The sequence below is a fragment of the Nonomuraea sp. NPDC002799 genome, from assembly GCF_053592075.1.
In genome coordinates this window covers 1-51344 of sequence record NZ_JBSFVA010000055.1, presented here as the reverse complement: position 1 = coordinate 51344, position 51344 = coordinate 1, and the positions used below count along the sequence as shown (strand labels likewise).

The window sequence follows — 51344 nt, the reverse complement described above, 5'->3', positions numbered from 1 at the left end:
AACACCTTCCTCGACGCACTCGCCCACCACCGCCACACCCAAAACCTCCCCGCCACCTCCCTCGCCTGGGGACTCTGGCAACAAACCAGCACCATCACCGGCCAACTCGCCGACACCGACCTCAACAGACTCCGACGCAACGGCATCGCCCCCATGCCCACCCAAGACGCACTCGCCCTGTTCGACAACGCACTCGCCAGCGGTCAACCACATCTCGTCACCGCCCGGGTCGACCGCGCGGCGCTGCGCGCGCAGGCAGAGGCCGGTGCGCTTCCTGCGCTCCTGCGCGGGATCATCGGAACCCGCCGCAAGCCCGCGAGCGCCGCGCACGGCGGCGACTGGACGAAGCGCCTGGCCGCGCTCCCGGGCAACGCCCGGTACGACGCGATACTCAGCCTGGTACGGCGCGAGGTCGCCGACGTGCTGGCCCATCCGGTGCCGGGTGGTGTCGACCCGGATCGGGGCTTCCTCGACCTGGGGTTCGACTCACTCACCGCGGTTCAACTGCGTAACCGGCTGGCCGCGGTGACCGGGTTGCGGCTGGGGACGACGACCGTTTTCGACCACCCCACGGCGACCGCGCTCGCACGTCACCTGGAGGACGAGCTCGCCCCGGCGACGGGCAGCGAACGGGTGGTGCTGGCAGAACTGGACAGGCTTGAGGACTCCGTCCAGGGGATGGCCGGCGACGTCCGGCTGAGCGTGGCCCAGCGGCTGCAGGAGCTCGGCGCCCGGCTGGCCGCCAAGACCAACGGCGCGGCGGCGCCGGCCCAGCGCCTGGACGAGGCGTCCGACGAGGAGCTCTTCGCGTTCATCGACAACGAGCTGTGACAACAGAAAGAGGTGAGGAGCCTGGGCTCCTCACCTCTGTCGAACGCCGATCCGAATGCCGATCCGAACGCCGGACCGAACGCTGGAACGAACACCGGACCGAACGCTGAGCCCGATCAGCCGCCGAACCAGGCGGCCAGCGCCACTCTCAGGCCGTCGGGATCCGAGCCGGCCCATGCCACGTGACCGTCCGGCCGCACGAGCACCACCGGAGCGCCGATCTGCGGAACCGGCGGCGAAGCCACCAGGTCCACGTTCTCGCGCCACGCCGTGAGGTCGCCCAGTGCCACCGCCCCTTGCGAGCAGTCGAGCACCAGGCCGCGCCCGGCGTGCAGGGCACGGTCCACTCCTTCGGCCCCCAGCGGCGGCAGCCTCTTGCCGAGCAGCGGATCGTCGGCCTCGGCCGCCGGGTCCCGATCCGGATAGAGCATCGGATAGCTGACGTCGACGCCGGACAACATGCCCCCGAGGTACCGGTTCACGTCGCCGAGCTTGAGCAGTTCGGTGGTCAGCTCGCGCAGGCCGCCCGCCTGCTCGTCGCGGTGGGACAGCTCGACCTGGGCGAGCACGTTCATCCGGGTCCGGCTGCCGGCCGCGTGCCGCTCGTCGTGGTAGGTGTCCAGTAGTCCCTTCGGGGCCCAGCCGTTGATGGCGGCCGCCAGTTTCCAGCCGAGGTTCACCGCGTCGTTGAGCGCGTTGGTCAGTGCTTGGCCGTTGATCGGGAAGAGCACCTGTGCCGCGTCGCCCGCCAGGAAGACGTTCTGCTCGCGATAGGTCGCCGCCTGCTTCACCCGGCAGTCGGCGCGGGCCAGCCAGCGGGGCTCGCCGCCCTTCAGGTCGCTGCCGGTCAGCCTGCGTATCGCGGCGCGCAGCTCGTCCATCGTGACCGGGGCGTCCGGGTCCTCGGGTTCGACGCCGAACTCGGACGTGGTGATCCGGACCGCGCCGGGCCCGATGGGCACGCACATCCACTGCCCGCCGGCCGGGAAGTAGGCGCCGCCGATCGGCAGCGGGTGCAGGTCCGCCAGGTCGATCTCGACGTCGCCGGTGATCCCGCGGAACGGGATGTCCCTGCCGTGGAAGGGGATCGCGGCCGCCTCGCGGACGGTGCTGTCCGGTCCGTCGCAGCCGACGAGGTAGCGGCCACGGAGCTCCCCTGACCCGTTCGCGGTGCGCCACCGCACCGTGACGCCGGCCTCGTCCTGGTCGAAGCCGGTGACTTCGTGGTCGTGGCGGATGTCGGCCCCGAGTTCGGTCGCCCGATGCGCCAAAGCTCGTTCCAGCTCCGCCTGGTGCAGCAGCACCGCGTCCTTGGCACGGTCGGGCACCTGGGACAGGTCGAGGAACAACAGCGCGAACTGGATCATCGGCAGCGGGATCGCCTTCTCCCGTACCAGGTCGAACAGCCCACGCTGGGTGAGCAGTTCGACGGCGCCCGCGTTGATCGCGACGCCGGGTGAGTCCGTTCTGGGCCGCGCGCGACGTTCCAGGACGACCGTGTCCACGCCGGCGAGGGCGAGTTCGCCCGCCAGCATCAGACCTGCCGGACCGGCTCCTGCGATGATGACGGGTTCGCTCATGTCAGCGGGTCACTTCCAGCAGCGGACGGCGCTGGCGCACGTGCGCCCGCAGCGGGCTCGCGCCACCGGGGTCGGTGCTGATCTCCTGCCGGGCGGTGATCCGCAGCCCCGCCTCCTCGATCTCCTGCTCCATCTGGGCGGGCGAGACCCAGAAGGTCATCCCGTTGTACAGCTTGGTGTCCGTGATCACGCTGTTCTTGATCCGGTGGGTCAGGAAACTGCTCGAACGGATGCCCTCGGTCGGTGAGATGTAGTCGAACAGCGTGCACATCAGCGGTGAGATCTCGTCGGCGAGCGTGAAGACGCTGATGCTCTCCACCGAGGACGGGTCCTCGTCCAGGAACTCGAAGCCGATGAACGTCACCAGGAAACGGCCGCCCTCGGCCAGGTGCTCACGGACGTTGCGGAACAGCGCCGCGCGCCGCTCGGCGTCGATCGTCAGCACCGCGGAGCCGCCCGCGACGATCAGGTCGAACTTCCGGTCCAGGTGGAACTCGGCCATGTCGGCCTCGACCAGCTCGGCCTTGCCGGCGTACGCCTGGCTCTGCGGCTCGCGCAGCCGGTCGGCGAACACGCTCAGCATGTCCGGCGACAGGTCGAGGGCGACCATGTCGTGGCCCCGCTCCAAGAACGGCACGGTCAGCCGGCCGGTGCCGCAGCCGAGCTCCAGGATCGGGCTGGTGACCCCCGCCGCGGCCGACAGCAGCTCCTCGATCTCGACTCTGTCATGGCGGTTGACGATGTCGTAGAGTTTGGCCGCCTCGGGACCGTAGACGTCCCTGATGATCTCCGTACCGAACAGTTCGACGATCTGGGACGCGGTCCCGGGGATGGCGGGCGGTTTCTGGGTCATGGCTTCACCCTTCGGTCGCAGGCGTAACTGCTGCGTCAACGGCCGCAGCCTGTGGGGGGAAGGATCTCGCTCCTGACTAAACCGGTTCTTGACGGCGGCTAAAGGCGGCTGCCGTGCTCCGCCTGCAGCAGCACCTGACGTACCGGCCTGCGCGGCGGATCGTCCTCAAGCGGATCGGGGCCGCCCTCGGACCGGCCGGTCACGCGCAGCCCGGCCCGCTCCAGCTCGGCCGTCAGCATGGCCGGCGACACGGGATGGATGCTCGCCTTGAGGAGCTTCGTGTCGGCGATGACGCCGCCTGGGCCGAGCCGGTGCGTGAGCAGGCTCGCCGAGCGCACGCCCTCGACCGGGTCGTCACGGTCGAACAAGGTGCACAGCAGCGGCGACTGGCCGTCGTGGAGGGTGAACACCGATACGCTCTCGCACACGGACCTGCCCCGATCCTCGACGGTGTCCAATTCGGTCAGGCGGATATGGATCAGCAGCCTGCCCTCCGGGGCGAGATGTTCACGCACCCGCTGGAACATCGCCGCGCGCCGCGCCTCGTCGAGTGCCAGCGCCGCCGAGTCGGTGATCAGCACCAGACCGAACCGCCGGCCCAGGCGGAAGTCGGCCATGTCTCCGGCGACCAGCAGAATTCGTGCGAAATACGACTGGTCGTACTGCTCCAGCAGGCGTTCCATCAGAACGGTGAGCATGTGCGGCGACCGGTCGAGGGCGACCATCTCGTGCCCGTGCTCAAGAAAGGGCACGGTGACCCGGCCGGCGCCGCAACCGAGTTCGAGGATCGGGCCGGTGACGTCCTGCGCCGCGGCGAGCATCTCGGCGATGAAGGTCCGGTCATATCGGAACATGAGGTCATACAGACACGCGCCGTCCGGCCCGTACAGGCTGTCCGGGACCATGCCACCGAACAACTCCGCGACCTGCTGGGCAATGTCCGGTGGCATGTGTATGTTCTCCGTCATCGACAGCCTTCCCGCACGGATCCGCCGTCCGCGGGCGAACACATTCGCCCGCGTAGGATGAACACTTCTCCTAAGCTCCGGCTATATCACGGCTAAATGCGCATTGCGCGGCCCACCATTCTTCGTGAGTTAGTCCGGCTTTAGCATCACGCGTCATTCTGGGCAGGTCATCGACTCCGCCGCGCGGGGCCACCACACCCGGACCCAACGAAGGACGCGCATGGAACGTCCCGACATCCACATTCTCGGAGTGGGTACCGCACTGCCCGGACCAGCCGTCGACAACGCGATGCTCGCCGAACGCTTCGGCATGCCGGCCGTGTGGCAGCAGTGGATCGAGAGCCACCTGGGCACCCGCAGCCGGCATTTCGCCGTGGACCTGGAGACCGGCGTGATCCGCTACTCACTGACCGATCTCGCCGAGACGGCCGGACGCCGCGCGCTGTCCGCCGCCGGGATCTCGGCCTCCGATGTGGACATGATGGTGATGAGCACCGCCTCACCGGACATGCTCATGCCCGCCACCGTCAATGTCGTCGCGGACCGGCTGGGGGTCGACGACGTGCCCACGTTCCAGCTGCAGGCCGGCTGCGTCGGCGCGTTGCAGGCGCTGGAGCTCGCGAGCCAGATGGTGACGGCGGGCCCGCATCGGACGGCACTCGTGGTCGGCGGCGACAGCAGCGCCAAGCACCTGGATGTGTCCATGGACCTCGGTTCGGTCCCGGCCGAGGTGCAGATCAACGGCCTGCTCTTCGGCGACGGCGCCGGCGCCGCGGTGGTGAGCCGGGAGCCGGCCTACGGGTCGCCGGTGCTGCGCCACGTCTTCACCCGGCTCGTGGGGCTGCACCGGGCGCCCGGTCAGACCGTCGACTGGTTCAGCTGGGGCAGCCGGACCGGGGACCGGCCCCCCGTGGCCGAGGACTATAAGGCGATCGAGGAGTCGGCGCCCAAGATGGCCGCCGAGGCGTTCGATGAGCTGCTCGCGCGCGTCGGCTGGGCGCGGAGCCAGATCGACTGGCTGCTGCCACCGCAGCTCTCGGTCCGGATGACCGAACGGATCGTGGACGCGCTCGCGGTGCCTGCCGCCGATCCGGTCAGCAGGGTCGCCGAGATCGGCAACACCGGCAACGCCATCCCCTACTTCCAGCTCGAACAACTGATGCCGCGGCTGAGCCCGGGCGACCGCGCCGCGGGCGTGAGCGTCGAGGCCAGCAAGTGGCTCAAGGCCGGCTACGCGCTCGAACTGCCGTCGGTGTGAGGCCGCCGGGGTCACGAGGGACACAACGAATCCGTGGGAGGAACCAGAGATGACGCAAGCACCGGCTGACGCGATCACCATGCCCACCGACCGGGAACACAACTTCGCTCCGCCCGGGCAGCTCGAACAGATCCGATCCGCCGGGCCGATCACCAGGCTGGCCTTCCCCGACGGCCACATCGGATGGCTGGTCACCAGCCACACGCTCGGCCGTCAGATCCTGGCCGACAACCGGTTCAGCGCCCGCCAGGAGCTCCGGCACTCACCGGCCCCGCTGAGCTTCGCCGACGAGCTGTCCGGGCCGACCCGGCCGGGGCACTTCAACCGGATGGATCCGCCCGACCACACCCGCTACCGGCGGCTGCTCACCGCGCAGTTCACCGTCCGCCGGATGAACCTGCTCATCCCCCGCATCGAGGAGGCGGTCGAGGAGCACCTCGACGCCATGGAGGAGCACGGCCCGCCGGTGGACCTGGTCGAGTCGTTCGCGCTGCCGATCCCCTCGATCCTGATCTGCGAGCTGCTCGGCGTCCCGGTCAGCGACCGGGCCGAGTTCATCCGGCACACCGCGATCGCGCTGAGCCTGGAGACCAGCTCCAAGGACGCCGCCGCGACGCTGGCGTGGGGTGACCAGTACCTGCGCGACCTGGTGCGCTCCAAACGCGAGAACCCGACCGACGACATGTTCAGCGACCTGATCAACAGTGGTGAGCTGACCGACGAAGAGCTCTACGGGATCGTCTTCCCGTTCCTCGGCGCCCACGAGACGACCTCCAGCATGTTGTCGCTCGGCACGTTCGCGCTGCTGGAGAACCCGTCGGAGCTGGCGAAGCTGCGGGCGAACCCGGCGCTCATCGACGGCGCCGTGGAGGAGCTGCTGCGCTACACCTCCATCCTCAACTTCGGGCTGACCAGGGCGGCGCTGGAGGACGTCGAGATCGCCGGTGAGCAGATCGGCAAGGGGGAGGCGGTGGTCATCTCGGTGCCGGCCGCCAACTGGGATCCGGAGCGGTTCGAGGCGCCGGAGACGCTGGACATCACCCGCACGACCAACAGCCACCTGATGTTCGGCCACGGCGTGCACCAGTGTCTCGGCCAGCACCTGGCCAGGGTGGAGATGCGCGTCGGGTACGTGGCCCTGTTCCGGCGTTTCCCCACGCTGCGTCTCTCGGTGCCGCCCGAGCAGGTGGCGATGCGCGTCAACATGGCCGTGCACGGTGTGAAGAGCCTGCTGGTCGAATGGTAGACAGCCGGATGAGCGAGCGTATGCGCATCACCGTGGACCGCGAACGATGTGTCGGAGCGGGCATGTGCGCACTCACCGCGCCGGCGCTGTTCGACCAGAGTGACGAGGACGGCAGGGTGCTCCTGCTGGGCTCCGCTGCGGACGCGCAGGACGAGTCCGCGCGGCGAGCGGCGGTGCTCTGCCCGTCGCAGGCGATCCACGTCACCGGACAGGCCCGCGCGGAGCCTCGGTGACAGGAACCGGAACCCGGGCGCGGGATCGTCCCGCCGCCCGGGTTCCGGCTGCCGGCGCCGCTGCCGGGCGAGCCGTCAGGCGTCGAGCAGATCTTCGGGTGCCTCGATCGTGTCCTTCAGCGCCTGCAGGAACAACGTCGCGTCGCGGCCGTTGACGTAGCGGTGGTCGTAGGCGAGGCCCACGTTCGCGACGGTCCGCGCGGACACCGTCCCGTCGATGAGCACCAGCTCCTGCCGGGGGCCGGCCAGGGCGAGCGCGCAGATCGTGCCCGGCAGGATCAGCGGAATGGCGGCGACGACGTCCCTGTCGTTGTGCAGGGTGACGACGATGTTGGCGCCGGTCAGGTCCTGTTCGCGGAACGAGCCGTTCATCGCCCTGCGGCGCAACTCGCTCAACGCCTCGACGATACCGCCGAACCCCAGCGACGACGCGCCGGCCACCACGGGCACGAAGAGTCCTTTGCCGACGTCGATGGTCACCCCGACGTTCGCCTCGGCGGACAGCGCCAGGCTCTCGCCCGCCGGTGTGGCGTACAGGAGGGGGAAGCTCCGCCGCAGGTGCGCGACGGCGGCGATCAGGAAGTCCGGCAGGCCGACGAGTTTCCGCAGCCGCCCGCGGAGCGTGCGGGCGTGGCTGAGCGCGGCGCCCACGTCGACCTGCACCACCGTGTACGCGGCGGGAATGGTGGCGTGGGATTGGCTGACCGAGCGGGCCACGGCCTGCTGCACCGGAGGAATCGGCCGCAGATCCGGACGGGTGGCGGGTGCCTCCGACAGGCGTTCGACGTCCGAGCGGCGCACGAGGGCGAGGCCCAGCGCACGCACCCGCTCTTCGGTGACGCCCCGCTGCTCCATCAGCTCCCGGGCCGGCGCGGTGATGACCGGCCCGTTGGGGGCGGCGGCCGGGACGGCCACGGGTGCGAACGCGGACAAGGGCACGGGCGCGCCAGGTGTGTCCACGCGGCCGATCAGGTCACCCGGCGCGCACGACGACCCGGCCGGCAGCAGGTGCCGGAGTACGCCGTCGTCGGCGCAGACGAGGTCCTCGATCGTCTTGGACGTCTCGACGGTGGCCACCACCTCACCGGAGGCGACCGTCCTGCCGTCGCCGGTCACCCACTCCACCAGGACGTACTCGGTGTCATTGTTGTTCAGCTTGGGAATCCTGAGCTCAGCCATGCAGGGCCTCCACGATGGACCGCCGGATCGTCGTGTCCTGGACGAGCACCCGGCTCTCCAGGTGCGGCGCCGTCGGGATCACACTGTCCGCGCCGCTGACCAGCGTCACCGGGCCGCGCAGGGTGTGCCACAACGCGCTGTGTATCTGGTGCGCGACCTGAGTCCCCCAGGTGCCGCCCGCGGTGCCGTCCTCGACCACGCAGATGGCCTTCGCCCCGGCCAGGAGCGGCAGCAGCGGTTCGAGGTCGAAGGGGTACAACCGGTCCGGCACGAGCAGCAGGCAGCTTGTCTCCTCCTCGATCAGCAACGAGCGCATCGCGCTCAGCACCCGGTCGGTCATGCCGCCGGGCGCGATCACGACGCAGTCGGCGTCCTCCGGCCGGCCGACGGAGACCATCGCGACGTCCGGGGTGGCGAAGGCATAGCCGAAGATGTCGTCGACCCGTCCGCCGGTGAACATCTGCCGCGTGTAGAGGACTTTGTCCTCGAAGAGGATGCCCGGCTCGCCGCGCGCCAGCATCCTGCCGAGCGTCTCGCCGGCCTGATGGAACGGCGACAACTCGTACAGCGACAGGCCCGGCACTCCGACGAAGTGTTTCTGCGGGTTCTGGCTGTGCGTCGGGCCGTAACCGCGTCTGCCTCCGACTGGACAGCGCACCAGCAGCGGCATCGGCACCCGTCTGCCGTACATCGACACCGACTTGGTGGCGAAGTTGACGATCTGGTCGAACGCGAGTGTCACGAAGTCGCCGAACATGATCTCGACGATGGCCGTGTTGCCGGCCAGTGCCAGCCCGGCGGCGGCGCCCACGATCGCGCCCTCGCTGAGCGGGGTGGCGAGCACCCGGCCGGGATGCCGGGTGGACAGTCCCTTGGTGATCTTGAAGGCGCCGCCGTAGGGATCGACGATGTCCTCGCCGAGCACCATCGCGGCCGGATCCCGGTCGAGCAGGTCGTGCAGCGCGAGGTTGAGGTGGTGGCCCACTCTCATGCGTGCTCCCACCGGGCGGGCGGCAGCGCCGCGACCTCACGGGCGACCAGGTCGATCAGCGTACGGGCGTGCGCGTCCCGCGTCGCCATCTGCTCCGGATGATCGGCGCCATAGCGGCGGTACCAGTCGAGGGCGCCGATCGCGGCGACCTCGTCCGGCGGCCTGGTGTCGTCGCCCTTGCTGTGGGGTCCGATCCGGTGGGTGACGAACTCGACGACCAGGGGCAGGTGCTCGTGCCGGACCCGCTCGACCAGCGGGGCGAGCTCGTGCCGGATCTCGTTCACGTCGGCCGAGCCGATCCGCCGGTGCCGGATGCCGAAGGCCCGCGCCCGCCCGGCGATCGTGCCGGACATCTGCGCCGCGGTCGGCGTCGACTGCGCGATGCCGTTGTGCTCCACCACGACCAGCAGCGGCAGCCGCCACAGTGCGGCCAGGTTGAGCGCTTCGTACACCGCGCCCTCACCCCACGTGCCGTCACCGATGTACACGCAGGCGAGCCGGCCCGGCTCGGAGCGCTTGAGGTGCAGCGCGACCCCCGCGGCGACCGGCAGGCTCTGGCCCTGGACGCCGGTGGAGAGGTAACGATCGCGCAGGATGTGCTGACTGCCGCCGACCCCGTTGCAGACCGCCCCCCGCCTGCCCATGATCTCGGCGAGCAGGCCGTGCGGGTCCTCGTACCTGGCCAGGTAGTGGCCATGGCCACGATGGTTGCTGAACACGAAGTCGTGCTCGTGCACCAGGGTGCGCAGCGCCACCGGCACGTACTCCTGGCCGAGACAGGTGTGCGTGGTGCCGTTCAGCGCACCCTGTTCGAACAACTCCAGCAGTTTCAGCTCGAAGTGCCGGGTCATCAGCAGCAGGTCGAGGTCGTGCTCGGCCAGCCGGGAGAGCCCGGCCACGTGCTCCGTCGCCGGGCCGGTCGTCAGGCCGGTCACGGCGCGGCCTGTTCCCGCCGGGTGTCGGCGATGGTCTGGGCCAGGTCGCGGATCGTCTCCGACAGGACGAAGACCTCCAGCGGCAGGTCCGCACCGAGCTCCCGCTGGATCCGCAGGGCGATCTCGATCACCCGGATCGATTGGGCACCCAGGTCCGGCAACGGATCGTCAGCCGTGAGGCCGTCGACGCGCAGCACCTCTCCCCAGATTCGCGCGACCTGTTCCACCAGCACGTCATCGTCCGGCCGGCGTGCGTCAACGCCACCGGCTACCGTGTCCGACATTCGCCGCCAACCTCCGTCATGCGATGGATCATGCGATGGGATCTCTGCGAGGGTTCGACATCACGTTCGCGCGGCCAAGGGCGCGTGCCTTCGGCGCCAGGATGTCGCAGCGGGCTAAAGCCCCGCTAACTGGAGAGGTGCGCGGAGCGCGCCTTTAGCGCGGGAAAAGGTGGCGCTTAGCAGTCGCTGCCACGCTGGCGGTGCTGGTGCACATGTTCACGACAACAGGGGCTGCGATGTCCGAGTTGACTCCTGAAACGGCGGCCCGTCAGACACCGGATCCCGGCGTCCCCGGCTATGAGCACGACCCCGATGAGCTGATCACCATCCGGGGCCGCACGATGCGCAAGAAGCGGTATCTCTGGGTGCTGCTGCCGATCGTGTACGGCGCCTACTTCCTGGCCAGCTTCGATGGGGCGATCGCCGGATCCTCCGGCCCGATCATCATCCGGGTGTTCGACATCTCACCGCAGACCCTGCTCTACTCCACGTCCGCGTTCGGTGTCATCGCGATGCTGACCAGCGTGCTGGCCGGCCTGTTCATCGACCGGTACGGCCGCAAGCGGGTGTTCGCGATCGCGCTGCTCGGGGTCGGCCTGTTCAGCGGCCTGACGTCGCTGATCGTGGCCTTCTGGCAGTACATCGTGTTGCGGTGCTTCGCCGCGATCACCGAGTCGGGCATCCGCAGCGCCCAGACGATCCTGATCGCCGAGGAGGCGCCACCGGCCAAGCGCGGCCGGCTGCAGTCGTTGTCGTGGGCGCTGCTGTTCCTCGGTGCGGCGATCGGCGGCCTGGTGACCAGCGCGATCGCGTCGACGGGCAACTGGCGGCTGCTGTTCGCCATCACGTTCGCGCCGATGTTGCTGGTCTTCTTCGTGACCCGCTACCTGCGGGAGTCACCGCGGTTCGTGCGGATGCGCGCGGCCGCGTTGGACGCCGTCCACGGCGACGGCAGCGGCGGCGCGGGCCGGCGAGCACTGACCGACGGCATCGAACGCGTCGCGCTGCGGCGGCTCTTCGGCCGGCAGTTCCGCGGGCAGACGATCGCGATGATGCTCTTCGGGCTCTTCTGCTTCTCCTCGGGATCCTTCACCACGCTGGTGGCGCCCATCTACCTGGTGGAGTCGCGCGGATTCTCCGAAAGCCACGCGTCGTTGTTCGTCACCATCATGTTCGTCAGCGCGCTGATCGGGAACCTGCCGGTCGGCTGGCTGTGCGACAAGATCTCCCCCAAGTACGTCATGGTCCTGCTGGAGGCGGCCGGCGCGTTGCTGATCGCCCCGCTGCTCATCCCCGGCGTCGGCGACTGGGCGACCTACGTGGCCTTCATCGCCATGGGGCTCTTCGTCACCAACGGCGTGGTGGCGTTCGCCATCTATCTGGCCGCGTCCTTCCCCACCGAGATCCGCGGCACGGCGCTCAGCGTCATCATGGTGTTCGTGTCGCTGGGCGGCGTGCTCGTCCCCCTCGTGTCGGCGCCCCTGATCGGCCTGGCCGACAGCCCGGCCATCCCGCTGCTGATGTTGTCCCTTCCCTTGGTGGCCTTCCTGGCCGCCGGCCGGCTACGGACCCTGCGCGCCGGCGTGGACATCGACCAACAGGCCCAGGCGCTCGCCGGGCAGTGATCGGCACATGATCGACGAACTGACCGGAACGCCGGCGGGAGAGCCATGACACCCTTGAAGGGTTCAGCCGATCTGTCAGGTCACGTGGCTGAGCTGAACATCCTGCGCGCGCGGGCGGTCCGTGGCCCGAGCGACCGCGCGACGGCGGCCCAGCACGCCAAGGGCAAGCTGACCGCTCGTGAGCGCGTCGAGCTGCTGCTGGACGCGGGATCGTTCCGAGAGGTGCAGCAGTTCCGGCGGCACCGGGCGACCGGTTTCGGGCTGGAGGCCAAGAGGCCGTACACCGACGGCGTGCTCACCGGCTGGGGCACGGTCGAGGGCCGTACGGTGTGCGTCTACGCGCACGACTTCAGGATCTTCGGCGGCGCGCTGGGGGAATCCCACGCCGTCAAGATCCACAAGATCATGGACATGGCCATCGCGGTCGGCGCGCCACTGGTGTCCCTGAACGACGGCGCCGGAGCCCGGGTACAGGAAGGCGTCTCGGCGCTGGCCGGGTACGGCGGCATCTTCCAGCGCAACACCAGGGCCAGCGGCGTCATCCCGCAGATCTCCCTCATCCTCGGCCCCTGCGCGGGCGGCGCCGCCTACAGCCCCGCGCTGACCGACTTCGTCTTCATGGTCCGCGGGACCTCGCAGATGTTCATCACCGGCCCCGACGTCGTCAAGGCCGTCACCGGCGAGGAGATCACCCAGAACGGGCTCGGCGGCGCCGACGTGCACGCCGAGACCTCCGGCGCGGCGCACTTCGTCTACGACGACGAGGAGACCTGCATCGCCGAAGCCCGCTACCTGCTGTCACTGCTGCCGTCCAACAACCATGAGAACCCGCCGGCCGTCACCGTGCGAGATCCCGGCCCCCGGCTCTCGGACGCGCTGCTGCACCTCGTGCCGGCGGACGGCAACCAGTCCTACGACATGCGCAAGGTCATCGAGGAGATCATCGACGACGGCGACTGCCTGGAGATCCACGAGCACTGGGCCCGCAACATCATCTGCGCCCTCGCCCGCCTGAACGGCGAGGTGGTCGGCATCGTCGCCAACCAGCCCCAGACGCTGGCCGGGGTCCTCGACATCTCGGCGTCGGAGAAGGCCGCACGTTTCGTCCAGATGTGCGATGCCTTCAACATTCCGATCATCAGCCTTCTGGACGTGCCGGGTTTCCTGCCCGGTGTCGATCAGGAGCACGGCGGGATCATCCGCCATGGCGCCAAACTGCTGTACGCCTACTGCAACGCCACGGTGCCCAGGATCTCGCTGATCCTGCGCAAGGCGTACGGCGGCGCCTACATCGTCATGGACAGCCAGTCCATCGGTGCCGACCTGACCTACGCCTGGCCGACCAACGAGATCGCGGTGATGGGCGCCGAAGGCGCGGCCAACGTCATCTTCCGGCGGCAGATCGCCGAGGCCGAGAACCCGGAAGCCATGCGGGCACGCCTGATCAAGGAGTACAGGGCCGAGCTGATGCATCCCTACCACGCCGCCGAGCGCGGCCTGATCGACGATGTCATCGACCCCGCCGACACGCGCCAGGTGCTCATCAGCTCCCTGGCGATGCTCCGCGCGAAACATGCCGATCTACCCGCCCGCAAACACGGCAATCCGCCGCAGTGACCCGCAGGGGGACGCTCGTATGAACCACGCCGCCGCCCGTGTCGTGCTGAAGGTGGAGAAGGGTCACGCCGAGCCGGAGGAGCTGGCCGCCATCGTGGTCGCCCTGCTCGCCCGCGTGACCGCTCCCACCGAACCCGCCTCCCCACGCCACCGCCGCATCGCCGCCACCTGGCACCGCCCCGAACGCCGCGCGAGCTTCTGCGCCCCGCACTCCTGGCAGTGCCCGCGTGCCGTACCGAGGTGACCCCGGACTTGGATCCGCCCGAGTGCCGCACCCAGGTGGCCTCAGACCCAGACCCGCCCGGGTGCCGGCGTGCCGCACCCAGGTGACCCCAGACCCGTGCGCGCGGCGTACCGGACTCAGGTGGCCCCGGCCGGACTCGCCCGTGTGATCGCAGCCCGGCTCTGACGTCCGGCACTCTCACAGAAGGACCCGACGCGATGACTGGAACGACGGAGACCGCCGAGTCGTGGATCCGGCGCTTTCATCCGGCGCCCTCCGCGCGCGCCCGCCTTGTCACTTTTCCGCACGCGGGCGGATCGGCCTCGTTCTACTTCCCGGTGTCCCGTGCGATGTCACCCGCGGTGGACGTGCTGGCCCTCCAGTACCCGGGCCGGCAGGACCGCCGTCATGAGCCGTGTGTCGAGGATCTAGGCGTGCTGGCGGACACGATCGTGTCGGAGCTCGGACCCTGGCACGATCGGCCGCTGGCCCTGTTCGGGCACAGCATGGGCGCCACGCTCGCGTTCGAGGTCGCCAGAAGGCTGGAGCGGGACGGCGTAGGACCGGTCGGGCTGTTCGTCTCGGGCCGGCGGGCTCCCTCCCGCCACCGGGACGACCGGGTACGTCTGTCCACCGACGCGCAGCTCATCGCCATGATGGCGAAACTGGGCGGTACCGACCCGAGGGTGCTGAGCGATCCCGACATCGTCCGCGCGATGCTGCCGGCCACGCGCAGCGACTACACGGCGCTGGAGACGTACCGCTACGCGCCGGGTCCTCCGCTGAGCTGCCCCATCGTCGCGCTGACCGGTGACAGAGACGGTCAGGTGTCCCTGGAGGACGCCGGCGCCTGGCGTGACCACACCGGGGACGCGTTCACCCTCAAGGTCTTTCCAGGCGGGCACTTCTACCTCGCTTCCCAGGCCACAGCCGTCATGGCGGTCATCCGCGACCATCTGGACGCCATGCTCTCCGCGACGGACGGCTGAGCCCGCTTCCCCCGGCCGATCGTCAGTACCCGGCCTGCGGAGCCCCCTGTCGTCAGGACCCGACTTGCGGAGCCCCTGTCCGGTGTCGCCTGTGAAGGGAGGACGCCTCCGGTCGTGGCGTCAGCGTCACGACAGCGGGGCCGGCCGCCACGACCAGGGTTCCGTCCGGCGCCAGCGCGAGCGCGAGCGGCACGTCCGTCAGCGGGAGCCGGAACACCGGCTCGCGCGTGCGGAGGTCCCACGCTCGGACGGTACGGTCCTGGCTCGCCGACACCGCGACCGGCAACCCGCCGAGATGCCCGACCGCGACCGACGTGACCGGATGGGCATGACCTTCGAGCGGCCCCCCGAGCATCGTCCGGGCCCGCAGATCCCACACACGCAGGGAACCGTCCTGACTCGCCGACACCACGATCGGCTGACCGTCGAGATGCCCGACCGCGACCGACGTGACCGGATGGGCATGGCCTTCGAGCGGCCCCCCGAGCATCGTCTGAGCCCGCAGATCCCACACACGCAGGGAACCGTCCTGACTCGCCGACACCGCGACCGGCAACCCGCCGAGATCCCCGACCGCGACCGACGTGACCGGATGGGCATGACCTTCGAGCGGCCCCCCGAGCATCGTCTGAGCCCGCAGGTCCCACACCTGAAGCGATGGGCCGGATCCGCAGCTCACCGCGATCGGTGTGCCGTCGAGGGTTCCGGTCGCGATCGCCACCACCGGCGGTGTGGCGCCGGCCAGCGGCTGACCGATCAGGGTCCGGGAGCGCAGGTCCCAAAGGCGGAGCAAGCCGTCGCCGCCTCCGCTCACCGCGACGGGCACGGTGCCGACTCCGGCGATGGCCACGGCGTTCAGCCAATCGATGTCGTCGGCGTGGATCTCCGCCATGAGCGCGTGGCCGGGCAGGTCCCACGCCCGCATGATCCCGTCGGCCCCGCCGGTGACGGCGAGCGGTGTGGAGTCCGCCTCACCGGTCGTCACCGCGCGCACCCACCCTGACGTACCCGTCGCCGTGACGGGGTGCGGGGGGTCGGTGTGCGCGATCCAGTCGATGCGCCACGGATCCGCGACGAGGCCGGGCCGCAACGTCGCGGCGAGGGAGCCGGCGTCCGAGCACAGGGCTTCCAAGAGCAGCAGGCGTCGTCGTTCCGGCACCGGAAGCCCGCGAAGGCGCTGCCTCACCTTGCGGTATACGCCGAGCGCCAGGAAAGCCTCCACCGTGTCCACGTCGTCGAGGCCGCTCGACAGCGGGTCCGCGGCGCACGCGAGGAACTCGCCGTCGGTGATGAGACTGTCCAGCATGCCGCCGCGCGCGGCGTGCCCGGCGAGCTGCCGCAGCACATAAGGCTCCGCGCCCGCCCAGTCGCGACGTCCGCCACTGCGCCCGTCACTGGGCCCGTCACTGGGCCCGTCACTGGGCCCGTCACTGGGCCCGTCACTGGGCCCATGATCGCGTCCGTCGCTGCGCCCCTCATTGGTGGTGACCGTGCTCAGCAGGGCTTCGGCCACGATGGTGTGGGGGTTCGTGCCGGGGTAACTCTCGCGCAGGTGCGCCGCGATCGCCGGATGACCGAGCCGCGCGTTCCCCTCGTCGTCGTGGCGCACGAGCAGCGACTCGAACGGGTGCAGAGCCTCAGGTTCGGTGAGCGTCTCGTCATCCGGCCACAGCGCCTGGGCGACGGCATGCGTGAGCCGGGCGCTGAAGCCGTCGCCACGCGCGAACGCGAGCGTGGTCAGCAGCCGGCGCACCCGCTCGCCGCCGGCCGGGGAGTTGCCGATGAGCGCGTCCACGGCCGCGCCGATGGTGACCGGCCGGGCGCTCCCACTGGGCAGACCGGCGGCCAGCCTGGTGATCAGGGGATTTCCGCCCAGCCGCTCATCCCGGTATTCCGGGCTGTCGAGGTCGATGACCAGCCCGTTCGCCGCTCGCCGCCGCTCGGCGTCCCCGACGAGGATGCGGGCGTTCGGGCAGTCGTCGGCCAGACGGCGGACGAGTGCGGCGATCGCGTCGGCTTCGGCGTCGGTGGCCGCCTCGTCGACCGAATCGATCAGCGCGGTGAACGGCCGCCGCCGTCGCGTGAGCGCGGCCAGCAACTGCTCGGTGTCGTCCGCCACGACGTCGGCAGCGGCGGCGAGCCGCTCGATGACGTGCGGCAGCGTGAGATCGCGCGCGTTCACCGCCGCGTCGAACGGCGCCGGCGGCAGGCCGGTGCGCTCCCATTGCTCCGTCTCGGCGATCGTGGCTCCCAGCCGGGGGTCCGCGGCCACCAGCAGCAGCGCCAGAACGGACGACTTCCCGCTCCCGGGCAAGCCCGTCACCAGGGCTGAACTCGAGCCGCGGGTGTCGGCCAGCCAGGCGGTCAGCGCCGACAACGCGGCGGAGGGCACATATCCGTTCCAGCAGTCCCGTGCCGAAGAGAGCCAGTGGTCGCCGGTTCGCGGGTCCGCCGGATCGAGCCACCAGCCACGCAGTTTCCCGGCCAGCGGCGGCCAGACGTCGCACAGGTCGGGCACGGGGATCAGGTAGCCGCCCACGCCGGGATCACATCTGACCGCCAGCCCGATGACCGCCGAGAGACTCTCGTCCCAGACCGGCGCGCCACAGAGCCGGTGATCGCTCACCCGTTCGGCCGGGCCCTCCACGCGCAGCCGCGGGAATTCCTCCGCGGGGCCGGTGTACGCGCCGAGGCTGCCGTGCGCACCGGCTGTGACGAACGGGCGGCCGAGCAGGTCGGCGGGCGTGCGCAAGGGCGCGGGCACGACGGCCGCCGGGCCGTCGAGCCGCAAAACCGCGAGGTCCCCAGAGCCGCCGAAGCCATCGAAGCCGCCGGAGCGGTCGGGGTCATCTGCGGGGGTTCGGCCGTTCGCCACGATGTGCGCGGACTGCGAACGGGCCGGAGCGGCGAACGGGAACGCGCACTCGATCGGCCCGTCCGGCCGCGCCCGATCCCGGCTGACGACATGCGCGCACGTCACCACGTGCCGGTGGTCCACCAGCACGCCGGCGCCCACCACACGCCCATCGATCTTCAGATGGACGAACCATCCCCGTCTCATCGCGCCGAATGCCACCGGAGCTCCTTGTCGCCAACAGGGTTCCCAGCCGCACCGTACCCGGTCGTCATCCGGTATTCGACCTGATCAACTGCCACTGCCGGCTGTCCGCCAAAGGCGGATTCTCGTCCGCGTGCAGGATGAGCTGCTGGAGGTCGCGCAGCGGGCGGCCCGGCTCGACGCCCAGTTCGACCATCAGGGTGCTCCGGGCGCATCGGTACACCTGCAACGCGTCGGCGGTCCTGCCGCTGTTGTGCAGCGCCAGCATCAACTGCCGGTAGAACTTCTCGTGCAGCGGATACTCCTGCACGAGCGAGTAGAGGTAGCTGACCGTCTCGCGGTGGCGGTCCAGGATGAGATACGAGTCGATCATCATCTCGATGAACTCGATGCGCAGTTCCTCCAGCCACGTGGCGAACCGGTTGACCATCGAGCTCTCGCGGAGATCACCGAGCAGCGGTTCCTGCCACATGCCCAAAGCGGTGTGCGTCAGATCGACGATCTCCTGATGCCGCTGCTCCCGCATGAGCCGCCTGCCCTGCTCGATGAGCCGCAGGAAGACGTCCAGATCCAGCTCGTCCGGCTGGACCTGGATCAGATAGCCCGGCGCGCGCGTGATGATCGGACTGTCCTGACCGTCGGCGGATCTGAGAAGTTTGCGCAGTTGCGAAACATAGACGTGCACCGCGGCCACTGCCCGGCGCGGCGGTCGTTCACCCCAGAGTTCGGTGATGAGCTGCTCGAACGGCACCACCCGATTGGAGCGGATCAGCAACGTTGCCAGCACGGTCTTGATCTTCAAAGCATTGATGAATACGACCGTATTTCCATCGACAACGCGGAGACTGCCAAGAATGTGGTATCTCACAATTCCCCCAGCATTGCTGTCTTCGCTTCCCGCTACTTCGCCCTCTGTTACGTCAGATGACATCCCATCCTGACACGGGTGCGGCGGCGGCCACATCAGGGAAACTACGTAGTCGGCCCGGAATAGCGCCTCGACCAGCGTCGGCGCGTGCAGGGTCACGCACCGTGCAGTGGTTATGACGTAGCGATCGAGTGACGCGTCGTGACCGTGGCGGGACCATTCACAAGGGAGCGACTCCGGCCGACTGCGCGAAGGACAGGCGGTCCGGCGGCTTTGCCATCTTGCTCACCAGCGCGGCGCGTGAGTTGACATGCAGCTTACGGTAGATGCGCGAAAGATGCACCTCGACCGTTCGCGCGCTCAAGCTGAGCTCTTTCGCTATTTCCTTGGTCCGTTTCCCGGTGGCCGCGATTCTCGCGATCTCGTACTCACGGGCGGTGAGTTTCTCCCGGACCGGATCCTGATTCACTCCTGGCGGATCCAGTCTGCCGATTTTTTCCAGAGCTCGTTGCCGTGCCTTAACTTTGCCGTAAAGGTCCCATGCACCCGATCGCCGGGCCAGTTCCCGGCTCAGCGCCAGCATTGACGCCGCGTCGCGGAACATATCCGCCGCCAGAGCGCACGGGGCGGCCATGAACAACATCCACGCCCGCGCCCTGGCCATGTGCAGGCTGGTGAACAACTCGGCGGCCTCGCGGTAGAGGCGTAACGCCTTGTCGAACTCACCCGTCGCACTCAGGACATGGGCTCGGGAGGCCTGGGCGTGCGCCCGGTGCGAGGTCAGCCTGGTGGACTCGGCGACCTGCTCGGCGCGGTGCGCCCACTCGTCGGCGCCGGCCAGGTCACCGGCGGTCGCGGCGGCCATCGTCATCATCTCGAAGCAGCCTGCGCGCTTGACCAGCGGCAGCTCCTCCAGCTCGGGGCCGCCGCCCGCGTCGAGCAGCAGGGCCAGGCAGCGGAGCGGGTCGCCTGTCGCGAGCACGGCGTTGGCCAGCGACATGGTCAGCTCCGCCCGCCACCACGACTCCTCGACGGGCAGCGCCGCGACCGCCTGCTCGGCCAGCTCGACCGCGTGCCGGTCGTCGGGCTCCGCCGCCGTCGTGCACAGGGACTGCATCGCCAGCGACAGGCCCTCCAGGTGCCCGGAGCCCAGCTCATGGGCCAGCTCGGCGGCGTCGCGCGCCGAGCGCAGCGCCTTGTCCAGCGGGCCGATCGCCAGGTACGTCTTGCTCAGCCCGATGAGGATGAACGGCAGCAGGTGGTGCTGGCCGGTCTTGCGGGCCAGCCGCAGGCCGCGGTGCAGGTGGCGTTTGGCGTCGGAGAACTGTTCGAGCCCGCACTGGGCCCAGCCCAGCACCGCGAGATATTCGACGGTCTCGGCCAGATCGCGGTCGGCGATCTGGCCGATGATGGCCGTGCAGGCGGCCAGCGAGGCCCGCGCCGCCTGCACGTCACCGGCACCGGCTCTGTGCGTGGTGACGAGGGTGAGCGCGCCGACCTCGGCGATCCGGTCCCCCGCCGCGCGCGCGAGGCGCACATACCGCGCGGCCTGCTCGTACGCCTTGGCGTCGCCCTGCGTCCTGCGTACGAGCTGCTCGGTCACGATCAGGGCGACCGAGTCGAGCGTCGGCTGAGCCGGCAACCTGGAGACCTCGCCGCTGATCAGCGTGCTCGCCTCGGCGTGGTAGCCCAGCAGCCATTCGAGTTGCGCGCACAGGGTCACCGCGGAGACGCGCAACGCGGGCGGCCCGCCCGGATCGATGGCCAGCACCTCGCGGAGTATCTCGCGGGCCTGGACGACCCGGCTGGCCGCGACCAGGGCGCGGGCCAGCGTCAGCGACATCTCCAGGCGCGCCGGATAGGTGAGCTGGACGGGCCGCGCCGACCGTAGCGCGGCCTGCATCCAGCGCACCGCGGACGACGAGTGCTCAGCGATCGCCTCCGTGGCCGCCTGCACGAGCATCGGCAGGTCGCCGTACTCCGGATGGTCCAGCAACCGTTCGATGTGCACCGCTCGTACCTCGACCGGCCTGTTGCGGCTGGTCAGCAGCCGCAACGCCCGGCGGTGCGCCAGCATCCGCCAGGTCGGGTCCGAGCGGGTGTACACGACCTCACGGATCACCGTATGCCGCAGTTTGTAGGCCAGTGGCTTGTCGACCGGGCGGATCAGGTCACGCCGGACCAGGCTGCTGACGATGGTGCGGGTGCTGGACGGGCGCAGCCCCGCCACGTAGCTCAGCCCTTCGAGGTCGAACGCGTCGCCGAGCACCGCGGCCGCGCCGAGCGCGACCGACTCGGCCGGGCTCAGTGTCGCCAGCTCGGTCAGCACCGTGGACGGCGGCTCGGTGTCCACGGTGCTGACCGACTCATCGGTGCGCGCGAGCTCCAGCAGGTAGGCGGGGATCCCGTCACTGTCGTGATGGAGCTGGCGCAGCCGTTCGTGCTCCAGCGGGATCGCCAGCATCTCCGCGGACTGACTCAGCGACAGAGGCCGTAGCTGGACCCGTACGACCGTGCCGAGTTCGACGGCGTGCGCGAACGCGGCCCTGAGCTGCGCGGGCGCCTGCCGGGCCCGGAGGGCCACGAGGAGCAGGAGACCGGGCACCGGCGAGCGGACGAGACGCTCGACGAGTTCGACCGACTCGGCGTCGGCGTAGTGGAAGTCGTCGAGGACGAGAACGGCTCCGCCTGCCGCGAGGTCCGACAGCGCCCGGCGAATTTCATCGTGCTGATGAAGTGACTCGAATTTATCCGGATGGTATTCGGCGGCGACCTCGTCGAGAGGCTGGGGCGGGCAAATCCCGTGACCGGCCAGCGCCTGGGTGAACGGCCGGAAGGCACCATGCCGGTCCGACTCGTCACAGCGGCCGGTCAGCACCGTCATTCCACGCCGGGAAGCCTCTCTGGCGAGGACCGCGACCACCCTGGTCTTGCCCGCGCCCGGCTCCCCGGTCAATTCGACGACACGCCCTGCGTTTTTGTGCGATATCGCGTCCAGCTCGGCGAGGAGAAAGTTTATCTCGCGTCGGCGGACTGCGTTCACATACAGTCCGCCCTCGCCGAAGTTGCCTTCGGTCACAAAGCCCCCGATCCAGCCCTGCGAACTCGGTGGTCCAATCAATTCGCCGGTCCTGCGGTGCGACCACAGTGTTAAATTGGCGACGACACTACAATATTACACTGGGGCCGATTATAGCAGACAATATGAACATTTCAAGTTTATGCGTACGGGAACATTGGGCGAACCCGGCGAAATCGAGGCAGCCGGGTAGGCGCGAGGCCCCGATGGCCCTCGATATCGGGACAGGACACCTTGACCTGCGGGCTCGCACCCGTGAGTGGCCTTTACCAAACAAACTGTGACGAATTCGCGCGGCCCTTCGATTGCGATCCGGCGCGCGCTGAAAACGCGGCGACGCTACGCGACCTGCGCATACTCGTGAATCAGGCCACCCGGACGGCCACGGGGCGTACGAGAACGACAGTGTAACTCCTGATCATGGAGTACACACCTGTTGCCTGCGGGACCCGGCGGTGCGGCCACGCCCGGCTCCGGGGTCTTGTCGCGACCGCCGGACTCCGCGCGGGAAAAGCCGATCATGTGATCGGAATGAGATGGATGATCATTACTCTGGACCGTGCCAAAAAGCCAGCCAAGGAGGGCGTGTGTACGGCCAGCAACCCCCTACTTCTCCGCAGCAGCCCCTGTCCTACGCCACCCGCACCTGGTCTCCCCCGCCGCCGCGCACCAGCGGCCTCGCCGTCGCCGCACTGGTTCTGGGAATTCTGTGGGGATACGGAATCGGCAGCCTCCTGGCGGTGATATTCGGCCATGTCGCCTTGTCGAACATCCGCAGGACGTACGCCAAGGGCACCGGCATGGCGGTCGCCGGCCTCGTTCTCGGATATGTCGGCATTCTGGGCGCCGCGTTCGTCCTGCTCCTCAGTCTTCTGGTGTCAACGGCCACACCAGCGGCGCCTCCGGCCGAAATCGCCGTCACCGCGGACAGCGGCGAGGCGGCCCGGGAGAGCGCGGCCGAATCGGGTTTCAAGGCAGCCGACTACCGGAAACTGACGGCACGCGGTTTCGCGAAGCTCGCGAAGAATCCGGACGCCTACGCCGGACGGCGTTTCGTGCTCTACGGCGAGGTGTACCAGTTCGACGACTTCACCGGAACCGGCAGTTTCATGGCCACCTCGGGACACGCGGCGACCACCACGGAGGAGAACTCCGTCTTCTACGGAGACGAGGACCTGCTCTCCGACGTGGTCGAGGGCGACAAGTTCCGCGCGTACGTGACGGTCAGGGGGACCGAGCGCTACGTCGCCGTCAACGGCAACGACGCGAACGCCCCCGCCTTCGACATCGCCAGGATCAAGGTCGGATGAGGACGTCGCGGTGGCGGACGACGGCCACCGTAGTGCGGGCCGGACCTCCTGGCCATTTTCCCTTTAATACCTATTGGTATTGGCGGTATTATGGCAACCGTCAGGTCGTTCCCGGCAGGAAGGCTCATCCATGACCACGGCTACCTCGACGACGCGCCCGCGCAGGGAGCACCTGGCGGCGTGAGCACCCCCACGACAGGCACGCAGGCGGTCACGGCCGCGCCATCGCACCCGCTCGACAACCCGGCCCGGTCGGCGCTGACCGGGCCGCACGCCCACCTCGCCGAGCGGCACGGTGACGTGCTGCGCTACCCGGCCGACGTGTCGCCGTTCGTGGCCCTGCCCGAGGCCCCGACCGGGCGCGACTGGGCCGATGCCGCGGCGCTGGTGGGGCCGGGCGGGCTCGTCTCCTACTCGGCCGTGGACGTCCCGCCGCCCGCCGGATGGGAGGTCGTCTCGCGGGGCCAGGGCGTGCAGATGGCCGGCGACGGCGTGGCCGCGGCCCCCGACGACGAGGCGGTCCGGCTCACCGCGGCCGACGTGCCGGAGATGCTCGCCCTGGTCGGGCTCACCAAACCCGGGCCGTTCCTGCCGCGTACCATCGAGCTGGGCGTCTATCTCGGCATCCGCCGGCGCGGCGAGCTGGTCGCGATGGCGGGCGAGCGCCTGCACCCACCCGGCTGGACCGAGATCAGCGCCGTCTGCACCCACCCCGCCCAGCGCGGGCAGGGCCTCGCGGCGCGCCTCGTCCGGGCGGTCGCCGCGGGCATCCGCGAGCGCGGTGAGACACCGTTCCTGCACGCCGCGGCGGCCAACACGAACGCCATCCGCCTGTACGACCGGCTCGGCTTCCGGCTGCGCCGGACCACGACGTTCCAGACCGCACGGGCGCCCGGCGACACCCCGGGCTGAGCGCGCGGACGGGCGCCACTCCGGGCTGAGCGCGCGGACAGGCGCCACCCCGGGCTGAGCGCGCGGACGGGCGCCGCCCCGGGCCGCTTTCTTTCGGGCACCGCGCGGTCCTTCCGATCACCGAGGATGGCGTTACTGTAAGGCGCTATGGACGCGATCGAGGTCGCCGACCTCATCACCCGCCTGTCGTCGCGGACGAAGGTCCGGATCCGCCGTGCCACCGCCCCCTTGGCGGAGCGATGATCGTCGCTGAAGTGGTGGGCCGCACGCTGGCCGCGCTCGGGGTGGACACGGTGTTCGGCGTGGTCGGCAGCGGCAACTTCCACGTGACCAACGCGCTCGTGGACGGTGGCGCCCGTTTCGTCGCCGCCCGCCATGAGGGCGGGGCCGCCACGATGGCCGACGCGTACGCCCGCATGAGCGGCAAGGTCGGCGTGGTGAGCGTGCACCAGGGGCCGGGGCTGACCAACGCGCTGACCGGGCTCGCCGAGGCGGCCAAGAGCGGCACGCCGCTGGTGGTGCTGGCCGGCGAGGCCACCGAGCCGCGCTCCAACTTCCACATCGACCAGGACGCCCTGGCCACGGCGGTCGGCGCGGTGCCGATGCGGGTGGCCGACGCCGGCTCCGCGGCCGAGACCGCCGCGCAGGCGTACGCGACGGCGGTCCGCGATCGCCGGGCCGTGCTTCTGAACCTGCCGCTGGACGTGCAGCACGCCGAGTGCGCGCCCGCCGGGCCGCCGGCCGTCCCGGCACGGGCCGAGGGCGGCACGGCGCGCGTGTGGCCGGACGGCGGGGCCGAGGCCCTGGCCTGGATGCTGATGCGGTCCGAGAAGCCGGTGTTCATCGCCGGACGCGGCGCCCGGCACGCCCGGCACGAGCTCGAAGAGCTGGCCGACCTCGTCGGGGCGCTGCTGGCCACCTCGGCGGTGGCCAAGGGGCTCTTCCGCGGCAACCCGTGGGACCTCGACATCAGCGGCGGGTTCTCCTCCCCGCTGACCGCCGAGCTCATCCACGGCGCCGACATCGTGGTGGCCTGGGGCTGCTCGCTCAACGCGTGGACCACCCGGCACGGCGCGCTCATCGGGCCGGGCACCGAGGTCGTCCAGGTCGATCTGGACGAGGAGTCCATCGCCGTCCACCGCAGGGTCTCCCTGGGCCTGGTCGGCGACATCCCCGAAGCGGCCGCCGCCGTCGCCGACACGCTGCGTCCCGCGGGGCCGCGCCCGTCGGACCCGGTGCTGCGCGGCTACCGTACGCGGGCGCTGGCCGACCGGATCTCGGCCGAACGTGCCTGGCGGAGCGTTCCGTACGAGGACGAGAGCGGCAACGGCCGCATCGACCCCAGAACGCTCACCATCGCCCTGGACGACCTGCTTCCGGACGAGCGCATCGTGGCTCTCGATTCCGGAAATTTCATGGGATATCCGGCCATGTTCCTGGACGTGCCCGACGAGGGCGGCTTCTGCTTCACCCAGGGCTTCCAGGCCATCGGCCTCGGCCTGGCCACCGCCGTGGGCGCCGCGCTGGCCCGCCCCGACCGCCTGCCGATCGCCGCCCTCGGCGACGGCGGCGCGCTGATGGGCATCGCGGAGCTGGAGACGGTGGTCCGGCTCAGGCTGCCCATGGTCGTCGTGGTCTACGACGACGAGGCGTACGGCGCCGAAGTGCACCACTTCGCCGGTCACCGCCTGGACAACGTGACCTTCCCGCCCGCCGACCTGGCCTCCATCGCGCGCGGTTACGGCTGCGCCGCCGTCACCGTCTGCGCCGCGCCGGACCTCGACGGCGTGACCACCTGGCTGGAGGGCCCGCGCGACCGGCCGCTGCTCGTGCACGCCAAGATCACCCGCGACCGCGGCTCATGGTGGCTGGAGGAGGCGTTCAAGGGCCACTGACCGGCGCTACCGGGTGACGGCGATGGCGGCGATCACCAGGCCGCCCTCCGCCAGCCATCTGCCCTGAAATCCGGTCAGCCGCCGCCCCTCCGGTGTCGTGCCCTCGATCAGCAGCCGGGCGGCGAACGTACCCGCCGGATCGATGGTCACGGACGCCTCGGAGAAGTCCAGCCAGCGCCGGGTGAGCGGGAACCACGCCTTGTAGACGGCCTCTTTGGCGCAGAACAGCAGCCGGTCCCACGACACCTCGGGGCGGACCGCCGCCAGCTCGGCGAGCCGGGCCCGCTCGGCGGCGTCGGAGACGGCCGCCAGCACCCCGCCGGGCAGCGCGGCGTCCGGCTCGGCGTCCACGCCGACGGTCTCGACGTGCTGCTCGCGTGCCAGCGCGCACACCCGATAGCCCTGGCAGTGGCTCATGCTCCCGACCACGCCCGGCGGCCAGACCGGCGCGCCACGCTCTCCCGGCAGGATCGGCACGGCGGGCAGGCCCAGCTCGGCCAGCGCCGCCCTGGCGCACCGGCGTACGGTGGCGAACTCCATGCGGCGCTTGGCGACCGCCCGGGCCACCACCGCCTCCTCTTCGGGGAACAACATCGCGTCCGGCAGGTCGCCGAACGCCTCGACGGCGACCACCGCGCCGGGCAGGATCCGCTCGATCATCGAGCCGCGCCACCGGGCGGAGTGCTGACTAAGTAGGTCACGATCACATGCGTGATCCTATGAGCCCGACGGGCCGCGTCGTCATCCCCGGCGGGCGCCTGGCCCCGGCCGTCACCCCCGCAGCCGCTACGGCTATAAGGGGAGTATGACTGTGATCGATGCGCCGGACCCCGCCGTCCTCGCCGCGGTGGAGAGCGCCGTCCCGGGGATCGCCCGTACGAGGGTGACCGACCGGCTCGGCATGGCCCACGACGCCTCGCACTATCTGCTCATCCCGCAGGCGGTGCTGGTGCCGGAGAGCGCCGAGCAGGTCGCGGCGCTGATGCGCAGCGGCCTGCCGCTCACCTTCCGGTCCGGCGGCACCAGTCTCAGCGGCCAGGCGGTGAGCGGGCAGCTGCTGGCCGACACGCGGCGGCACTTCCGCTCGATCGAGGTGCTCGACGACGGCGCGCGGGTGCGGGTGCAGCCGGGTGCGGTGTTGCGGCAGGTCAACGCCCGTCTCGCCCCGTACGGCCGCAAGCTCGGGCCGGACCCGGCCAGTGAGTCGGCGTGCACGATCGGCGGGGTGGTGGCCAACAACTCCAGCGGCATGACCTGCGGCACGCACGCCAACACGTACCAGACCCTGGAGTCGATGACGCTGGTGCTGCCCAGCGGAACCGTCCTGGACACCGCCGCCCCCGACGCGGGCGAGCGGCTGCGCGCCCTGGAGCCCGCGCTCGCGCAGGGTCTGGAACGGCTGCGCGACCGCGTCCGCGGCAACCCGGACTCGGTAGGCCGCATCCAGGCCCAGTTCTCGCTCAAGAACACCATGGGCTACGGCCTCAACAGCTTCCTCGACCACTCCGCACCCGTGCAGATTCTCGCCCACCTGATCATCGGCAGCGAGGGCACGCTCGGCTTCGTCGCCGAAGCGGTCTTCCGCACGGTCCCCGCGCACCGGCTGGCCACCACCGGCCTGCTCGTCTTCCCCACCCTGCGCCAGGCCATGGCCGCCATGCCCGACGTGGTCGCCGCCGCCCCGGCCGCCGTCGAGCTGCTCGACGCCGAATCCCTCCGGGTGGCGCGGACCGACCCCAAGGCCGACGAGCTCCTGCGCACGCTCACCGTCGAGGAGCACGCGGCGCTGCTGGTCGAATGGCAGGAGTCCGACGCCGAGCCGCTGGCCGAGCACGAACGCGCGGCCGAGCGCATGTTCGCCGGGCTACGTCTGGCCGCCCCGGCGCGGCTGAGCAGGGACGCCGCCGGACGCGCGGCCCTGTGGCACATCCGCAAGGGCCTGTACGCCTCCGTCGCGGGCGCCCGCCCCAGCGGCACCACCGCCCTGCTGGAGGACGTCGCCGTCCCCGTGCCCGCACTCGCGGACCTCTGCGACGAGCTGACCGGCCTGTTCGCCCGGCACCACTATGAGCGCAGCGTCATCTTCGGTCACGCCAAGGACGGCAACCTGCACTTCATGCTCAACGAGCGCTTCGCCACCGGCCTGCGGCGTTACGCCGACTTCACCGAGGACCTGGTCGCCGCCGTCCTCGGCCGCGGGGGCACCCTCAAGGCCGAGCACGGCACCGGACGCGTCATGGCGCCCTTCGTCCGCCGCCAGTACGGCGACGAACTCTACGAGGTGATGCGCGAGGTCAAACGCCTGTGCGACCCTTCCGGCAGCCTCAACCCGGGCGTCGTCCTCACCGACGACCCCGACGCGCACCTGCGCGACCTCAAGCCGGTCGTCACCGTCGAGCCCGAGGTGGACCGGTGCGTGGAGTGCGGCTACTGCGAGCCCGTCTGCCCCAGCCGCGACCTGACCACCACCCCCCGCCAGCGCATCGTGCTGCGCCGCGAGCTCGCCGCCGCCCAGGCCGCCGGCGACCATGACCTGGCCAGGCGGCTCGAAGCCGAGTACGCCTACGACGCCGTCGACACCTGCGCCGTGGACGGCATGTGCGCGACCGCGTGCCCGGTGCTCATCAACACCGGCGACCTCACCAAACGCCTCCGGGCCGAACGCCACGGCCGTGCCGCGAAAGCGGGCTGGACGAGCGCGGCCAAGCACTGGGACGGCATCACCCGCACGATGAACCTGGCTCTGGACACCGCCGCCGCGACCCCGCCGAAGCTCGCCGAAGGCGCCGCGAAGGCCGCCCGCGCCGTCGCCGGGCCCGACACCGTCCCGCAGTGGACGCGGGATCTGCCGCGCGGCGGAACCCGCCGCCGCCCCGCCCCGGCCGCCGCGCCGGACGCCGTCTACCTGCCGTCCTGCCTCAACACCCTGTTCGCCCCCGCCGACGGCGGCCCCGGCGTCATGACCGCCTTCCAGCGCCTGGCCGGACGCGCGGGCCTGACGCTGCGCGTCCCCGAGGAGATCGCCGGCCTGTGTTGCGGCACGCCCTGGTCCTCCAAGGGTTACACCGCCGGCCACGAGAGCATGGGCCGCCGTGTCCTGGACGTCCTGTCCGCCGCCACCGGCGGCGGGCGCGTCCCGGTCGTCAGCGACGCCGCCTCCTGCACCGAGGGCTTCGGCCATCTGGCCCCTGACCTTCAGGTGCTCGACGCGGTGGCCTTCACGGCCACGCACATCCTGCCCCGCCTGACCGTGCGGAGCCGCCTGCCGTCCCTGGCCCTGCACCCCACCTGCTCCTCCACCCGTCTCGGCCTGGACGCCGCGATCGCCCGCATCGCCGAGGCCGTCGCCGAGCGGGTGGTGATCCCCGACGGCTGGCAGTGTTGCGCCTTCGGCGGCGACCGCGGCCTGCTGCACCCGGAGCTGACCGCCTCGGCCACTCGTGCGGAGGCCGCCTCCGTGGCCGCGGCCGGCTTCACCGCCCACGCCTCCGTCAACCGCACCTGCGAACTCGGCCTCACCCGCGCCACCGGCAAGCCCTACCAGCACCTCCTCGAACTCCTCGACCGGCTCACCGCCTGAGGACCTTCGCGGTCAGGCGGCCCCGCCGGTGGCCGTCAGGCGGTGACGACGTGTTCGGCCTGGTCGCGGCGGGTGTGGAGGTCCCAGTAGATCAGGGCGAGGTCGTCGGGGGCGGCGTACGGGACGCCTTCGGGCGGGTTCGCGCCGATGAAGACGTTGATGGCGACGTTCGCGGCGTGCACGCCCTTGCCCGCCAGCGTGTTGTGCAGGTTGCAGACCCAGTTGCGCAACGCGGCCTGGGCCATGTTCATGGTGGCGATCATCGGATGGGGATGGATGGCGCCGCCACCCATGGTGAACAGCAAGGTGCCGGCGCCCGCTGCCAGCATGGCGGGCAGCACCGCCTGCGTGGCGGTCACCGCGCCGTACAGGATGTGCTCGATCTCGGGCCGGAGGTTGTCCACGCTCACCTGGCCGGGGTCGACCATGTCCAGGCCGCTGTAGGGGGAGAACTCCAGGACGTCGACGGCGCCGAAGCGTTCGGCGGCCTGCCGCAGGGCGTCGGTCAGCGCCGGGAGGTCGGAGACGTCGGCGGGGAAGGCGGCGGCGGTGATGCCGGCGTGAAGTGATGCCCGGCTACCTTGAGTACAAGGCTGAAAGATTTTCGCCGCCTGCCCCATAACGCCCAAGGCTCCCGTCCGATGTACTCACGAGACCATCGCGCGTCCGGGGGAACGTGAAAGGCGTCCGGGGGGAAACGTGAACAGGCTCGACATCCTCAGTCTGGCGAACCAGGCGATCCAGCAGATGGGTCATAGGATCATCACGCGGGACGAGTCCTATCTCGGCCGCCAGCGCCCGCACTTCGCCTCACTCAGCAACCGCGAACTCCAGTCCGTATGCCACGACTTCCTGCTTGGCCGGCCCCACACCGCGCAGACGCGCAGGCGACCGCTGTCCTTTCTGGCGCGGATGATCCGCCGGCTGCTGTCCACCCGGCTCGACTCGGTCGACCTGGTGAACCTGGCCTGCGGCATCGAGGTGTTCCGCCGGGCACCCGCCGACCTCGGCCCCGGCGCCCAGCTCTACCCCGCTCAGGAGCAGGCCGCGATCGCCCTGATGCAGAGCACGGTGATCCAGATGGACACCGGCGAGGGCAAGACGTACGCGCTGCTGCCGGCCGCGTTCGCGCTGGCCATCCGCTATCCGCACGTCTACATCGTGTGCGCCAACGATTACCTCGTCCGGCGGGACGCCGAGCGGACGCGACGCTATTGGGAGTTCGCCGGCATCACCCCAGGCGTCGCCGAGGCCAATTGCGACCCCCGTGAGTGGTCACGCAGAGTCGTCTACACCACCATTTCGCAGTTGCTCTTCAAGTCGATGCTGGATGAGCTGGACGACACCCCGCCGGATGATCCGATCAGCTTCGGCGCGGTCCTGCTCGATGACGCCGACGCCGTCCTTCTCGACGAGAACCAGGACCATTCGATCACCCGGAGCATCCGCGCCGAAGCGTTCGACTGGGAGTTCGCGTTCGGCTTCTGCGAGAGCCTCGTCGAGGACGACACCATCCGGGTCTTCCGCAACAACCAGACGCCCTCGGCCGCGCTGACCATCACGGGAGAGGACGCGCTGCGGAACGCTCTCGGCCGGCAGACCTTGCAGGCCGTGCAGTACCTGCTGGCCCGCCAGGCGGCCGAGCTGGCGTATGTCGCCAGATTCGTGCTCAAGCGGGGAGAGCACTATGCCGTCGAGCCTGACGGCGTGTTCCCGCTCAGCCAGGTGGACGGCCGTATCAAGTACGACTGGACCCCCGACTGGCTGCCTGTGCTCCAGGCCCTGCATGGATTCTCGCCCGACGCCAAACGCGTGACCATGCACCGGCGGCGGATCAGCACGCTGCTGAAGCAGTTCACCATCCGGTCGGGTGTGTCCGGCACCGTCTCCTCCGATGCCGTGGAGTTCCTGCTGGGCTACTGGATGCGCGGGGTGGCCGTTCCGGCGCGGGTGGCACGGCACGAGGGTCTGCGCCCTGACATCGCCTTCTTCACGTCCTCGGCGGCCGTGGCCTACACCGTCGAGGCGGTGGAACGTGCCATCGAGGCGGGGCGCGCGGTCCTGGTCGGATCGCACAGCGTCACCGTCGCGGAGCGCTGCCATCAGCAGATCGCCGCCCAACTGGGCGAAGGGGTGCGCGTTCACCTGCTCACCGGGCAGAACGCCAGTCGCGAGGCGGAGATCCTCGACTCGGCCGGGCAGGCCCGCACCGTCACGGTGGCCACCCAGGTGGCCGGGCGCGGCGTCGACATCCGGCTGTCCGCGCAGGTGCGAGAGGCCGGCGGGCTGGCGCTGTTCTCGCTCGGGCGCGCGATACAGGCTCGGCATGATCGGCAGTTCCTCGGACGGGCGGGCCGCCAGGGCGACCCGTTCACCGCGCAGTTCATCTCCTCGTTGGAAGACCCGTTGATGGCGGCCGCCAAAGCACGGACAGAGAAGATCTTCAGCACGCTCAACATTCCGCAGGACGGCCAACTGCCCATCAACACCCTCCTCGGCCCGCTCATCCGGCAGATGCAGAGCGACACACGCTGGTGGCAGTTACGCAATCGCCGGTTCGACGTGGCCATGGACGCCGTCGACGGTGAGGTCGGCGAGGCGATGAGCGAGTGGTTCCGGCGGCTGCAGGAGCCGCCCGGCGACGCATCGGCCGGGAACGACTGCTCGCAGAACTTCATCGCCTACCTGATCGAGCGGTTCATCGACACCAACCTCAAGGCGATCCAGCAGAATCGTAAGCCGCTCACCGCTGGACAGGCGACCCAGCTCGCGAAGACGATCTCCGCCATCATCGGCTACAACCCGGAGGTGGCCTCACAGCGCACCCTGGGGAACAACCTGGCCGGCCGCGCGCCCGATCAGGCGCTCGACATCATCACCAAGACGCTCAGCAAGGCGATCACCTCAGCGATGGCGATCAACAACCGCCGGCTGGCCAGGCTGGCGGAGCTGGCCGAAGAGGAGGCGGGCGCAGCGGTTGTGCTGACCGCGTGTGAGGACGAACTGCGGCGGCTCGCGGACGTGCGATCGTCGATCCAGGCACGCATCTTCATCGGACATGTCATGAAGGCGGCGGACGGCGCGCTGGTCGGCAAGATCGTGCCCTCCGCCCAGCCGGTCCCCTCCCGCGACAACGACATCCTGCTGCGACTGCGGGACGACGGCTCCGTCGGCGCGGACGATCTGGCGCAGGTCGCTCGCGGCGTCTCCGCACCGGCCGACCTGAAGCGGCTGGATGACTTCGCGGCCGCTCTGCAGCACAACCTGGAACGTGCCAGGGACGAGCACCGCAACCGGGATGGCGGCCTGTACGACGCGTACCGGAAATTGAGCGGCAGGACGCCCCGGCAGATCGCCCGGTGGTCGCTCAACGCGGCCTGGATGGAGGTCATCGAGCAACGGCAGGTGATCATCGAAACGCTGTCTCGCTCGACACTGGCGCCGACCCAGCATGTCCGGGTCCTCAACGACCGGATCCTGGAGTCCTGGCAGCGCACCGAGAGCGAGCTCGCCAAGACGAGCCTGGAGAACCTGGCCCGATGCTGGCACCCGGACGGGTTCGACAAGCTCTTCTCGATGGCGGACAACACCGTCTGGCCGGCTCGCAAACTCAGGCGGCATCAGGAGAACTGGCGGCCCAGCCCGGTCGACTTCGGCAATGCCTCGCGACGGGACGGCGACGAGCTCATCCACCTCTTCATGCTGCAGCATCAGGACGTGTTGCGCGACGACGACCACAGGGCGGAGGTGATCCGGACGCTGATCGACTTCAAGGAGGCCGCCCCGCTCGGTCTGCTGCAGACGCCTGAGGCCATCCTCTCCGGCGTGTTCGCCTGGCGCCGGAACCAGTATCTGCGACGCGTCCCCGAGCAGCACATCAAGGCCGATCTGCGGTGGATCAAACGTTTCCTCGCCTTCCTGCGCGAGCAGGAGCTGATCGGCGAACTGCCCACGCCGCGCACCCGGCTGGCCTCATCGATCAAACGCTTCGCACGCAACTTCCTGGAGCTGCAGACCTTCGGTCCCTTGGTCGCCGCCACCCTGCTCCTCGGCCTGTACCTGCTGATCGCCGGGGCGCGCGTCGGCCCAGGCGCAGTCTTCCCCCAGGCGCTGTACCTCGCGGACGGCATGATCAGCGGCGGTCTGCTCGGGCAGGGAGCACTGATCGGCGTGGTGATCGCCGCGATCGTCATCGGAAACTCGGTGAACTCGCTGATCAATGCCAGCCCCGAGAGCAACCTCAGGGCTCGGCTGAACCTCACGATCGTCGCTCTGACCGTGCTGACCGCACTCACCGTCGACTGGCCATGGCGCCATCCGCTGTCGCTGGACATGCTGCTGGCCTTCGCGTGGGTGGGCGCGATCCTCGCGCTGTTCGCCGTGACCAGGGCGGTGGACACCAGCCTCGACCTGTGGGTGGGGCTGCAGCTGATTCCCCCCTGGCTCTCCGCCACGGTCATCCTGGTCTTCCTGCCCCGGCTGGCCGGACTCGCGGGTATGCCGATCGGCCCCCTCGGTGTGGCGTTCGGCGTGCTGCTGGCGGCGCTCGTCCTGCATTCCCTGCTCAACCGCGTCGAGCTGGCGGTCGGTTTCCGCTCGGACGTCGGCCTCGCCGAGCCGGTCGCGGCCGACCTCGTGCTGACGGGTTACAAGATCAAAGGGGACACCGCCGCCCGGCCGCACATTCTCGGCATGGCACTGGCGCTCGCCTTGCAGCACCTGGCGCGGACGATCAGCGAAGGCATCTTCTCCCGCCCGCTCGACCCGGGTTTCGGGGCGATCGTGTCGTTGACCGGTTATCTGCTGGTATTGACCGTGTGGGTGCTGGTCACGATCGACCGCCGCTGTTCGCCGGCCGCCTGGCGCAAACAGCTCAACCAGTCCCGCCAGGTCCTCGACCCCGCCTACTCCGACCGCACGCTGGCGGAGGTGATGCGCGGCTTCCGCAGGCGGCTCACCGTCACCGCGCTGGTCACCGAGGTGGCTCTGGTGACGGGCGCCTGCCTGATCTTCTTCGACGATCTGATCCCGGGGACGTATGTGCCGGTCGCCCTGCCTCTCGCCGTCGCCGCGGCGGTGCTCGCCGAACAGGGGCGGCTGACCGTCACTCAGCTCTACGCGCTGCTGTTCCTGCGCGCGCCGGTCATCCCCACGCCGATCGACCTGCCCGCCGAGGACGAGGAGGAGGAGCTCGGCGGCAAGCTGAGCGTCGTGTTCCGGCTGTTGCGCAGACGCCTCACCAGGTTCTTCGCGGCATTGATCATCTTTGTGACGATCTGCTCCGGCATCGCCGATGCCGCTGAGATCTGGGACGCCGTGACGGGATGGTTCACCTGATGGACACGAGCAAGCCCGGCCCCTTGGACTTCGGCGCCCTGCGCCTGCCACTCGATCCCTACCTGGCGCGGGCGGAACTCGCGACCGACGACGCGGGCATCGGCTCCGAGCTCAGCATCTTCTCGGCAGGCAGCGTGCTCCGGCTGTGCGCGTACGCCACCCCGGGGGGCGGCCACCTGTGGAACGAGCAGTGTGCCGAGATCCAGGCCGGATTCTTCCGCGACGGCGACCTGGTCGAGCCCGTCGACGGAGAGTTCGGCGTCGAGTTGCAGGGCAGCCGGCTGCGGAGACGAGGGATCGTGCGGATCCGGATCGTCGGCGTCGTCGGGCCCGGGTATCTGGTGCGGGGCGTCGTCGAAGGCCCGGCCGCGGCGGATCCGGACGAGGCTCCCGCCCTGCTCATGTGCCTGCGCGACCTTGACGTACGGGTGCCCGACCCGCCGCCGGCCGAGCAGCGGGCGCTCCCCCTGCGGCTGCCCCCCGAACTGGCCGCCGTGATGGTGGCCGAAGCCGCGAAGGCACCCGAGTTGCCTGCGCCCGCCCCCCGGCCCGCGCTGCCCGGCCGGGCGTCGCCCGCCGAGCGGGCCGCGTACGGCGACCTTCAGCGCAACGCCCTCTGCGCCTGCGGATCCGGCCGCAAGTACAAACGGTGCCACGAGGTTCAGAACCGCTGACGCCTGCCCGCCTCAGCGTCCGCCGGCCGCAAGGTGAAGACGAAGCGGTGTGCGCCGGACGGGATGCGGGCGGTCAGGCGTACGCGGTGGATGGTCTCGGGGGCGCCGTGGTGGTCGCGCACCCGCAGGTGCTCCGTCCGGGCGTGCCAGGGGGCGGGGACGGCGAGCTCGACGGCTCCCCAGCTGATGGCGCCGGGGCGGACCTCGGGGGGTCTGCGGGTGATGAACAGCTCCTCGACCAGGCACTCGGCGGTGGTGAAGCCGTAGGTGTCGGTGAGTTCGAGGGTGCCGGGACGCCAGGCGAAGGTGCGGGTGAAGCGGGTGAGCTCGGGGACCGGGTAGGCGGCGGTCAGGTCGAGGGCGAAGGTGAGGCGGTCCTGCTCGGCGCGGTGATGCAGGACTTCGGCCCGGTGGTGGCGGCCTGGATGCTGAGGGGTACCGGCGATCAGGGGGACGGAGTGCCATTCCGCCGAGGCGTGCGGGACCTGGTAGCGGCCTTCGCGGAAGTAGTCGCGGGTGTACTCGGGTGCGCCCAGATCGTCCAGGATCGTCTCGCCGCCGGCGTGGAGCACGAAGTGGCCGAGGTCCAGGTGGTTGTGGGGCTCGTCGTTGTGGCCGCCCTTGGCCGCGAACGCCGTGCCGTCGGGGGCCCTGGCCACGACGATCGCCGCGTCCGGCAGGTACGCCTGCGGCTCCTTGCCCGCGCTCGTCGTGCCGTCCGACCACCAGAGCGTGCGGCTGAGGTGGGCCCAGCGGTAGCAGGGGTCGTCGTGGAAGGACGGAGGTGCGGGCCGGCCGGGGACGGGGACGTTCAGGCGGGCCGCCAGGCGGTGGAGGAGGCCGGCGGGGTAGGCGCCCCGGCTCTGGGAGTCGGCGAAGGCGGGTCTCCAGCCGTCGCCGAAGTCGATGGCGGCGGGGTAGGCGGCCATCCGGCGTACGTGCGGGTCGTCGAGCAGGTCCCGGCCGGTGCGGGCCCGCAGCTCCTCGGCGAAATAGACGAAATAGCCGAAGCCGTACGACCAGTAGTCGGGGCCCTCCAGGCAGGCGCCGTCCGGGCCGGTGCCGGCCAGGAACGTCTCCATCGTCCGCTCCAGGCGGGGCAGCAGGACGGGAAGATGCGGCGAGTCCAGGGCCAGGGCGGCCATCGCGGTGGCGCCCGCGCAGACCGCCGCCCAGTTGTGGCCGGCCGACTCCCACCACATGGGGGTGGCGCCGGCGTAGAGGGGGCGCAGGACCCTGCGGTCGACCTCGTCGCGGACCCGGGCCTGTACGCGGGGGTCGATGTGGTCGCCCAGCAGCGCCGTCGCCTCCGCCAGGGTGTGGGCCGTCTCGGCGGCGAACAGGTCCACGAACTCGCTGACAGAGCGGTCGTCGGGCTCGTGGGCGGGCAGGACCCAGGAGTGCTCGTCGCAGGTCGACCAGAGCAGGTCGTCGAGTGCGGGGTCCGGACAGGCGTCCAGGCAGGCGGCCAGGATGAGGGCTGCCAGGCGGCGACGACGGTCGAAATAGGCGCTTTCGTAGGCGAGGCGGTCGCCGGTGTCCGCGAAACGCCGCCAGAGGGTGAAGGGCAGGCCGGGTGCGGAGGTGGTCCGGGCTCGGGCGGCCTCCTCCTGGATGTCAGCATGGAAGGCATGAAGGTCGGGCATGCGGTGGTCCTCCGGGCGGTGGAAAGGGCGTCGTGAGCGGAGTCACCGGGGGCCGAGCGGCCTGACCGAGCGGCGGACGACGATGTAGGTGCCGAGCATCATCGGGCCGGCCGCCGCCGCGTGCGCCACCGGGCCGGCCGCCGCCGCGCCGTGCGCCACGGAGCCGGCCCCCGGCCGCCCGTGCGCTACCCGGCCGGCCGGCGGCCGTCCGGGCGCCGAGCCGAGCGCGAGACGCACCGCCGCCCTGCCGAGCTCGTCATGCGGCAGATGCACGGTCGTCAACCCCAGATCCTCGGCCGGCGGGACGTCGTCGTAGCCGACGATCGACATGTCGTCGGGCACCCGCAGCCCGTGCTCGCGCAGCGCCTGGATCGCGCCCGCCGCCACCAGGTCGTTGCCGGCGAAGATGGCGGTGAAGTCGGGCGGGCCCGCGGACAGGCGGCGGGTCAGCGCGGCGTGACCGGCCTCGCGGGAGAACTCGGCCGCCGCCTCCAGACCAGGGTCGCGGGCGACGCCGTACGCGGCGAGCGCGCTGCGGTAGCCGGCCACCCGGCTGTCGGAGGTGGTGTGGCCGGGGCGCAGGCCGAGGTAGAGGATCCGGCGGTGCCCGGCCGACAGCAGGTGGGCGGTGACGGCGTGGGCGCCGCCGGTGTTGTCGAAGCCGACCACCAGGGCGGGCACGCCGGGGCCCAGCGGCGGCCGGGCGCACAGCACCAGGCACGAGCCGGCGGCGGCCAGCGCGTGCGCGTACTCGGTCATGCGCCTGCGGTAGTCCTCGTCGGCGATCACGCTGCCCACCAGGATGACGGCCTCGGCCCGCTGCTCGCGCAGGAGCCGCACGATCGACAACTCCCGGCCGGGGTCGCCGCCGGTGGTGCAGATCAGCGACAGCCGGCCCTCCTGCGCGGCCTGTTCCGCCACGCCCTGGGCGATGTAGGCGTAGTAGGGCACCGCCACGCTGGTCACCACGATCGCGATGGCTCCGGGACGGGCCGCCGACAGGGCGCGCGCGTGGGCGTTCGGCACGTAGTCGAGCTCGCGTACGGCCCGCAGGACCTTGTTCCTGGTGCCGGCGAGCACGGGATAGTCGCCGCCCAGCACGCGGGAGACCGTGGCCACCGAGACGCCGGCCAGCCGGGCCACGTCTCTGATCGTGACACGGTGCGGCGTGCTCATACGGCCTCCTGGCAGGTAACCGGTTACCTGACGCTAGGAGCTCGTTCATGGGGCGTCAAGGCTCTCATCTGCGCGTTGCAACACCGAGTCAACCACGCCTTGACCTCGTCGGGACACCCGTCTAGCGTCCGGGCCACGAACCTCTGAAGTAACCGGTTACCTGCGGCTGGCCGCCCGCCCCTGGGGTGTCCCGCTCACCGTTGAGAGGAGCCCGTCCCTCATGTCCCGCATCCTCACCCTGCTCGCCGGGCTGTGCCTGGCGCTGGCGCTGGCGCTGTCACCCGCGGGCGCGGCGCAGGCCGCGCCCGTCACCGTACCGGTCGGCGCCCCGTTCACCGACACCGCCGGCAACCTGCTGCACGCCCACGGCGGCGGTGTGGTGAAGGTCGGCGCCTACTACTACTGGTTCGGGGAGAACCGCAACGCCGACGGCACCTTCCGCTACGTCTCCGCCTACCGCTCGGCCGACCTGCGCACGTGGGAGTTCCGCAACCACGTGCTCACCCAGTCCAGCGCCGCGGAGCTGCAGGTCGCCAACATCGAACGCCCGAAGGTCGTCTACAACGCCGCCACCGGCCAGTTCGTCATGTGGATGCACAAGGAGAACGGCCGCGACTACGGCGAGGCGCGGGCCGCCGTGGCCGTCTCCGGCACGGTGGACGGCGCCTACACCTACCTGCGCAGCTTCCGGCCGCTCGGCCACATGTCGCGCGACATCACCACGTTCGTCGACACCGACGGCACCGGCTACATGATCTCGGCCGCCGACGAGAACTACGACCTGCACGTCTACCGGCTGACGGCCGACTACACCGACGTCGCCACGCTCGCCCGGATGTGGGACGGCGACCACCGCGAGGCGCCCGCCCTGTTCAAGCGGGGCGGCGTGTACTTCCTGCTGACCTCCGCCGCCACGGGCTGGCAGCCCAACCAGGCGCAGTACGCCACCGCCACCAGCATCACCGGCGCCTGGAGCGCCTGGCAGAACGCCGGCGACTCGCTCACCTTCGGCTCCCAGCCGGCGTACGTGCTGCCGGTCCAGGGCACGTCGGGCACGTCGTACCTGTACCTGGGCGACCGGTGGGCCGGCGCCTGGGGCGGGCCCGTCAACGACTCCCGCTACGTGTGGCTGCCGGTGCAGTTCCCGAGCAGTACCAGCATGAGCCTGACGTACGCGCGCCAGCTCACCATCGACGCCGCCGCCGGCACGATCGCCACGGCGGGCACCGGCTACGACCGGCTGGCCGTGCGTCACTCGGGCAAGTGCGCCGACGTGCGTAACGGCTCCACCGCCAACTCCGTCGCCGTCATCCAGTACACCTGCGGCACCGGCGCCAACCAGCAGTGGCGGATCCAGTCGATCAGCGGCGGATACGTCCAGGTCGTGGCCCGCCACTCCGGCCGGTGCCTGGACGTCAGCGGCGCGAGCACCGCCGACGGCGCCGCCGTGCAGCAGTACGGCTGCGGCACCGGCACCAACCAGCAGTGGACCCTCCAGGACGCGGGCGGCGGCTATCTGCGGCTGGTGGCCAGGCACTCGGGCAAGTGCGCCGACCTGCCGAGCTCGTCGCAGGCCAACGACGTGCAGTTCAAGCAGTATCCGTGCAACAGCGGGCAGAACCAGCAGTTCACCCGCACCCAGCTCTGACCCCGGTTCCGGCCCGGTCGCCGAAATTGCCTCGCGGCCGGGCCGGAATCCTGGCTACAGTCGGAAATCGTGGCAGAACCCCTCGAAATCGCGTGCGACGAGTCCGGTGCGGAGGGCGAGAAGCTGGTCGGCGGCAACACCGACGTGTTCGCGCACGCCGGGGTGCTGATGAGCCATGACGCCGCGGCGGCCTGCATCGGCGAGTTGCGTGAGCGGGCTCCGTCACCGGTCACCGAGTACAAGGCCAACCACATCCTGCGCGACAAGCATCGGGCGGTGCTGCGCTGGCTGCTCGGCCCGTCGGGCCCGATCCTCGGTCACGTCCAGGTGTTCCTCACCGACAAGGTCTTCCTCATGACCGGCAAGATCGCCGGTCTGCTCACCACCGCCCCCGCGCCCGGCGTCGGTTTCGATCCCGCGGCCAGGGATCTGGCGGTCGTCCTCTACCGCGAGGGTTCGCGCGCGTTCGGGCCCGGCCGGTGGACGGCCCTGCTCGACTCCTTCAACTACCTCCTGCGCGCCAAGAACGGCCAGGGCGTCACGACCTCCGTCGAGGAGGCCTTCCGCCTGGTCGGCGACCTGCGCGGCGCGGGCGGCCCGGCGGGCGAGGTCGTGGAGCTGCTGTGGCGGGCCCGGCCGCACGTCGACGCCGTCCGCGACCGGCTGCTGGCCGACCCGGACGCCCTGCCCGTGCTCGACCCGCTCATCCCGGCCATCGTGCAGGCCGTCGTCCGCTGGGGCGCGGGCGGGCGGCCCGTCTCCGTCGTCCACGACCGGCAGACCACGCTGACCGTGGAGCGGGTCGCCCTCATCGCCGGCATCCTGGGCGAGCGGCGGCTGGCCGGGCTGCGCCTGGTGGAGTCGGCGCTGGACACGAGGGTCCAGGTGGCCGACGTCGTCGCGGGAGTGGCCCGCAAGATCGCCTCAGAAGAGCTCAACGGCCGGGGCGACGCGCAGCTCACGGCCCTGCTGCGGCCGTACGTGGACACGTCCTCCATCTGGGCCGGCCCGCTTCCCGGAGATCAGGTCAAGCCGTAGTAAACAGCCCACCCCCACCTCTATCGCGACAAATTGTGACGATAGAGTGACGTACTGTGACTGATTCTAAGTGTGTGGAAATCGCCTGGCCCGAACTCGGCATCACCGTGGCCGCCGAACTCGACGAGCGCAACCCCGGCCTGGCCCAGTGCCTGTGGGACGCGCTGCCCTACCGCAGCCTGCAAGGACACGCCCTGGTCGCCGGGTACCACCTGTACCACGTCGCCCCCGTCCACTCGCTGCTGCACACCCCGGCGGAGTACCGCGTGGACCGGCGCGGCGTCCCCGACGGCACCCTGTTCTGCTCGCGGCTGCAGCACCTCGGCATCAAGTACGGCGAGCTGACCGAACCCATGACAGCCACCCCCATCGGCAAGGTCGTCGACCAGGACCTCGACGCCCTCGTCCAGGCCGGCCGCGAGGTGTGGCAGGCCGTCTACAGCACCAAGCGGCCCGTGATCGCCGAGGTCCGGCGCGCCGGAGGGCCCGGCGGCCACCAGCTCCCCCGGCTGCCCATCGGCGACCCGGAGCTCAACCAGCTCATCACCGAGGTCCACGCCGAGACCGAGCGCATCTGGGTGCAGCCGCCGCGCGAGCTCATCGACCTGCACGAGGGACGCATCCCCTCCAAGGCCGGCAGCTACGAGACGGTGCTCACCACGCTGCTGTTCGTCAACGGCGAGACCAGGCCGCTCGGCTACAGCTGCTACGGCGGCCTCGTCCGCGCCGCCCTCGACGGCATGCCGATGCCGTGGCTGCGCCAGATGACCCGCCAGCTCGCCGCCACACCGGCGGAGTTCCTCGGCTACTGCGGGCTGGACACGCTGTGGGGCTTCACCCAGCGGCTGCTGTCCAGCCTGGAGCGCGTCGACAGCCACGAGGACTTCGTCGCCGCCATGGCGCACATGGCGCTCTACTGCAACTGCCTGGGCGGCTGGAACCTGCACATGTTCCCGTGGCAGGCGGGCGACAGCCTGCGCCGCATCCAGGAGCCGGTGTGACCGGGCCACGCGTGGTGGTGATCGGCGGCGGCGTGATCGGGCTGTCGATCGCCTTCCACCTGGCCGAGGCCGGCGTCGACATCACGTTGCTGGAGCGGGGCACGCTCGGCTCCGGCGCCTCGCGCGCCACCGCCGACGTGGTCCGCTCCTACTTCGCCAACAACCCGATCAGCTCGGCCCTGGCCGTCCGCAGCCTGGAGGCCTACCGCGCCTTTCCCACCAGGCCGGGCACCGACCTGCCGCTGCGGCAGGTCGGCTACCTGGTCCTGTTCACCGAGCCCGAGCAGGTCAGCGCGTTCCAGGCCGACCTGCCGGCCCAGCACGCCGCCGGCGTCGACGTCGAGCTGATCAGCGCCGAGGAGGCCAGGGAGCGCAACCCGCTCATCGGCGACCTGCCGCTGCTCGCCGCCGCCTACTCGCCGCAGGCCTACATCTCCGACACCACCGCCATCGTCAACGCCTACGCCGAGGCGGCCCGGCAGGCCGGCGCGACGCTGCGCACCGGCTGCCCGGTCACCGCCATCGACACCAGGACGGGCCGGGTGCGGACCGGCAGCGGCGAGGTCAAGGCCGACGCGATCGTGTGCGCGGCCGGCGCCTGGTCCACCTCGCTCGTCCGCTGCGCGGGCGTGGACCTGCCGCTCACCGAGCCGATCGAGCAGGAGCTGCTCATCACCGACCCGCTGCCGCCCGGTACGCCCGAGCTCCCGGTCACCCTGCACGCCGCCAGCGGCCTGCTCATCCGGGTACGCGACGACTGCCTGCTCATCGGCATGGGCTATCCCGGCGCCGACCGGGAGACCTGGCGGCGCGAGGTGGCCGCGCAGCTCGCCGCCACGTACCCGAGCCTGGCCGGGATCGCCCTGCACACGGCCGTCACCGGGCTGCGCGACGCCAGCCCGGACAAGACCGCCTTCATCGGGCACCAGCCGGGACCTCCGGCCTTCCTGTACGCGACCGGCTTCTCCGGCCACGGCCTGTGCAACGCGCCGGCCGCCGGCGAGCTCGTCCGCGACCTCTTCCTCGACCAGGACCCCGGCATCGACGTGACCGCGCTGGCGGTCAGCCCACGACGAACGGGATGACCCATGACCGACGACCACCGCTTCATCCTCGACCCGGCCACCCGTGACCTGCACGCCGACAACGACCGGCTGCGCGCGGCCGGCCCGCTCGTGCCCGTGACCGCGGAAGGCGTGCCCGTCTGGGCCGCCACCCGCTACGCCACGGTGCTGGCCGTCCTGACTCATCCGGACATGTCCAGGGAGCTGTGCCACTGGGCCGGCCGCCACACCCTGCCGCAGGGCACCGCGATCGACCGCATCGTCACCGACACCTCCATGCTGAACGCCGAAGGCGAACGCCACCGGCGGCTGCGCATGCCGCTGACCGCCGCGTTCGGACCACGCCGGCTCGAACGGCTGCGCCCCAGGATCGAGGCGCTCACCGCCAGGCTGATCGACCGGCTCGCCGAGCTGCCGCCCGACCAGCCGGTGGACCTGCGGCTGGAGTTCGCCTATCCGCTGCCGCGCGAGGTCATCTCCGAGCTCATCGGCATCCCGGCCGCCCATCAGGACGAGCTGCACCGGCTCACCGACGCCGTGGCCCAGGTCGGCGACCTTGAGGACTCGCCCGCGCTGCGCAAGGAACTGCGTGAGCTGCTCGACCAGGTCATCGACGAGCGCCGCGGCACACCGGGCGAGGACCTCATCACCGACCTGTTCAAGCTGCACGAGCAGGACGGCGGGAAGTTGTCGGAGGAGGAGCTGTTCGCCACGATCGAGCTGCTGTTCATCGCCGGGCACGTGACCACGGTCAACCTGATCACCAACGCCATCGGCGCCCTGCTCAACGTGGCCGGCCAGCTCGACCTGCTGAAGTCGGGCCAGTGCCCCTACAGCGCGGCCGTGGAGGAGACACTGCGCTGGGACTCGCCGATCGCGTACTTCCCGATGCGCTACGCCGTACAGGACGTCGAGATCGACGGCGTCACGCTGCGCACCGGCGAGCCCGTGCTGGCCTGCTTCGCCGCCACCGGCCGCGACCCGAACCAGTACGGCGAGCACGCCCACCGCTTCGACCTGGCCAGTGCCCCGGCCGCGCACCTGGCCTTCGGGCACGGGCCGCACTTCTGCCTCGGCGCGCCCCTGGCGCGGCTGGAGGGCGAGATCGCGCTGCAGGCGCTGTTCGAGTCCTTCCCCGACATCGCCGCGGCGGTGCCGCCGGAGGAGCTGCCGCCGCTGGACACCCTGCTGGGCAACAGCACCCGCTCGATGCCCGTGCTGCTCGGACCCCGGGCCGCGGCCCGCTAACGGCCCGGCCGTCCCGCCGGGCTACGCTCATCAGCTGATCCCGGTCTAGGCTCCTTGCACCACGATAGGAGTCCACGCCGTGCCTCAGCCCGACCTGCCACCGGCCACCGCCCCCATGCGGCTGGCCACCACCATCCGCCCCTACGACTGGGGCTCGGCGACCGCGCTGCCGGAGCTGTTCGGCACCGAGCCCACCGGCCGGCCGCAGGCCGAGCTCTGGATGGGCGCCCACCCCGGCGCCCCCTCCACCGTGGCCGGCCTCCCGCTGAACGACCTCATCGCCCGCGACCCCGCCGCCACTCTCGGCGACCGGGTCACCGCCCGCTTCGGCCCGGCCCTGCCCTACCTGCTCAAGGTCCTGGCCGTCGAACGTCCCCTCTCCCTCCAGGTCCACCCCAGCACCGCGCAGGCCGAGGCCGGCTTCGCCGACGAGAACGCCCGGGGCGTCCCCCTCGACGACTTCACCCGCACCTACAAGGACGCCTCCCACAAGCCGGAGATGATCTGCGCGATCACCCCGTTCCACGGCCTGTGCGGATTCCGTGAGCCCGCCGCCGCCGCGGACCTCCTCGCCCGGCTCGGCGTGGCGGACCTGGAGCCCTGGATCGACACGCTCAGGACCGGAGCCGACGGCTTGCGCACGGTCTTCGCCCAGGCGCTCGGCGACACCGCCGCGCCGCTGCGCGCCCAGGTCGAGCGGGCTTTGCTCGCCGGCGACGACGACGATCTGGCGGTCTACGGCGACATCGCCCGCGCCTGCCCCGGCGACCGCGGCCTCGCCGCCGCCCTCCTGCTCCACCACGTCAGCCTGCGCCCCGGCCAGGCCCTCTACCTCGGAGCCGGTGTCCCGCACGCCTACCTCGGCGGCATCGGCGCCGAGATCATGGCCAACTCCGACAACGTGCTGCGCTGCGGGCTGACCACCAAGCACATCGACGTGCCGGAGCTCATGCGAGTGGTCGACTTCACGCCGTCGGACCCGTTCCTGGTCGAGCCCGAGCAGGACGGCCGGGGCGCCTACGCCTACCGGCCGCCCGTCCCCGAGTTCGCCCTCACCCGCCACGAGCTGGCCGGGGAGAGTCCGCACCCGCTGCCCGGCGGGCTCCCCCAGATCGTGCTCTGCCTCGACGGCGAGGTCCGCGCCGGCGACGCGCTGACCCTGCGGCCCGGGGAGTCGGCGTTCGTGCCCGCCGCCGCGGGTCCGATCGTACTGACGGGCAAGGGGACGGCGTACCACGCCCAGCCGGGCGCCTTTACAAAGTAGATCTTCACCGCTCCGGCAGGCGCCGGAGCGTGAGAACGTTGTCCGTGCGGGTGCCCGGCAGGCCGTCGGGACGGGTCTGGGTGCGCTCGTACTCCTCGCTGCGCAGCACCTCCCACTCCCCCTCCGCCGGCTTCAGAGCGTCGAAGACCTCCTGCGGCGTGGGGAAGTGCACGTCGTGGGGGTGATCGTGCTGCCAGGCCGGCCAGCTCGCGTGGCCGACGACGAGCAGGACGCCGCCGGGCGCGACGGCCGCGGCGGCCTCGCGCAGGATCTTCTCGCGCGGCATGTCGCCCGGTGAGTGCAGGAAGCAGGCCGAGACGAGGTCGTGGACGCCGGTGGGGAAGGACGTCGCGAAGTCGTGCCGCTGGAAGTCGACGCGGTCGGCGACGCCCGCCTGCCCGGCGTGCTCGGCGGCGCGCGCCAGGGCGACGCCGGAGATGTCGGCGGCGGTGACCCGCCATCCGCGCCGCGCCAGCCAGACGGCGTCGCCGCCCTCGCCGCAGCCCAGGTCCAGCGCGGTGCCCGGGGTGAGGTCCGTGGCCTCGCGGACCAGCATGACGTTGGGCTCGCCGCTCCAGATGCGCTCGCTCTCGGCGTAGCGGCCGTCCCAGAACTCCTCCTCGGTCAGCGGGCCGGGCTCGGCTTGCGGGGTGTGCTGGGCGCGGTGGGCGGTGACGGCGGTGCGGGTCTCCTCGGCGATGAGGTCGGCGTTGATGGCCGCCGCCGCCCGTACGGCCGCCGCCGCGGAGCCGATGACCTGCTCGGTCACGTTGGCCACGTTCCCGGCCACCCACACCCCCGGCACGTTCGTCGCGCCCGAGGGGTCCGACGGGACGTGGGTGCCGATGACGTAGCCGTTCTGCTCCTGCTCGGCCACCTCCAGGCCCAGCCCGGCGAGGAAGTCCGCGCGGGCGGCCATCCGGGCGCCGACGGCCAGGGCCTGGCAGGCGACCACCGGACCACCGTCCACGGTCACGGCGCTGAGCCGGTCGCCGCTCACCTGGAGCCCGCTCACCCGCCCGGCCACCACGGCGACGCCGCGGGCGGCGAGCTGCTCGCGCTGCTCCGCATCGGGCTCCGGGCCGGTGTGCAGGAAGAGGGTCACGTCGTCGCTCCACTGGCGCCACATCAGGGCCTGGTGCACGGCGAACGGACCCGTCGCCAGGATGCCGATCGCCTGGTCGCGGACCTCCCAGCCGTGGCAGTACGGGCAGTGCAGCACGTCCCGGCCCCACCGCTCGGCCAGGCCGGGCACGTCCGGCAGCTCGTCGGTCAGGCCGGAGGTCACCAGCAGCCGCTCCGCCGCGACGGAGGACCCGTCGTCGAGCACCACCCGGAAGCCGCCGTCGCCACGGCGTTCGGCCGTCACGACGGTGCCCGTCACGATCTCGCCGCCGTACCCGGCGACCTCCTCGCGCCCGGCCGCCAGCAACTCCAGCGGCGGCGTCCCCTCGCGCGCCAAGTAGGTGTGCACCCCGGCCGCGGGCGCGTTCCGCGGCCGGCCGGAGTCGATCACCAGCACCTTGCGCCGGGCCCGGCCCAGCGTGAGCGCCCCGCTCAGGCCGGCCGCCCCGCCGCCGATCACCACCACGTCGTACGTCGCGTCCATCGTGCGAATCCTTTCGTTCATCTCGACTGGCCACTGTCCGCGACCCGAGGCCGATGTGACAAATATCGTTGCCGAAATGGCAAAGTAGACGCATGGACCTCGACGAAGTGCTGCAGGCGGTCGGTCCGCGCCTGCGCTCGCTGCGCCAGGAGCGCGGCACGACGCTGGCGCAGCTGTCCAAGAGCACCGGCATCTCGGTCAGCACCCTGTCCCGGCTGGAGTCCGGCCGGCGCAAGCCCACCCTGGAGTTGCTGCTCCCGCTGGCCAGAGCCCATGAGGTGCAGCTCGACGAGCTGATCGACGCGCCGACGACCGGCGATCCGCGCGTGCACCTGCGGCCGGTCAAACGGTTCGGCACGACGTTCATTCCGCTCAGCCGCCGCCCTGGAGGGCTGCGGGCCTACAAGCAGATCTATCCGCCGCACTGGCCGGGCTATGAGCCCGAGCAGCAGGTCCACGAGGGCTATGAGTGGCTGTACGTGTTGTCGGGGCGGCTGCGGCTGCTGCTCGGAAAGCACGACCTGGTGCTCGAACCGGGCGAGGTGGTGGAGTTCGACACGCGGACGCCGCACGCCTTCGTCAATCCCGCCCCGGAGCCCGTGGAGGTCCTCGCCCTCTTCGGCCTGCACGGCGAGCGGCTGCACGTCCGCGCCCGCCCGGCCGCGAAGTGAGGCCGCCGCGCGTCACCCGGTCTCGCCCGGATCGGCCCATTTGATGATCACTTAGCCTGGCCCAAGTCAGTGATCTTGGCGGGCTTGATCACGGATGAGAATCGAGGCCCCACCCGGGGGTGATGCGGAACCAGCGGTTGCTTGCCTCGGAGGCGACTCGATCCACTTCCCCGATGACGAACATGATCGACCGCCGGCCGTCGTTGACGAGGGCGGCACCGGGCGCAGGGGATCGACCCTGGTGGCCTGCGCTACACGGACCGGACGTACCGGCTGGCGCCGGTCGAACGGCGGAACTCGAAGAGTCCGATGTTCTCGCAGGTCAGGGACTTCAAGATCCACTCATGGCCGGAATCGTTGACCATGGTCATCGCTCCCCGGTCCGGCAGTCGGGTGCCGCTGCCCCGCTGATCACGGAGGTCGGGGGTCTGTGCCAACACCTGCCACAGGTCCTTCAGGTCTGCCCCTCGCCGGGAACGCCTTTCGCCCAGATCAGTGTCGTTGACCATGGCGATGACGGATATGTCGGCTGTTTTCTCGCGAAACAAATCACCTCGGTGAATAAACCGTTCAAAGCGACATAGCCCTAAAGTCGAGCTTTCAATGCCGCCTTTGGTGAATTGAATTCACTCTTCGAGTTTTGTCGAATTCTAGCGATATTCTTGCTTGTCGAATAGTTTCTCCAGTCGGCCCATCATGGCCCAATTCAAATGAAATTCGGGCGTTTGAGAATGGTCCCAGGGGAAAGAATGCTGATTGCCTGGGCAATTGCCGTCGGCAGCCCATGCGGCAATGCATTAAATTCGCTATCCGCTCAGCCCTGTGGGCGGTCTCCATAAAGGGGGGTTATCTGTGTCCACGCCTTCGTCCGAGTATCAGTCGTTCAACGCAGCGGATGTTCAATCCGCTCTCGACGCAGCCAAAGCGGCGTATGCAGGGGTAGACATCCATGACATAGACGAGATCTCCTTGTCGTCAATGTCCGTTCTCAGCATGGCGGCTGGATGCATCAGCATCACCGTTCAGAACAACAAAATATGCGTGAACCTTCCGCTGGGGTTGGGCGGCCTCTGCATTCCTCTTCCCCTCAGCATCCCGAACGGCACCGTCGCTCAGGCCTGCCTGAGAATCTGCACCATTTTCGGCGCCCCAACAGGTGCTTGCGTCAGCATAGAAGTCGCAGGGGTACACATCGCACAGCAGTGCATCGGTCTCTGCTGAAACGAAAGGACAGTCAAATGACCAAAGAGTCTACCGAAGTCATCCCGGACGACCAGGTCGTAACCGTCAAGGCGAGTGCCGCAACGGAAACGAGAACCTGGCGGCATAACGTGTTCAACAGCCCTCAAGCGGCTATCACCTGGGCGAACGCCGACCCTCGTCAGGGGCCGGGCGAGATCATCTTCTGCGTGGTCGGCAGCCAGGTCTGGACGTTCACCCTCATGTAGGTCGTCCCATCGCCGGCGACCGGGTGAATGCGGTGTCCGCACCGCATTCACCCCGGCGAATTCGGTTTCCCGCACCGGCGCAGCGCAAACAAATGAAGGAATGCTGTTATGACAACTCCTACTCCGGGTGACAGCGGATACACCAATCCACCATCTGACACGACAGGCAATGGGCAGTCCGATGAAACCGCCCCGGTCCAGTTCCGGCCGCCGGCAGAAGGCGGGACGGAGGAGGCGGCGCTGTCTGTCGCGCCGATGACGGCGTCCGGCGTCACCGGCGACATGCTGGCCGCCAGGGCGGAGATCGCGGCGGTGATCCGGCGGAATATCAGTCCCGAACCTGGGGCGATGTCGATTCGGGACTTCAGTAACGAGGGAAACCTGCAAGGCGTCGCCATCGGACTGGGCACCGGCGCGGGTCAAGGCACCCCTGGAGAACCGGTGGTCACCGTTTACGTGGCCGAGCCGGCCGCACCCGATCGCGTGCGATCGATGTTGGTGGAATCCATGGGGATTCAAGCGGTCAGCGACGTCCCGCTCGAAGTCGTCACGTCCGGCGTCTTCGACGCGCAGCCTCATCGTGCCAAACTCCGACCGGCTCCGGGAGGCTTTTCGATCGGCCACTTCCGTGTCACCGCCGGCACACTTGGATGTCTGGCCACCGGACGGACCGCGCCCCGCAACGAGAGGTTGCTCTGCCTCAGTAACAATCACGTCATCGCCAACGTCAACAATGCCTCGTACGGAGACTGCATTTGTCAGCCGGGCATCTACGACGGTGGGACGTGTCCTGCCGATCAGATAGCCATCCTCGAGCGTTTCGTACCTCTCAAGATGGGCGGTCCACCTAATTATGTGGACTGCGCCACTGGTTGGTGCTGGCCGGACCGGGTCAGGCCGGAGATCGGGTACCTCGACTCCGACCGGGTCAAGCTCTTCAGAATCGGCAACCAGATCGCCACACCCACGCTGGGCATGGCCGTCGGCAAATCCGGACGTACGACCCAGCTCACATCTGGCCAGATCACGGGTATCAACTGGTCGGGCAACGTGAACTACGGAAGCGTCGGCCAAGCCTACTTTGAGAATCAGCTCCTCATCCAGAGCAACTTCAGCGCGGGTGGTGACTCCGGCTCGTGTATCTGGACCTGGGACGCGGCACGTAATCCAGTGGGGCTGCTGTTCGCCGGCGGCGGGAACTTCACCATCGCCAACCCGATGTCACAGGTGGTCGCCGCCCTGGACATCAACCTGGTCACCGGCGGATAGCCTGCTGATGGGACACGGATCACAACGATGCTCGCGGGAGGAGCGGGAGGAGAAGGGCTGATGGAGCCAGACCCGCCGCCACGAAGCCACCGGGAACCGCATGGACCTGCCGAGAACGCAGCGGTCCCGTTCACCCCGCAGCCGGAGAGCCCACGTTCGCCCATCGAAGAGGTGATCGCGCGGCACCGGGCGCGGCTCTTGGCGATCGACGGTGTCGAAGGAATAGATCAGAGCCGTGCCGCAACCGGGGAGGACGCCATACGGGTGCACATCCGAGATGAGTCGGTCCGGGCACGTGTGCCCACCGAGCTGGACGGCTTCTCCGTGATCATCGTCATCTCGGGAACGTACGAGGCCTACTGAGCGGGGACGGTTCGTCGCCAGGAGAACTACTTGATCCTTGTCTGCCGTGACCTTCGGCTCGTCCACGGCGGACGCGGACTTCTCGCTGTATCTGGAGCTCATCCGGTCAGCGACGCCGGCGGCGACGGCATCACCCCGGTCGACACCACCCTCGCCGCTCCATCGCAGCGCGTCATCACGATCGACGCGCAGGTGCCGGAGATGGCCGCCGTGGTGTGCAACCGGATCTGACCCCACGTGTGGTGGGGGCCCCCCGCGCTGGCGGGCGGGGCCCCCCCCGGGGCGGGTGGGCGGGCCCGGGGGGGGGGGGGGGGACGGGGGGGCGGTCGGGCATGTGGCGGCCGCCGGGGGGGGGGGGGGGGCCGGGGGGGGGG

The 51344-nt window shown here is 70.4% G+C and carries 41 protein-coding genes; 25 read left to right on the top strand and 16 right to left on the bottom strand.

Going from position 1 to position 51344, the window contains the following annotated elements; all coding sequences use genetic code 11:
- The coding region (locus ACWD0F_RS47970) for a beta-ketoacyl reductase (RefSeq protein WP_449889224.1) at positions 1-831 on the top strand (831 nt) is incomplete at its 5' end.
- A gap of 116 nt (positions 832-947) precedes the next feature.
- Here the strand turns inward: ACWD0F_RS47970 and ACWD0F_RS47965 are convergent.
- The 3 genes from ACWD0F_RS47965 to ACWD0F_RS47955 all read right to left on the bottom strand — a co-directional run bounded on the left by ACWD0F_RS47965 (position 948) and on the right by ACWD0F_RS47955 (position 4214).
- Entirely contained in the window at positions 948-2411 is a 1464-nt protein-coding gene (locus tag ACWD0F_RS47965; RefSeq protein WP_449889223.1) for an FAD-dependent oxidoreductase, read from the bottom strand.
- Between the two features lies 1 nt (position 2412).
- A complete protein-coding gene (gene mpaM, locus ACWD0F_RS47960) occupies positions 2413-3264 on the bottom strand; it encodes a daptide-type RiPP biosynthesis methyltransferase (RefSeq protein WP_449889221.1) in 852 nt (283 codons plus the stop codon).
- 98 nt (positions 3265-3362) lie between these two features.
- The gene (locus tag ACWD0F_RS47955; protein ID WP_449889219.1) at positions 3363-4214 is read right to left on the bottom strand and encodes a class I SAM-dependent methyltransferase; all 852 of its coding nucleotides are present in this window, start codon (positions 4212-4214) and stop codon (positions 3363-3365) included.
- 238 nt (positions 4215-4452) lie between these two features.
- On the opposite strand from ACWD0F_RS47955, the gene ACWD0F_RS47950 reads away from it, so the two are divergent.
- From ACWD0F_RS47950 to ACWD0F_RS47940, 3 genes are read left to right on the top strand one after another with little or no spacing between them, the layout of a single operon-like run.
- On the top strand, positions 4453-5490 hold the full coding sequence (locus ACWD0F_RS47950; RefSeq protein ID WP_449889217.1) for a 3-oxoacyl-ACP synthase III family protein: 1038 nt from the start codon (positions 4453-4455) through the stop codon (positions 5488-5490).
- A gap of 49 nt (positions 5491-5539) precedes the next feature.
- A complete protein-coding gene (locus tag ACWD0F_RS47945; RefSeq protein WP_449889215.1) occupies positions 5540-6736 on the top strand; it encodes a cytochrome P450 in 1197 nt (398 codons plus the stop codon).
- An 8-nt stretch (positions 6737-6744) separates the two neighbouring features.
- Positions 6745-6969 carry a ferredoxin gene (locus ACWD0F_RS47940; protein WP_449889213.1) on the top strand — a complete coding sequence of 75 codons (225 nt, stop codon included), beginning with the start codon at positions 6745-6747 and terminating at the stop codon, positions 6967-6969.
- 75 nt (positions 6970-7044) lie between these two features.
- Here ACWD0F_RS47940 and ACWD0F_RS47935 read toward each other — a convergent pair whose 3' ends face one another.
- Genes ACWD0F_RS47935 through ACWD0F_RS47920 form a run of 4 tightly spaced genes read right to left on the bottom strand, consistent with a single transcriptional unit; the run spans position 7045 to position 10358 of the window.
- Complete coding sequence (locus tag ACWD0F_RS47935; protein WP_449889211.1) at positions 7045-8148, bottom strand: 2-oxo acid dehydrogenase subunit E2; 1104 nt, start codon at positions 8146-8148, stop codon at positions 7045-7047.
- Entirely contained in the window at positions 8141-9139 is a 999-nt protein-coding gene (locus ACWD0F_RS47930; protein ID WP_449889210.1) for a transketolase C-terminal domain-containing protein, read from the bottom strand. The genes ACWD0F_RS47935 and ACWD0F_RS47930 overlap by 8 nt, the downstream gene beginning before the upstream one ends.
- Positions 9136-10074 carry a thiamine pyrophosphate-dependent dehydrogenase E1 component subunit alpha gene (locus ACWD0F_RS47925; RefSeq protein WP_449889209.1) on the bottom strand — a complete coding sequence of 313 codons (939 nt, stop codon included), beginning with the start codon at positions 10072-10074 and terminating at the stop codon, positions 9136-9138. Before ACWD0F_RS47925 ends, ACWD0F_RS47930 begins: the two co-directional genes overlap by 4 nt.
- Positions 10071-10358 (bottom strand): phosphopantetheine-binding protein, encoded by a 288-nt coding sequence (locus ACWD0F_RS47920; RefSeq protein WP_449889208.1) that lies wholly within the window; start codon positions 10356-10358, stop codon positions 10071-10073. Before ACWD0F_RS47920 ends, ACWD0F_RS47925 begins: the two co-directional genes overlap by 4 nt.
- Positions 10359-10594: 236 nt before the next feature.
- Between ACWD0F_RS47920 and ACWD0F_RS47915 the strand changes: the two genes are divergently transcribed.
- From ACWD0F_RS47915 to ACWD0F_RS47900, 4 genes are all read left to right on the top strand, one after another.
- Positions 10595-11983 carry an MFS transporter gene (locus ACWD0F_RS47915; protein WP_449889206.1) on the top strand — a complete coding sequence of 463 codons (1389 nt, stop codon included), beginning with the start codon at positions 10595-10597 and terminating at the stop codon, positions 11981-11983.
- 45 nt (positions 11984-12028) lie between these two features.
- Positions 12029-13600, top strand: coding sequence for an acyl-CoA carboxylase subunit beta (locus tag ACWD0F_RS47910; protein WP_449889204.1), 1572 nt, complete (start codon positions 12029-12031; stop codon positions 13598-13600).
- Positions 13601-13619: 19 nt separating this feature from the next.
- Positions 13620-13844 (top strand): acyl-CoA carboxylase subunit epsilon, encoded by a 225-nt coding sequence (locus ACWD0F_RS47905; protein ID WP_449889202.1) that lies wholly within the window; start codon positions 13620-13622, stop codon positions 13842-13844.
- A 197-nt stretch (positions 13845-14041) separates the two neighbouring features.
- On the top strand, positions 14042-14812 hold the full coding sequence (locus ACWD0F_RS47900) for a thioesterase II family protein (protein ID WP_449889200.1): 771 nt from the start codon (positions 14042-14044) through the stop codon (positions 14810-14812).
- A 52-nt stretch (positions 14813-14864) separates the two neighbouring features.
- On the opposite strand, the gene ACWD0F_RS47895 is transcribed toward ACWD0F_RS47900, so the two are convergent.
- The 3 genes from ACWD0F_RS47895 to ACWD0F_RS47885 form a co-directional block, all read right to left on the bottom strand.
- Positions 14865-17888: a trypsin-like peptidase domain-containing protein gene (locus ACWD0F_RS47895; RefSeq protein ID WP_449889198.1), complete on the bottom strand. Its 3024-nt coding sequence runs from the start codon at positions 17886-17888 to the stop codon at positions 14865-14867.
- Positions 17889-17937: 49 nt separating this feature from the next.
- Positions 17938-18897, bottom strand: coding sequence for an AfsR/SARP family transcriptional regulator (locus ACWD0F_RS47890; RefSeq protein ID WP_449889197.1), 960 nt, complete (start codon positions 18895-18897; stop codon positions 17938-17940).
- A gap of 61 nt (positions 18898-18958) precedes the next feature.
- Positions 18959-21781: an AAA family ATPase gene (locus ACWD0F_RS47885; RefSeq protein ID WP_449889196.1), complete on the bottom strand. Its 2823-nt coding sequence runs from the start codon at positions 21779-21781 to the stop codon at positions 18959-18961.
- Positions 21782-22404: 623 nt separating this feature from the next.
- Here ACWD0F_RS47885 and ACWD0F_RS47880 point away from each other — a divergent pair.
- From ACWD0F_RS47880 to ACWD0F_RS47870, 3 genes are all read left to right on the top strand, one after another.
- A complete protein-coding gene (locus ACWD0F_RS47880; RefSeq protein ID WP_449889194.1) occupies positions 22405-23127 on the top strand; it encodes a DUF4190 domain-containing protein in 723 nt (240 codons plus the stop codon).
- A 90-nt stretch (positions 23128-23217) separates the two neighbouring features.
- Positions 23218-24039, top strand: a complete 822-nt coding sequence (locus tag ACWD0F_RS47875; protein ID WP_449889192.1) for a GNAT family N-acetyltransferase — start codon at positions 23218-23220, stop codon at positions 24037-24039.
- A gap of 239 nt (positions 24040-24278) precedes the next feature.
- A complete protein-coding gene (locus tag ACWD0F_RS47870; protein ID WP_449889190.1) occupies positions 24279-25934 on the top strand; it encodes a thiamine pyrophosphate-binding protein in 1656 nt (551 codons plus the stop codon).
- A 6-nt stretch (positions 25935-25940) separates the two neighbouring features.
- On the opposite strand, the gene ACWD0F_RS47865 is transcribed toward ACWD0F_RS47870, so the two are convergent.
- A complete protein-coding gene (locus tag ACWD0F_RS47865) occupies positions 25941-26594 on the bottom strand; it encodes a 4'-phosphopantetheinyl transferase family protein (protein WP_449889189.1) in 654 nt (217 codons plus the stop codon).
- 145 nt (positions 26595-26739) lie between these two features.
- Between ACWD0F_RS47865 and ACWD0F_RS47860 the strand changes: the two genes are divergently transcribed.
- Entirely contained in the window at positions 26740-29514 is a 2775-nt protein-coding gene (locus ACWD0F_RS47860; protein WP_449889187.1) for an FAD-binding and (Fe-S)-binding domain-containing protein, read from the top strand.
- 35 nt (positions 29515-29549) lie between these two features.
- On the opposite strand, the gene ACWD0F_RS47855 is transcribed toward ACWD0F_RS47860, so the two are convergent.
- A complete protein-coding gene (locus ACWD0F_RS47855) occupies positions 29550-30134 on the bottom strand; it encodes an SDR family NAD(P)-dependent oxidoreductase (RefSeq protein ID WP_449889186.1) in 585 nt (194 codons plus the stop codon).
- Positions 30135-30213: 79 nt separating this feature from the next.
- Between ACWD0F_RS47855 and ACWD0F_RS47850 the strand changes: the two genes are divergently transcribed.
- Positions 30214-34851 (top strand): preprotein translocase subunit SecA, encoded by a 4638-nt coding sequence (locus ACWD0F_RS47850; protein WP_449889184.1) that lies wholly within the window; start codon positions 30214-30216, stop codon positions 34849-34851.
- The gene (locus ACWD0F_RS47845) at positions 34851-35525 is read left to right on the top strand and encodes a DUF3710 domain-containing protein (RefSeq protein WP_449889182.1); all 675 of its coding nucleotides are present in this window, start codon (positions 34851-34853) and stop codon (positions 35523-35525) included. The genes ACWD0F_RS47850 and ACWD0F_RS47845 overlap by 1 nt, the downstream gene beginning before the upstream one ends.
- Here the strand turns inward: ACWD0F_RS47845 and ACWD0F_RS47840 are convergent.
- Both ACWD0F_RS47840 and ACWD0F_RS47835 read right to left on the bottom strand, forming a co-directional pair.
- Positions 35513-37171 carry a hypothetical protein gene (locus tag ACWD0F_RS47840; RefSeq protein WP_449889181.1) on the bottom strand — a complete coding sequence of 553 codons (1659 nt, stop codon included), beginning with the start codon at positions 37169-37171 and terminating at the stop codon, positions 35513-35515. The two genes, ACWD0F_RS47845 and ACWD0F_RS47840, sit on opposite strands and share 13 nt — an antisense overlap.
- Positions 37172-37213: 42 nt before the next feature.
- Complete coding sequence (locus tag ACWD0F_RS47835; protein WP_449889179.1) at positions 37214-38347, bottom strand: LacI family DNA-binding transcriptional regulator; 1134 nt, start codon at positions 38345-38347, stop codon at positions 37214-37216.
- 220 nt (positions 38348-38567) lie between these two features.
- Here ACWD0F_RS47835 and ACWD0F_RS47830 point away from each other — a divergent pair, with 220 nt between their 5' ends.
- The 6 genes from ACWD0F_RS47830 (at position 38568) to manA (ending at position 45610) form a co-directional block, all read left to right on the top strand.
- On the top strand, positions 38568-39995 hold the full coding sequence (locus ACWD0F_RS47830) for an RICIN domain-containing protein (RefSeq protein WP_449889177.1): 1428 nt from the start codon (positions 38568-38570) through the stop codon (positions 39993-39995).
- Between the two features lie 69 nt (positions 39996-40064).
- Positions 40065-41033, top strand: coding sequence for a hypothetical protein (locus tag ACWD0F_RS47825; protein WP_449889175.1), 969 nt, complete (start codon positions 40065-40067; stop codon positions 41031-41033).
- 74 nt (positions 41034-41107) lie between these two features.
- On the top strand, positions 41108-42034 hold the full coding sequence (locus ACWD0F_RS47820) for a cucumopine synthase-related protein (RefSeq protein ID WP_449889174.1): 927 nt from the start codon (positions 41108-41110) through the stop codon (positions 42032-42034).
- Positions 42031-43119, top strand: coding sequence for an NAD(P)/FAD-dependent oxidoreductase (locus tag ACWD0F_RS47815; RefSeq protein WP_449889172.1), 1089 nt, complete (start codon positions 42031-42033; stop codon positions 43117-43119). Before ACWD0F_RS47820 ends, ACWD0F_RS47815 begins: the two co-directional genes overlap by 4 nt.
- A gap of 3 nt (positions 43120-43122) precedes the next feature.
- Complete coding sequence (locus ACWD0F_RS47810) at positions 43123-44346, top strand: cytochrome P450 family protein (RefSeq protein WP_449889170.1); 1224 nt, start codon at positions 43123-43125, stop codon at positions 44344-44346.
- Between the two features lie 79 nt (positions 44347-44425).
- The gene (manA, locus tag ACWD0F_RS47805; protein WP_449889168.1) at positions 44426-45610 is read left to right on the top strand and encodes a mannose-6-phosphate isomerase, class I; all 1185 of its coding nucleotides are present in this window, start codon (positions 44426-44428) and stop codon (positions 45608-45610) included.
- A 4-nt stretch (positions 45611-45614) separates the two neighbouring features.
- Here the strand turns inward: manA and ACWD0F_RS47800 are convergent, their stop codons facing one another.
- The gene (locus tag ACWD0F_RS47800; protein WP_449889166.1) at positions 45615-47219 is read right to left on the bottom strand and encodes an FAD-dependent oxidoreductase; all 1605 of its coding nucleotides are present in this window, start codon (positions 47217-47219) and stop codon (positions 45615-45617) included.
- A gap of 92 nt (positions 47220-47311) precedes the next feature.
- On the opposite strand from ACWD0F_RS47800, the gene ACWD0F_RS47795 reads away from it, so the two are divergent.
- Positions 47312-47890 carry a helix-turn-helix domain-containing protein gene (locus tag ACWD0F_RS47795; RefSeq protein WP_449889164.1) on the top strand — a complete coding sequence of 193 codons (579 nt, stop codon included), beginning with the start codon at positions 47312-47314 and terminating at the stop codon, positions 47888-47890.
- A 251-nt stretch (positions 47891-48141) separates the two neighbouring features.
- On the opposite strand, the gene ACWD0F_RS47790 is transcribed toward ACWD0F_RS47795, so the two are convergent.
- Positions 48142-48438, bottom strand: a complete 297-nt coding sequence (locus tag ACWD0F_RS47790; RefSeq protein ID WP_449889162.1) for a hypothetical protein — start codon at positions 48436-48438, stop codon at positions 48142-48144.
- A gap of 304 nt (positions 48439-48742) precedes the next feature.
- Here ACWD0F_RS47790 and ACWD0F_RS47785 point away from each other — a divergent pair, with 304 nt between their 5' ends.
- The 4 genes from ACWD0F_RS47785 to ACWD0F_RS47770 all read left to right on the top strand — a co-directional run bounded on the left by ACWD0F_RS47785 (position 48743) and on the right by ACWD0F_RS47770 (position 51201).
- The gene (locus tag ACWD0F_RS47785; protein WP_449889160.1) at positions 48743-49111 is read left to right on the top strand and encodes a hypothetical protein; all 369 of its coding nucleotides are present in this window, start codon (positions 48743-48745) and stop codon (positions 49109-49111) included.
- 17 nt (positions 49112-49128) lie between these two features.
- Positions 49129-49338 carry a hypothetical protein gene (locus ACWD0F_RS47780; protein ID WP_449889159.1) on the top strand — a complete coding sequence of 70 codons (210 nt, stop codon included), beginning with the start codon at positions 49129-49131 and terminating at the stop codon, positions 49336-49338.
- Between the two features lie 108 nt (positions 49339-49446).
- Positions 49447-50607 (top strand): hypothetical protein, encoded by a 1161-nt coding sequence (locus ACWD0F_RS47775; RefSeq protein WP_449889158.1) that lies wholly within the window; start codon positions 49447-49449, stop codon positions 50605-50607.
- A 393-nt stretch (positions 50608-51000) separates the two neighbouring features.
- The gene (locus tag ACWD0F_RS47770; RefSeq protein WP_449889157.1) at positions 51001-51201 is read left to right on the top strand and encodes a hypothetical protein; all 201 of its coding nucleotides are present in this window, start codon (positions 51001-51003) and stop codon (positions 51199-51201) included.
- The last annotated feature ends 143 nt before the right edge of the window (positions 51202-51344 follow it).

Coding starts and splice junctions, on each gene's coding strand:
- ACWD0F_RS47965 (WP_449889223.1), bottom strand. CDS start 2,411: ATGAGCGAACCCGTCATCATCGCAGGAGCCGGTCCGGCAGGTCTGATG.
- mpaM (WP_449889221.1), bottom strand. CDS start 3,264: ATGACCCAGAAACCGCCCGCCATCCCCGGGACCGCGTCCCAGATCGTC.
- ACWD0F_RS47955 (WP_449889219.1), bottom strand. CDS start 4,214: ATGCCACCGGACATTGCCCAGCAGGTCGCGGAGTTGTTCGGTGGCATG.
- ACWD0F_RS47950 (WP_449889217.1), top strand. CDS start 4,453: ATGGAACGTCCCGACATCCACATTCTCGGAGTGGGTACCGCACTGCCC.
- ACWD0F_RS47945 (WP_449889215.1), top strand. CDS start 5,540: ATGACGCAAGCACCGGCTGACGCGATCACCATGCCCACCGACCGGGAA.
- ACWD0F_RS47940 (WP_449889213.1), top strand. CDS start 6,745: ATGAGCGAGCGTATGCGCATCACCGTGGACCGCGAACGATGTGTCGGA.
- ACWD0F_RS47935 (WP_449889211.1), bottom strand. CDS start 8,148: ATGGCTGAGCTCAGGATTCCCAAGCTGAACAACAATGACACCGAGTAC.
- ACWD0F_RS47930 (WP_449889210.1), bottom strand. CDS start 9,139: ATGAGAGTGGGCCACCACCTCAACCTCGCGCTGCACGACCTGCTCGAC.
- ACWD0F_RS47920 (WP_449889208.1), bottom strand. CDS start 10,358: ATGTCGGACACGGTAGCCGGTGGCGTTGACGCACGCCGGCCGGACGAT.
- ACWD0F_RS47915 (WP_449889206.1), top strand. CDS start 10,595: ATGTCCGAGTTGACTCCTGAAACGGCGGCCCGTCAGACACCGGATCCC.
- ACWD0F_RS47910 (WP_449889204.1), top strand. CDS start 12,029: ATGACACCCTTGAAGGGTTCAGCCGATCTGTCAGGTCACGTGGCTGAG.
- ACWD0F_RS47905 (WP_449889202.1), top strand. CDS start 13,620: ATGAACCACGCCGCCGCCCGTGTCGTGCTGAAGGTGGAGAAGGGTCAC.
- ACWD0F_RS47900 (WP_449889200.1), top strand. CDS start 14,042: ATGACTGGAACGACGGAGACCGCCGAGTCGTGGATCCGGCGCTTTCAT.
- ACWD0F_RS47875 (WP_449889192.1), top strand. CDS start 23,218: ATGGCAACCGTCAGGTCGTTCCCGGCAGGAAGGCTCATCCATGACCAC.
- ACWD0F_RS47870 (WP_449889190.1), top strand. CDS start 24,279: ATGATCGTCGCTGAAGTGGTGGGCCGCACGCTGGCCGCGCTCGGGGTG.
- ACWD0F_RS47865 (WP_449889189.1), bottom strand. CDS start 26,594: ATGATCGAGCGGATCCTGCCCGGCGCGGTGGTCGCCGTCGAGGCGTTC.
- ACWD0F_RS47860 (WP_449889187.1), top strand. CDS start 26,740: ATGACTGTGATCGATGCGCCGGACCCCGCCGTCCTCGCCGCGGTGGAG.
- ACWD0F_RS47855 (WP_449889186.1), bottom strand. CDS start 30,134: ATGGGGCAGGCGGCGAAAATCTTTCAGCCTTGTACTCAAGGTAGCCGG.
- ACWD0F_RS47845 (WP_449889182.1), top strand. CDS start 34,851: ATGGACACGAGCAAGCCCGGCCCCTTGGACTTCGGCGCCCTGCGCCTG.
- ACWD0F_RS47840 (WP_449889181.1), bottom strand. CDS start 37,171: ATGCCCGACCTTCATGCCTTCCATGCTGACATCCAGGAGGAGGCCGCC.
- ACWD0F_RS47835 (WP_449889179.1), bottom strand. CDS start 38,347: ATGAGCACGCCGCACCGTGTCACGATCAGAGACGTGGCCCGGCTGGCC.
- ACWD0F_RS47830 (WP_449889177.1), top strand. CDS start 38,568: ATGTCCCGCATCCTCACCCTGCTCGCCGGGCTGTGCCTGGCGCTGGCG.
- ACWD0F_RS47810 (WP_449889170.1), top strand. CDS start 43,123: ATGACCGACGACCACCGCTTCATCCTCGACCCGGCCACCCGTGACCTG.
- ACWD0F_RS47800 (WP_449889166.1), bottom strand. CDS start 47,219: ATGGACGCGACGTACGACGTGGTGGTGATCGGCGGCGGGGCGGCCGGC.
- ACWD0F_RS47795 (WP_449889164.1), top strand. CDS start 47,312: ATGGACCTCGACGAAGTGCTGCAGGCGGTCGGTCCGCGCCTGCGCTCG.
- ACWD0F_RS47780 (WP_449889159.1), top strand. CDS start 49,129: ATGACCAAAGAGTCTACCGAAGTCATCCCGGACGACCAGGTCGTAACC.
- ACWD0F_RS47775 (WP_449889158.1), top strand. CDS start 49,447: ATGACAACTCCTACTCCGGGTGACAGCGGATACACCAATCCACCATCT.